Origin of the sequence: Microcella alkaliphila (genome assembly GCF_004216855.1) — a bacterium.
Lineage (GTDB): Bacteria > Actinomycetota > Actinomycetes > Actinomycetales > Microbacteriaceae > Microcella > Microcella alkaliphila.
The window spans coordinates 114,594-171,154 of record NZ_SGXT01000015.1 but is presented as its reverse complement, the minus strand read 5'-3'; the positions used below and the strand labels follow the sequence as shown (position 1 = coordinate 171,154).

Below are 56,561 nucleotides of genomic sequence, written 5' to 3'. Positions count from 1 at the left end.
TTCGCTAGCTCGCCCCCGTCACGATCCACCGTGTGCCGCGGGCGCGCCAGCCCAGGGTGGCCGCCCGCGCCGCGAGGTAGCCGATCATGAACGACAGGAAGAGGCCCGCAAGGCCGGCACCGAGCATCCCGATGGCGATCGCGAGCACAACCAGGTACGCGAGCAGATTCAGGATGCCCGTGACCGCCAGATAGCGCCCGTCGCCGGCCCCGATCAGCACGCCGTCGAGCACGAACACGAGCCCGGCGAGCGGGAGGCCGACCGCGAGCGTGACGACGGCGAGCGGGATCAGCGCGCGCACGGCCGCATCCCCCGTCATCGCAATCGCGAGCAGGGGAGTGGCGGCCAGCAGCGGCACCATGAGCGCCGCCCCCACGGCGACACCCCAGCCGACCAGCCGGCGGGTGATCGCGTGAACGCGGGGCACGTTCCTTGCGCCGAGACCGTGGCCGATGAGTGCCTGACCGGCAATGGCCAGGGCGTCGAGCGCGAGAGCCAAGAGGCTGTACAGCGCGAACCAGATCTGGGTCGCGGCGAGTTCCTCTGTGCCGAGCGTGGCGGCGACCGCCACCGTCGCGACGAGGGCCACACGCAGGCTGAGGGTGCGGACGAACAGCCACGAGCCGGCCTGCGCGGCGGCGCGAAGTCCGGTGACGCCGGGCCGTAGCCGAGCGCCCGATGCTCGCGCGCCGCGCACCACGAGCGCAACGAGGACGGCCGCCATGCCCCACTGGGCGATGACCGTGCCGATGGCCGAGCCCGCGACGCCAAGACCGAGTCCGTAGATGAGCACGGCGTTGAGAGCGATGTTGGCGGTGAAGCCGGCGGCCGCGACGATGAGCGGGGTGCGTGCATCCTGCAGACCGCGCAGTACCCCCGTCGCGGCGAGCACGAGCAGCATGCCGGGGATTCCCCACCACGCGATCGTCAGGTAGTCGAGGGCGGCCGCCGCGACGGCCGGTTCGACGCCGAAGAGGTCGACGATGAATCGCGAGCTCGGCAGCATGACGACGAGCAGGACGACACCGATTCCGAGGGCGAGCCACAGGCCGTCGACGCCCGCCGTCAGCGCGCCAAGGCGATTACCGGCGCCGAGGCGCCGGGCGACGATCGGCGTCGTCGCGTACGCCAGGAAGATCAGCAGGCCGACGACGGTCTGCAGCACCGTGCTCGCCACGGCGAGGCCGGCGAGCGGTGCCGCACCGAGGTGCCCGACCATCGCTGTGTCCGTGAGCACGAACACCGGTTCGGCAATGAGTGCTCCCAGCGACGGCACCGCCAGACGCAGGATGTCGCGGTCGAGCGGCGAGAGTCGGAAGCGGGTGCGCACCCCCCAAAAATACGGGGATTCCTAGGCCAGGCCGATCCCCAGAAGTTAGGCTCGGTATTCGTGACTGCAGATCTCGCAAGCGGCATCCTCCGTGACGAACTCGACCCGAGCATCCGTCCGCAAGACGACCTCTACCGGCACGTGAATGGCCGCTGGGTGGCCCGCACCGAAATCCCTGCCGACAAGGCGCGCTTCGGATCGTTCATGGTGCTCGCCGAAGAGGCCGAGAAGGCGGTGCGCACCATCATCGAGGAGGCGCAGACCGCCGAGCCGGGCACCGAGGAACGCAAGGTCGGCGACCTCTACGCGTCGTTCATGGACGAGGAGCGCATCGAGGCTCTCGGAGCCGAACCCCTCGCGCCGCTGCTCGCGCACATCGATGCGATCGCCGATCGGGATGCACTGATCACCACGATCGGGACGCTGCAGCGCCAAGGCGTCAGCGGCCCGCTGCAGCTGTTCGTCGACAACGACCCCGGAAACCCCGAGCGCTATCTCGTCTTCGTCGAACAGGGCGGACTCGGCATGCCGGACGAGTCGTATTACCGGGAGGACGCGCACGCCGATACCCGCACGGCGTATCGCGCGCACGTCGAGGCGATGCTGGCGCTCGCCGGCCTCGACGACGCGGGGGATCGCGCCGAGCGGGTCATCGCGCTCGAGTCCGCGCTCGCGGCCCACCACTGGTCGGCCGTGAAGAATCGCGACGCACAGGCCACCTACAACCTGCGTTCGTGGAAGGAGTGGCGAGCTGTCGCCGGCGATGTCGACCTGACGCTGTGGCGCGACGGCTACGGCATTCCCGAGGCGGCGCTCGCCGAGGTGGTGCTGCGTCAGCCCGACTTCACCGAGGGTTTCGTCGCTGTCCTGCACGACGCCCCGCTCGACGACTGGCGCGACTGGCTGCGCTGGCACACCGTCCGCTCGATGGCCCCCTACCTATCGGGCGCCTTCGTGCGGCAAAACTTCGACTTCTACGGCCGCACCCTCACCGGTGCCCCCGAACTGCGCGCGCGCTGGAAGCGCGGCGTCTCGTTCGTCGAGGCTGCGATGGGTGAGGCGGTCGGCAAGGTGTACGTCGAGCGGCACTATCCGCCGGAGGCGAAGGAGCAGATGGACGAGCTCATCGCGATGCTCGTCGCCGCCTACCGTCAGTCGATCGAGACGCTCGAGTGGATGACGCCCGCCACCCGCGAGCGCGCCCTCGACAAGCTCGATAAGTTCACGCCGAAGATCGGGTTCCCGGCCCGCTGGCGCGACTACTCGGCGCTCGCCGTCGACCCCGCCGATCTGCTGGCGAACGTGCGGGCGGCTGGCGAGTTCGAGTTCCAGCGCGAGCTGTCGAAGATCGGCGCGCCAATCGACCGCGACGAGTGGTTCATGACCCCGCAGACGGTCAACGCGTACTACAACCCCGGCTTCAACGAGATCGTGTTCCCGGCGGCGATCCTGCAGTTCCCGTTCTTCGATCCGAATCGGGATGCGGCGGCCAACTACGGCGCAATCGGCGCGGTCATCGGCCACGAGATCGGCCACGGCTTCGACGACCAGGGCTCGCGCTACGACGGCGACGGCGCCCTGCGCGACTGGTGGACGGCCGAGGACCGCGCGGCGTTCGAAGAGCGCACCGGCTCGCTGATCGCGCAGTACGACGCGCTCGAGCCGACGGAAGCGCCGGGCCACCACGTGAATGGCGCGCTGACGATCGGCGAGAACATCGGTGACCTCGGCGGGCTCGGCATCGCGTGGAAGGCGTACCTCCTGTCGCTGAACGGCGCCGAACCCCCGGTGATCGACGGCTTGACCGGCGCACAGCGCTTCTTCCTGTCGTGGGCGCAGGCGTGGCAGATCGCGATCCGCCCCGAAGAGGCGTTGCGGCTGCTGTCGATCGACCCGCACTCGCCGAACGAGTTCCGCTGCAACCAGATCGTGCGCAACATCGACGCATTCTACGACGCGTTTGGTGTGACCCCCGATGACGAGCTGTGGCTCGCCCCCGAGGAGCGGGTCACCATTTGGTAGAAGAGGCGCCGCTGACACGACGACGGGATGCGCGACGCGCTGTCCCCACGTCGGCGCGCCACGTCGCCCTCGAACGCGACCCCTCCTTCCGACCGTCATTCCGCGCGCTGGGTGCGCTCGCCTACGAGGGCGCGCGGGTGTCGGTCGCGGTTCTCGAGCTCGACACGGGCCGGCCCATCTTTGCCGTGGACGAGCGCATTGTCTTGCCGACAGCATCCGTCGGAAAGATTCTGTTGCTCGTCGAGGTGAGTGCGCGGCTCACCGAGCGTCGACTGTCGGATTTCGCCATCGTCGACCGGTCACCCCAAGACGCGGCCGCCGACAGCGGCCTCTGGCAGCACCTCCAGGCGCCGGCGATGCCCATCGCCGACCTCGCGGCGCTCGTCGGGGCGACGAGCGACAACCTGGCGACCAACGTGTTGCTGCGCCAAATCGGGCTGGACGCGGTGCGCTCACGCACCGAGCAGCTCGGGCTCGTGCGCACGGCTCTGCTTGATGTCGTGCGGGACGCTCGCGGCCCCGACCACGCGCCGCAGCTGTCGGTCGGCTCGGCCGCCGAGTTGTCGTGGCTGTTTCACGCACTCATGCACGGGCAAATCGTCGACCGGCAGACGAGCGACCGGGTGCTGAACTGGCTGTCGCTGAATACCGACCTCTCGATGGTGGCGAGTGCATTCGGGCATGACCCGCTCGCGCACCGCGGCGTCGAACACAACACGTGGATGCTCAACAAGACCGGCTCAGACGAGGGCGTGCGGTCGGAGGCGGGCGTGTTGCGTGGCCCGCGGGCCGGCTTGACCTACGCTCTGTCCGTGCAGTTCGAAGACCGCGACCTTGCGTCTCGACTGCGGGTGATGGATGCGATGCGAACCTTCGGCTTGGACCTCTTGGACTGGGTGCACTGACCGACGGGTCGGTCCGTGAAATCGTGGATTCCTCCACATGCCCCAATGCGGGGCTAGACTAGACAGTCTACGTTGTCGGGTCTTTCTCAGGGTCACTAGAGTGGCGGCGACCACCGAATGTGGCGCACCCGACGTTTGCCATAGGTCGGCGGTCACCCGAACACCCGAATCGCAGCACCCACTGCGAGAACGCGGTACCCACCGTGTTGCACCACCCATACCCGAATGCCGCGCGCCCTCGCGGACGCGCAGTGCTCCCAACCCCCAGGAGCTGATACATCATGTTGCGCAAACGCATACTTGCGGTTGCCACAGCAACCGTCCTCGCGCTCGGTATGAGCGTCGGCGGTGCTGGCGCCGCCCTCGCTACCACCGAGCCCCCTTTGGTCGCAGAAAGCGGCGAACAGCGGGGAAATCAGTGGCCCCATAATCAGGTCTACATCTGCAAGTACGTCGGCACCCCGGGCGCGAATGAGCGATTCCGGGACGCCAACCAGCCTCAGACCGTGGGTACCAACTCGATCACCGGTTTCACGGGCACATTCCCGGCTCCGTTCGCGGACAGGCATGGGAGGACTATCGCGATCGGCTATGTGGACGGTGCTTTCCAACCCACTGTGGCCGACTGCCCCCAGCCGGAGGGTCCGCCGCAGCCGACCCCGACTCCGACCCCGACTCCGACTCCGACTCCGACCGAGGTCCTCGAGGTCGGAATGTACATCTACGAGAAGCGTGACCCGGCTCTGCCCGCCTCGTGGCCGAACTCACTTGAGCAGAGGCTGGTGCTTTCGAAGACGGGAACCGATTGGTTTACGCCGGCCGACTTCCCGAGCGCCTTCCTCCCCGTAGATATTTGTGCCGGGGGCTGGGGAGTGCAGCAAGACAAGGTTCGCCACTTCGGCGACTTCACGTGGCCCGCAACCTTGTTGTACCCCGACATGAGAATCGGACCGGCCCTCTATGAATGGCGGCACGACGACCTCCTCACCTTCCTGGGCACCGATTGCGACCTGACGACCGAGCCGCTGGCGAGTGTTGCGTTCACCTTCACGCCACCAGCATGTGATGCCGCCCAAACGGTGAGCATGAACGGCGACCCGATTAACGCGACCGCGGCAGAGCCTGTCGTTGACGGCAACACGATCACCTACACCTTCGCGGCAGACGCAGAAAATGGCGCAGTCTTTGGTGATGATCCCCGTAACGCTCCGCTGTTCAGCCCTGCGGCCGGTGTGCCTGCGGACAGCACTGCGCCGAGCTTCACGTGGGACGTCAGCGACAACTTCACGACACTCACTGTCGTCGTCACGCTGGACACTGTCGACCCTCAGGATTGCGCTCCGCCCGAGAGGATCGTGCTGAAGCTGACCTACATGCAGGAGTGTGCTCCCGACCCCGACAACACGTGGCGCGTCATCAACGAGTACAGCGAGCCGGTCGAATTCCGCTGGGAGGCATACCGGACTGATCGCGGCGGCGAGCGTACAGCGCAACCCGGAGTGAACATTTTCACCACCGATCGCGGCAGCGAGACCATGAAGATCTACTGGTTCGACGGTGTGAAAGAGACTGAAGTCCAGGTCACGAAGGCGGCCGGCAACGACATCATCTGTAACGAGATCGATTTCGTTGACCTCACGCTCGCGTGTGACACCAACACGGCGTCCTTCGTGGTACCCGACGTTGAGGGTGTCACGTGGTTCTTCGGTGAGACCGAGGTCGAGCCCGGAACCCAGGTTGTCGCCGTCGCCGGCGAGATCGAGCTTGAGGCACGAGCCAGCGCTGGATACGAGTTCCCAAGGCAGCAGAAGACGAAGACGTTCTCGTTCGACGTCGCTGCGGCGACGGAGTGCGCTGCGGATCCGACGCCGGTCGTGCCGACGGTTGAGTCCGACTTCACCTGCGACACTCTGGGTTCGATTGAGCTGAGTGACACTCCCGGCGTAATCTGGACGGTCAACGGACAGCCGACCGAACAGCTCAGTCTGAGCGGCTTCGCGTTGACCTCGACTCCGACCGTCGAAGTGAGCCTCGACCCTGAGGTCGCTGGGGCGTTCTTCCCGGAGGGGACGACCACCGAGTGGACAATCGAGTTCGAGGAGCCGGACTTCATCTGTGACTTCGACTTCCCCGATCTGCCGATCGTCGATGCCATGGTCTCCACGACGCCGGTGACCTGTGACGCTGCTGGCACGTTCACGCTCAGCAGCCCGCAAGGTGGAGTGCAGTGGTTCGTGAACGGTGTGGAGCGTTCCGCAGGCACGTACACGGCCATCACGGGAAGCACGGTGAACATCGAGGTCGTCACGCTTCTCGGCTTCGGCATCGAAGACCAGGAAACGTCATGGACGTTGACGTTCCCTGCCTCGACAGTGCTGTGTGAGTCGACTGCGCTGCCGACGCTCGCGTTCGATGACCAAGAGCTTCCGACTCTGGCGGTGACCGGAGCGAGCGGCATGCTCGGAACGCTCGGGATCGCGGCTCTGCTCATCACCCTGACGGGCATCGGCGTCGTCGCCACCCGCCGTCGCGTGGAGGTGTAACACCCAGCACCCCCGCGCCGCGCGGTCGGGGGTCGGGAGCTGACCCGAATGCAGCACCCGCCCCCGACCCGCACCCCTGAGCGAACCGGATGCTTCCGCACAGGAGGCATCCGGTTCGTGGTGTCAGCGTGGCTGCATGATCAGCACCGCCCTCGCCCGCCAACTGCGCACCGCTGGCCTCGTCTGGCACCCCGCATCCGGTGACCGCTTCCAGATCGACCGGCCAGAATTCGACAGCGACATTTTCACGGTGAGCGACCTCACTATCGAGCCCCACCACTACGCGACGGGCACGGTGCTCGGCTTCAACGGCACCACCGAGTGGGCGCTCGACTCCGTTGCGGTGGAGGACGCGCTGTGGCTACCCCGGGAAGATCAACTCCGTGACCTCTTGCGGGCCGCCTTTCGGCGCCTCGACCGCACCGACGATGCATACGTTGTCACCGCGGTCATCGACGGAGACGAACGCCGCTATGAGAGCGTGTCAGCTCCCGAGGCCTACGGCCTCGCCGTGCTCGCCCTGCTCGACCGCGTGCGGGCATGACGCCGCAGCGCGCGGCACCTCGATGCCGAACAGCGCCTCCACAGCGCTACTGACCGCATCCGCCTCGCCGCGGGCCGCGTGAGCGCGCGCACGCGTCGACGGAGTGTGGAGCAGAACGCCGGCGAGATGGCGAAGCGCTTCCGCGGTGCGACCGTCGTCACCTCGGCGGCGTGCACGCTCGATCTCGTCGTCGACGAGTGACAGCACATGCTCGCGCAAGGCAACGATCGCGGGAGTCACCTGGGAGTGCGAGGCGAAGTCGTGCGCTGCCGAGTCGACAACAGCGCGGGCATCCTCCTCGGCGCTCCAGTGCACGAGCGGCGCGTGCATGCGCAGCGTTTCCAGGTCGAGCAGCGTTACTCCGTACAGGTCGCCGACTGCTGGGTCGATATTGCGCGGCAACCCCAGATCGACGGCGAAGAATCGCGCGTCGTCGGGCACGTCAGTGGCCGACACTGAGAGCCGCGTTGTGCAGGTGATGACGACATCGGCCCAGACCAGCGACGGTGCAAGCTCGTTGGTCGGCTCCGTCTCGCTGCGGGCGGCGAACACCTGGGCGCGCCCCGTCGGCGAGTACACGCGGATGCGGTCGGCACCGCGCTCGCGCAATGCGGCCACGGTCGTGGCGGCGTACTGGCCCGTGCCGACGAGCAGAACGTTGACGCCCTCCCATGAGCGCAGCCGGCTACCGACGAGGTCCAGTGCGAGACGGACGAGGGATCGACCCGTGCGGCTGGCATCACCCTCGGCGCGGGCCGCCCGCGCCGTGCGAATCGCGTGCTGGAAGGCTCGGTCGAGAGCGGGCGAACTGGCGCCGTTCTCACGGGCGAGCGAGGCCGCGCGCTTGACCTGACCTGCGATTTCCTCCTCACCAACGGCAACGGACTCGAGTCCGGCCGACACGGAGAAGAGGTGGTGAATCGCTCGAGCGTCATTAAGCAACTCTGCGGTAGTCAGGGCTTCTGACGTGCCGACTCCCGCGACGTTGTCGAGGGCGTCGGCCACGGCTCGAGACGCGATCTCGCGCGCGAGCGGATCGGGAGCATCGATGTCGAGGTACACCTCGACCCGATTGCACGTGGAGATGCCGACAGCGCCCCGAACGGCGGCGTGGGCGGCAGCAACCTGGGCGGTCAGGGCTTCGGCGTCAACAGAAAGCCGTTCGAGCAGATCGAACGGCGTATTGCGGTGATTCGCGGTGACGCACAGGAGCACTCGCACAATGATACGCCTGACATATCGAGTGCCTGCTCAGGAAACAGTGTCGAGTAACCGTCATTGACCAGGGGTTCTGCGTTCATCGCTCGATCAGTTTGGCGGCCGGCGGTGCCCGTATCCTGGAGCGCGTGCCTTTGAGTCCCTCGCATCCGCTCCATGACGGCCGTACGACAGGCGCCGCCCTGGTGCGGGCCTACCGCGGGCAGCGCCCCGAGCGCACGCCCGTCTGGTTCATGCGGCAGGCGGGCCGGTCGCTTCCCGAGTACCGCGCGTTGCGTGCGGGCGGCGACATGCTCGAGGCATGCCTGACGCCGACGATGGCGAGCGAGATCACCCTGCAGCCGGTGCGACGACACGGCGTCGACGCCGCCATCTTCTTCAGCGACATCGTCGTGCCCGTCCTGTTGGCCGGGGTCGACGTGCGCATCGTTGCGGGACGAGGCCCCGTTCTCGACAGCCCCGTGCGTACCGCATCCGACGTGCTGAAGCTCCGGCCCCTCGACCCCGCGGCCCTCGATCCCGTGCGGGAGGCGGTTGCGCTCACCGTCGCCGAGTTGGGTCACACCCCCCTAATCGGTTTCGCCGGAGCGCCCTTCACCCTTGCCGCCTACCTTGTTGAGGGCGGTCCGTCGAAAGACCAGATCCGCGCCCGCACGCTGATGCGCTCAGACCCGCAGACCTGGGCCAGTCTGCTCAACTGGTGCGCCGACATCACCGGTCAGTTCTTGCGTGCTCAAATCGAGGCTGGCGCGAGCGCTGCGCAGCTGTTCGACTCGTGGGTGGGTTCTCTCTCGCGCGACGACTACCGGCGCCGGGTTGCCCCCCACTCGAAGCGCGCTCTCGACCACCTTCGAGGGCTTGACGTGCCCATGGTGCACTTCGGGCTCGGCACCGACCGCATCCTGCCCGACATCGCTGCGCTCGGGGTTGACACGGTCGGCATCGACTGGCGCCTACCGCTCGACGACGCCGCAGCAATCCTCGGCGACGATGTCAGCGTGCAGGGCAACATCGACCCAGCACTGCTGGGCGCACCCTGGCCCGCGCTGCGCGCCCACATCGATGACGTTCTCGCACGCGGTCGCGCCGCCCGCGCCCACGTCGTCAACCTCGGCCACGGGGTTCCCCCCGAGACTGACCCCGACGTCCTCACGCGCATCGTGCAGTACGTGCACGGCGAATACAGCGACAACGGCTGAGCCGCATGGAGCGCGACATCGTGGTGGGGGCCGGCATTGCCGGCCTCCTCGTCGCGCTCCGACTCGCCGAGGCGGGCCGCGCCGTGCGCCTCGTCGAGGCGCGCGCCGGCCTCGGCGGCCAGGTGACGGGTCACACCGTTGCCGGCATCGAACTCGACGCCGGCGCCGAGGCCTTCGCAACGCGGGGACCAGACATCCCCGATCTTCTTACCGATCTTGGCCTGAACGACTGCATCGCGAACCCTGCGCCCCTTTCTGCCTGGATGCACGGGGTCGACGGGCGCAGTCGCCCGCTTCCCGCCGCCAGCATCTTCGGGATTCCGAGCGCTCCGCTCGCGCGCGATGTCGCGGCGGTGCTCGGCTGGCGCGGCGCGGCGCGCGCGGCGCTGGAACCCCTCATACCCGCCTCACGCGGCGCCGCCGCGTGCACCGTGGGCGAGCTGGTGCGCACGCGCATGGGCACGGCCGTGGTGGATCGCCTCGTCGCACCGGTCGTCGAGGGCGTGCACTCCGAGCATCCCGATCGCGTTCCCCTGAGTGCGCTCGGGCGCGTTCCCGAGCACATGATGCAGGGCGATTCGCTGACGCGCGCCGTGCGCCGCGTGCGCGACGACGCCCCCGCCGGCAGTCTCGTCGCGTCGCTCACGGGAGGCATGCGAACGCTCACCGACGCTCTGGCCGCACGACTCGAAGCTGTGGGCGTCGACATCGTCACCGAGACGCGGGCTACGGAGGTGACACCCGACTCGGTTGTGCTCGCCGGGGCGGGTTCGACACCGCACACCGATCGCGGCCGCCTGATCCTCGCCGCGCCGGGCCTCACCGGCTCGGCGTCCACCGCCACCCCGACCCACCTCGTCACCCTCGTTGTCGACGCACCACCGCTCGCGGACAACCCACGCGGCACCGGCCTGCTCGTCGCGCGCGGCGGAAGCGTGCGCGCCCGCGCCCTCACCCACGCCACCGCGAAGTGGCCGTGGCTGCGCGAGAGGGCCGAGGGGCGTGAGGTGCTGCGCCTCAGCTACGCCGAACCCGCCGATGCCGCCACGGCCCTCGCCGACGCGAGTGCGCTGCTCGGCACGCCGATCGACGACCGGCAGCTCGTCGACAGCCGGGCCGTGTCGTGGACGCGCGCCGGGCGCGCGGAACCGCATCCGAGCATCCCGACGGTCGGCGAGCAGGTCGCCGGAACGGGACTCGCCTCCGTCATCTCTCACGCCGAACGCACCGCGAAGGAGCTCACCGAATGACCGACACCGTCGCCTACACCCTGTACGCCGTGCTGCGCCGCGACCAGCATCGCGAGGCGAGCGGCGCGGGCGTCGCCGAGGCGCTCGCCGCCGTCGCCGACACCGGCGTCGTCGTGCGCGGCCTGTACGACGTGAGCGGCTTACGCGCCGACGCCGACATCATGGTCTGGATGCACGGAGAGAGCCCCGAGGCGATTCAGGCGGCGATGCGCACCATCCGTCGCGCTCCGCTCATGTCGACGCTGCTGCCGACCTGGAACGCGATGGGCGTGCACGTGCAGGCCGAGTTCAGCCGCAGCCACGCGCCCGCGTTCATGCTCGGCAAGGACCCGCGCGAGTGGCTGTGCGTCTACCCGTTCGTGCGCTCGTACGAGTGGTACCTGCTGCCCGAGGCCGAGCGTCGCGAGATGCTCGCCGATCACGGCCGCAAGGGCAGCGCCTTCACGGGCGTGCTCGCGAACACGGTCGCCGCGTTCGCGCTCAACGACTATGAGTGGTTGCTCGGGTTGGAGAGCGACAATCTGTTGGACCTCGTCGACATGATGCGCGACCTGCGGTACACGGAGGCGCGCCGGCACGTGCGCGAAGAGGTTCCGTTCTTCACCGGCAAGCGCTTTGCCGACGCCGACATCGACGCGCAGATCCTGGAGGTTGTGCGATGACACAGCGCAAATCAAATGTGGCGAACAATGGGCTCGGCCCCGACGGCACGGCCGTCGTCGTCGACCTCAACGACGGCCGCTACGAGGGCGAGCAGTTTGCCCGCGCCGCAACCGACGCGGCGCAGAGCTTCGCCCTGCCGGGCCGCGTTGAAGAGCCGGTTGCGTATGACGCCGTGATTCTCGCCGGCTTCGGCGGCCCCGAGGGGCAGGACGACGTGATCCCCTTCCTGCGCAACGTCACGCGCGGGCGCGGAATCCCCGACGAGCGCCTCGAGGAGGTCGCGCACCACTACCGCCACTTCGGGGGCGTGAGCCCGATCAACGAGCAGAACCGCCAGCTGCAGGCCGCCCTGCAGGCCGAGGCCGACCGCCGCGGGCTGAACATTCCCATCTACTGGGGCAACCGCAACTGGGACCCGTACCTGCCCGAGGCCCTGCAGAAGGCCTACGACGACGGCCACCGCACGATTCTGGGCCTTGCGACGAGCGCCTACTCGAGCTTCTCGAGCTGCCGCCAGTACCGCGAAGACTTCGCCCGCGCGCTCGACGAGACGGGCCTCTGGGGCCAGGTGCGCATCGACAAGGTGGGCCAGTTCTTCGACGCCCCCGGCTTCGTGCAGCCCTTCGTCGCCGGCGTCGTGGATGCACTGCGCACGCTGATCGCGGAGGGCGCCGACCTCACGACGACGCGTGTCTTGTTTGCGACCCACAGCATCCCGACCACCGACGCGGAGCGCAGCGGACCGCGTGATGTGGACTGGGGCGAGGGCGGCGCCTACGCCGCCCAGCACCTCGCCGTCAGCGAAGTGATCATCACAAAGGCGCTCGCCGAGCTGCGCGCCGAAGACGAGTACGCGAACCTGCCGGACGTTGAGTGGCAGCTCGTCTACCAGAGCCGTTCGGGCCCCCCGAGCCAGCCGTGGCTCGAGCCCGACATCAACGACGCCATTGCCGACCACGCCGCCGCCGGTGCGACCGCCATCGTCATGGTGCCGGTCGGCTTCGTCAGCGACCACATGGAGGTCATGTGGGACCTCGACACCGAGGCGATGGAGACCTGTGAGGAGCACAACCTCCGGGCCATTCGCGTGCCGACGCCCGGCGTTGACCCCGTCTACGTGAGCGGCCTCATCGACCTCGTCGAAGAGCGCCTCAACGGCACGCCGACCGGCGAGCGAGTGCGCGAGACCACGCTCGGCCCCTGGTACGACGTATGCCGTCCGGGCTGCTGCGAGAACGTGCGCGCGGGCTTTAAGCCGGCCATTTCGGGTCTGCAGCCGTGAGCCCTGCCGAGTCCGCCCCGATCCGGCTCGGCACTCGCGGAAGCGCCCTCGCGCTCGCCCAGTCGCAGCGCGTCGCCGACTCGATCGCGGCCCGCACGGGCCAGCCGGTCGAGCTCGTGCCGATCACGACCCACGGCGATACGTCGACCGCGTCGCTCGCGAGCATGGGCGGTGTCGGCGTGTTCGTCGCCGCGGTGCGCGAGGCGCTGCTCGCCGGGGAGTGCGACGTGGTCGTGCACTCGCTGAAAGACCTGCCGACGACGCCGCACGACGGCCTCGTGATCGCCGCCATGCCCGAAAGGGCGGATGCGCGTGACGCCCTGATCTCGCGCGACGCGGTCACGCTCGATCAGCTTCCCGACGGCGCGACGGTCGGCACGGGCTCGCCGCGCCGGCGCGCCCAGCTGCGGAGGCGTCGCCCCGAGCTGGAGATCGTCGACCTGCGCGGCAACGTCGACACCCGCATTGGTCGGGTGCTCGGCACAGCGTCTTCTGCTGCTGGGTCCGGTGTCGAGGCCGACCTCGACGCCGTCGTACTCGCCGCCGCGGGCCTCGAGCGCATCGGCCGCGACGACGTGATCACCGAGCATCTCGGGATCGACGGCTGGCCCACTGCTCCCGGCCAGGGTGCGCTCGCGGTCGAGACGCGCGCTGACACGCGCGGCCCGCTGCGCTCGGCGCTCAAGAGTATGGACCACACGGCGACCCGCGTCGCCGTTGACTCTGAGCGCGCCGTGCTGCGCCTGCTCGAAGCCGGCTGCTCGGCGCCGCTCGGCGCGCATGCGTTCATCGACGGCGGCATGCTTTTCCTCTCGGCCCGCGTGTACTCGCCCGAGACGGGAGAGCGCGTTTCGAGCGCCCACGCGCTGTACCTCGAAGACACGAAGACCCCGGCGGAGGACGCGGCGTCCCGCGTCGTCGACGACCTGCTGAAGCAGGGCGCCGCCGAGCTCGCCCCTCTGGGAGGGACCCCGTGACCGACGCTTCCCGCGATCTTGCCCCGCGCATCCGCCCCCGCCGCCTCAGGCAGTCGGCGGCGATGCGGCGCCTCGTCAGCGAAACCGACCTCCGGCCGCGCCACCTCGTGCTGCCGCTGTTCGTGCGCGAGGGCCTCGACGCCCCGCAGCCGATCGCCTCGATGCCCGGCGTCTCGCAGCACACGCTCGACAGCCTGCGCCGCATCGCCGCCGAGGCGGCCGAGGCCGGGCTCGGCGGGGTCATGCTGTTCGGCGTGCCCGCCACCCGCGACGCGGTGGGCTCGGGCGCGACCGACCCCGAGGGCATCCTCAATGTCGCGACCCGCGCGATCGCCGCCGAGGTGGGCGGCGCGCTCGTCGTGCAGACCGACCTCTGCCTCGACGAGTTCACCGACCACGGCCACTGCGGCGTCGTGGATGCGCGCGGCCGGGTCGACAACGACGCGACCCTCGAGCGCTACACCGCCATGGCGATCGCCCAGGCCGAGGCGGGCTCGCAGCTGCTCGGCCTCAGCGGCATGATGGACGGCCAGATCGCCGCCGTGCGCACCGCGCTCGACGACGCGGGCCACACCGACGTCGCGCTGCTCGCCTACTCGGCGAAGTACGCCTCGTCGTTCTACGGGCCGTTCCGCGACGCCGTCGACTCGCAGCTCACCGGCGACCGCCGCAGCTACCAACTCGACCCGGCGAACGGGCGCGAGGGCGTGCGCGAGGCGCTCATCGACCTCGACGAGGGCGCTGACGTCGTCATGGTGAAGCCGGCGCTCGCCTACCTCGACGTGCTGCGCCAGGTTGCTGACATCTCGACCGTGCCCGTCTGGGCGTACATGGTCTCGGGCGAGTACGCGATGATCGCCGCCGCCGCGCAGAACGGCTGGCTCGATGGCGACCGCGCCCAGCTCGAGGCGCTTCTGTCGATTCGCCGCGCGGGGGCCGACGCCGTGCTCTCGTACGCCGCGCTCGACCTGGCCCAGAAGGGACTCCTCTCATGACCCGCTTCATTTCGGGCCGCACCCCCACCACCAACGCCGAAGCGTTCGAGCGGGCGCTCGTTGTCACGCCCGGCGGGGTGAACTCCCCGGTACGCGCGTTTCGCTCGGTCGGCGGCACGCCCGTCTTCCTCGCGAGCGGTCACGGGCCGTACGTCGTCGACGTCGAGGGCACCGAGTATGTGGACCTTGTGGGGCAGTGGGGGCCGGCGTTGCTTGGCCACGCGCATCCTGACGTCATCGCGGCGGCGCGAGCGGCCGTCGAGAAGGGGCTCGGATTCGGCGCCGCCTCCACCGGTGAGGTCGAGTTGGCCGAGCTCGTGCTCGACCGCCTGACGCTGACCGGGCCGGACGGCGCCGAGCGCCGCGGCATCGAGAAGCTGCGCCTCGTCTCGACCGGTACCGAGGCGACCATGACGGCGATCCGCCTCGCGCGCGGCGCGACCGGGCGGCCGCTGCTCGTGAAGTTCGCCGGGCACTACCACGGGCACTCCGACTCGCTCTTGTCGGAGGCAGGTTCCGGCATTGTGACGCTCGGTATTCCGGGCTCGGCGGGCATCACCCCCGAGACGGCCGCGCAGACGATCGTGATTCCGTACAACGACGAGGAGGCGCTCGCCGAGGTCTTCGCCGCGCACGGCGAGCGCATTGCGGCCGTCATCACCGAGGCCGCCGCCGCCAACATGGGCGTCGTGCCGCCGAAGCCCGGCTTCAACAAGCTGCTCGCCGACACGGCGCACGCGCACGGCGCGCTGCTGATCGTCGACGAGGTCATGACCGGGTTCCGCTCGACGGCCGCCGGTTGGTGGGGGCTCGAAGAGCGCGAGGGCGTGCCGTACGACGCCGACCTCATGACCTTCGGCAAGATCATCGGCGGCGGCCTGCCGCTCGCCGGCCTCGGCGGCCGCGCCGAGATTCTCGACCTACTCGCGCCGCTCGGCCCGGTGTACCAGGCGGGCACCCTCAGCGGGAACCCCGTTGCGGTCGCGACCGGCGCCGCCATGCTGCGGGGTGCAGGCCCCGACGTCTACGAGCACCTGCCGCGCGTCGCACACGAGATCGCTTCTGGTTTTTCGGATGCGCTGAGTGCGGAGGGCGTCGCCCACACGGTTGCGTGGGCCGGCTCGCAGTTCTCGATCTTCTTCCGCGACAGCGCCCCGCAGAACTACGCCGAGGCGCAGGCGCAAGACGTGTTCCGCTTCGGTCCGTACTTTCACGCGATGCTCGAGCACGGCGTCTCGCTGCCGCCGAGCGTGTACGAGGCGTGGTTCGTCTCGGCTGCGCACGACGCGCGCGCGGTCGAGCGGGTGCTCGCGGCGGCCAGGCCAGCGGCACAAGCCGCAGCGGCCGCCCGACCCGCTGGCTGAGGGGCGAGCCTCAGCCGATCTCGGCGACGGCGGCTGCGAGCTGTGCGACGACGTCGTCGAGCGCGGAGGCCTAACGACCACTCTGAGGCCAGTCGGAAGGCTGCCCTACCCGATCAGAAGGTCGGCTTACCCGAGTCAGAAGGACGGCTCAACCTAATCAGTAGGCCGCCCCCTCGACGTCATCTGACGTCCAGAATTCAGGAAAGAGCGCCATCCCCCGCGGGGAGGTGACGTCTCACGCGGGCCGCTTCCTGAATTCTGAACGCGCTGCGGCTGTGGTTGCCGCTACGGCGGCTTAGCCCCGCGCGCTAGACGAGATACGGCCGCCCTCCGCACCGCTGACGTACGGGGAAGGGCGGCCGTATACGGGGACTGATGCCTGACGTTTCCTGACTCAGCCGATCTCAGCGACGGCGGCGGCGAGCTGGGCAACGACCTCGTCGAGGCCCCACGGCAGCGAGAGCGCGGTCGGCGGCGAGACCGAGGCGATGAACTCGGTGCCGACGAGCTGGGCGACGGCGCCATCGGCGACGGCCGGAATCACTTGCCCGTGCGGAGCGTCGAGAAGCGCCTGCGCTTCTTCGGCCGTCGATCCGTAGACAACGACGATGTCACTCACGAGTTCGCTGGTGCGCTCGTAGGACAGTGTGAAGAAGAACGGGGACTCATCCGTGTCGAGTTCGTCGACGGCGGGGGCGTTCACGAAGCCGAGGTCGAGCATGAACTCGACGCGCGGGTCTTCGTCGGCGTAGACGTAGAAGGTTCCGGCGGTGTCCCACGCGGTGGCGAGGCTCACGCCCTGGAACTCGGGGTTCGCCTCGGCGGCCGCGGCGATCTCGGCGTCGATGCCGTCGAGCACCGCCGTCGCCTCGTCGGCGAGGCCGAGCGCCTCACCGGTGATCGAGATGACGTCGCGCCACGGGGTCGACCACGGCTGGTCTTCGTACGCGACGACGGGGGCGATCGCGCTGAGCGTCTCGTACTGCTCTTCCGTGATGCCTGAATAGTGGGCGAGGATTACGTCGGGGTCGGCCGCGGCGATGTCTTCGAACGGCACGTCTTCGCCGGTGTCGGGCAGTACGGTCGGGGTCTCGGCGCCCAGCTCGTCGAGGGCCTCGGCGATCCAGGGAAGCACGCCGTTCTCGTCGCCGCCGTACGCCTGGAAGGGCATCGCCACGGGCACGACACCGAGGGCGATTGCCGCGTCGGTGGCTCCCCAGCCCCAGGTGACGACCCGCTCGGGCGCCTCGGCGATCTCGGTCTCGCCGAAGGCGTGCTCGATCGTGACCGGGAAGGCGGCGGTGTCGGCCGCGGGGGCGGAGCCCGTGTCACCCTCGTCGGCGGGGGTGCCGGATGCGCATCCCGCGAGAACGAGGGCACTCGCGGCGGCGAGGGCGAGGGCGGGAAGTGCGCGGGCGGATAGGGCGCGGGGCGCTGCGGGCATGGGAAAGATGCTCCTCGAGGAGGGGCCGCGACGACGCGGCAGATTGGATTAGGTAAGGCTTACCTTACTGCATGCGTTCCTGGGAGACAACCGCGGAGGAACCGAGGGAACTGGCGCGCGGCAGCACGACGGGGCGACCCGTGTCGGGGTCGGTCAAAATTCGCGCGTCGATGCCGAACGCATCCCGAACCGTCGCCTCGGTGAGTACCTCGCTCGCCGCGCCCTGCGCGACGATGCGGCCGTCGCAGAGCACGACGAGCTCGTCGGCGTAGCGCGCCGCGAGCGTGAGGTCGTGCAGCACGACGACGACGGTCGTGCCGCGGTCGACCTCGGCGCGCAGCACGTCGAGCACCTCGACCTGGTGGGCGACGTCGAGCGCGCTGGTCGGCTCGTCGAGCAGCAGGATGCGCGGTTGCTGTGCCAGCGCCATCGCGATCCAGACGCGCTGCCGTTGCCCGCCGCTCAGCTCATCCATGCGCCGCTCGGTGAGCGAGGCGGCGTCGGTCGCGGCGAGGGACGCGGCCACGACCGCGTCGTCGTCGCTCGAGCGTCCGCGGAAGATCGGCTGGTGCGGGTAGCGGCCGCGGGCGACGAGCTCGCCGGCCGTGATGCCCTCGGGCGCGATCGGGTTCTGGGGCAGCACGCCGATCATGCGGGCGAGTTGCCGGGCGGCGATGCGCTCGATCGGATTGCCGTCGAGGGTGATCCGGCCGGCGTGGGCGGGCAGCAGGCGGGCGAGGCCACGCAGCAGGGTCGACTTCCCACTCGCGTTCGCGCCGACCAGCACCGTGAGGGCGCCGGGGCGCACGGCCAGGTCGACGCCGTGCACGACCGGCCGGACTTTCGTGTAGCCGAGGGTGAGATTCTCGGCGCGCAAGGCGGGCGCGGCGGCGCCGGGCGCGTCGGGCGAGAGCGTCACGGAAGCGGGTGCGGTCGCGGTCATGCGCGTCCTTCCTGGCGGGCGGCGCGGATCAACAGCCACACGAGTAGCGGGGCGCCGACGGCGCCGGTGACGAGGCCGGCGGGCGGCTGCAGGGTTCCAGGGATGAGGTTCTGGGCGACGAGGTCGCTGGCGAGCACAAGCACCGCACCCACGAGGGCGGCGGTGAGCACGGCGGGTCCTCCGCCGCGCAGGCGTCGGGCGATCGGCCCCGCCACGAAGGCGACGAAGGCGAGCGGGCCCGCGACCGCGACGGAGACCGCGGCGAGCACGGTCGACGCGGTCACGGCGAGGATGCGCGTGCGGCGCGGGCGGGAGCCCACCGCCGTCGCGGTCTCGTCGCCCAGCAGCTGGGCGGCGAGGGCGCCCCGCCCGAGAACGGTGCCGATGGCGACGACGGCGACGAGCATCCCGAGCACGAGGGTTTCGGGGGCCGACGGCGAGCCGACGCTGCCGACGAGCCAGAAGTAGGCGGTGCCCGCCTGCTCGAGGCGGGCACGGGTGAGGGCGTAGCCGAGCACGCCCTGCGCGAGGAAGGCGACGGCGATGCCGACGACCACGATGCGGGTTCCGCCGAGCTTTCGGCCGCTCGCGGCGAGCACCAGCACGATGGCGACGGTGGCGCCGACGAGGGCCGAGCCTGACACGGCGAGACCCGTGGCACCCGCCCCGATCGCGAGCACGGCGGCGGCGCTCGCCCCGCCCGTGACGCCGACGATGTCGGGGCTCGCGAGCGGGTTGCGAACGACCGACTGCAGCAGGGCGCCCGCCATGCCGAGGGCGGCGCCAACGACGAGGGCGAGCGTGAGGCGGGGCAGGCGCAGCTCGCGCACGATGAACTGCTCCCCGCCGTCGGCCGTGCCGGCAAGCGCGGCGATGACGTCGGCGGGCGCGATCGCAACCGATCCGACGGCGAGCGCGGTGATCGAGAGGGCGACCCCCGCGGCGGCGAGGATGCCGGTGGTGCTCGCCGCGCGCATCCGTCGTTCGCGTCGAGTGCGGCTGAGTGCGCCCAGCGCGACGGCCGCGCTCATGCGGCGACCGCCCGTCGGGCGCGCACGAGGGCGATGAGCAGCGGGGCGCCGAGGGCGGCGACGACGATGCCGACCTCCAGCTCGCCGGGGGGCGCCACGAGACGGCCGATGACGTCGGCGACGAGCACGAAGGCGGCCCCGGCGACGGCCGCGACCGGCATCAGCAGGCCGTGGTGCCCGCCGACGGCGGCGCGGGCGGCGTGGGCGCCGAGCAGCCCGACGAAGACGAGCGGCCCGGCGAGCGCGGTGGCGGTGCCGGAGAGTAGCACGATGGCGACGAGGGATCCGCCGCGCACGGCGCCGAGCCGGAACCCGAGCCCGCGTGCGACGTCGTCGCCGAGTGCGAGCGCGTCGAGCGGCCGGGCGAGCAGTGCGGCGACGACGATGCCGACGAGGGCGAGCGGCAGCAGGGTGAGGGCGGCGTCGAGGTCGCGGCCGGTGAGCGAGCCGACCGTCCAGAAGCGGTAGCGGTCGAGCGCCGCCGGATCGCCGAGCAGCACGAGGGTCGTGAGGGTGCCGAGTCCGGCGGTGACGGCGAAGCCGACGACGACGAGCAGCGCCGGGGTGGCACGGTCGCCGGCCGCGCGGGCAAGCGCCCCGACACCGAGGCTCGTGACGAGCGCGCCCGCCAGCGCCCAGACGGCGAGCCCGATGACGCCGGTCTCGCCTGCAAGAGCGATGCCCAGCACGACGGCGAAGGATGCGCCCGCCGTCACTCCGAGCAGGCCCGGGTCGGCGACGGGGTTGCGCGTGACGCCCTGCATCACGACGCCTGCAAGGCCGAGCGCCGCACCGACGACGAGGCCGATGACGGTGCGGGGCACGCGCAGGTCGCGCACGGCGACGGCGTCGGCCGGGTCGGCGAGCGCGCCCGGATCGGTGAGCGCGGTGAGGACAGTGCCGAGGTCGGTGCCGCGGGCGCCGAGCGCGAGGCTAAGCGCGACGGCGAGGGCGAGCCCGAGGCCGAGCAGGGCGGCGCCGCGCATGCGGGCCGCTCGCGAGCGAGTCGACGCGACGAGCTGTGGCGCCCGCGCCACACCGCTCTGCCGCGCCACCGAACTCGGCGCGGCCTCGGTCGCTGTCACTGCCCTTCGGAGCGACCCTCACGCCAGTAGCCCATGAAGGCCACGGCGCGACGGTTCACCCCGACGTCACTCACCAGATACCGGCGCAGCCGCTTGACCACTGCTGCCTCACCGGCGATCCAGGCGTAGAAGTCGTTGTCCCGCGGGTCGATAGGGCTGTCCCAGAGCAGTTCGGTGTCGACATCGATGTCGTCGAGGGTGTGGGGTGAGGCGTCGAGGGCGGTCGTGAGCTCAGCGCGGTGGCCGCCGATCCAGTTCTCCAGCGAGCGTTGGAGCAATTCCCCGCGGGGGGCGACCGCCTGGAAGCCCTGCGCAGTTTCGCAACCGGCGTCACGGGCGAGCCAGGTGACACGGTGCCGCGCCGTTGGCACGATGCGTTGGATGTCTGCGCTCGACGCGACCTCAACGAATGCTTGCGCACGGATACCCGGCGCCAGCGATTCGAGGATCGATAGAATCGCGGGGGCCGCGGTCTCGTCGCCCGCAAGCAGCACGGTGCGAGCGTCGCCGGGACGCCAATCGCACCCGATCAGCGGGTCAGCCGTGCGCGCGTCGGGCCCGACGATGAGGACCTCGTCGCCGACCCCCACCTGCCTCAGCCAGCGGGCAGCGGGCCCATCGCCCCCGGGAGCGGGATCGTGCAGCACCATGTCGACGTCGAGGCGAGCGGCCTCGGAGTCGATCGCCCGAACGGTGTAGGTGCGGAACGCGGGTCGCTCGGCATCCGGGAGCGCGCGCCAGCGGGCGTACCAGTCGCCTGCCAGAATCGCCGCGTCGTCGCCCTGACCCAGGTCAGGCAGGGCGCCGTCACCGGGGAACACAATCTTGACGCGCTGGTCGAGCCCCGTGGTGCCGAAAACCTCGAAGTCATCCCCTGTAAAGCTCACCCGCACGAGATGACGCCCGATCGGAAGCACGCGCGAAACGCGCGCGGAAAACGGGCGATAGGCCGGGTAGTTCAGGGATGCTCGGCGGTGGTCGAGCGCGTGACCATCTCGTACGGGTGAGGTAAGCATTACCTAAGTATGCCCCGCCGCGCCCCCGTGCTGTCCAGCCCGCTCGGCGGGCAGCGTCTGGGAGTTGGCTCCACGAAAACCGCGCGCCACGCGGGGCCCCGACTACGCTGGGGCACGTGTTCTCGGCCGACCGATCCGGCCGAGGAAGAGACGGAGGACACCATGCGCGGCAAGATCCTGTTCGCCACCGGCCTCGCCGTCGGCTACGTGCTCGGCACTCGAGCCGGGCGCGAACGCTACGAGCAGATCAAGAAGGCCAGCGACCGCTTCTGGGGCGACCCGCGCGTTCAGCGCCAGGTCGACAAGGTCGACGGCTACGTACGCGAGAAGGCCCCCGAGGTGGCGGAGTTCGTCGCCGATGGCGCCAAGAAGGTCGTCACGACCGTCATGAACAAGACGGAGTCGGCATCCTCGTCGGGTGCGGCCGCCAAAAATTCGACGGGGTCAGCCTCGACGAGCACGAAGAACTCGTCGTCGACGCGTACGGCGCCGGCGAAACGCTCGACAACGTCCAAGAACTCGAGTTCGCGCTCGAGCTCGTCGTAATTCGGGGGTCTCGACATGACGGACCCGTTGTCGACTCCGCCCGTGCCCGCACGGGAAGCGCGGCGCTCGATCGGCGCGCTGCTTGCCGACCTGCCCCGCATCGTGACCGAGCTCATCCAGGCCGAGATCGCGTCGCTCAAGGCCGAGGTCTCGAGCAAGCTGAAGTCGGCAGGCATCGGCGCGGGGCTGCTCGTCGGCGCAGGAGTCTTCGCGTTCTTCGCCACGCTCGTGCTTCTGGCCGCCGCCGTTCTGGGCCTCGCCACCGTCCTCCCCGCTTGGGCGGCAGCGCTCATCGTGGGAGGTGCCATCCTGCTGCTCGCCGGCATTCTCGCCGGAATCGGCATCGCTCAGCTGAAGCGAGGGCTGCCGCCGACGCCGACAGAGACGATGGAAAGCATCGCCGAAGACATTCGTATCGTGCGCGGAGAGTCGAAGGGATCATCGTGAGCGACAACCCCGCCCGCCGAGCCGATGAACTGCGCGCCGAACTTGAGGCGACACTGAACGAGATCGACAACAGACTGAACCCGCGCGTCAAGGGAGCCGAGCTCGGCCGCCGAGTGCGATCGGGCTACGAACGCAATCCCGTGCCGTACCTCATCGGCGCTGCGCTAGCGACCGCGGTCGTCGTCGGTCTGGTCGCGTGGGCTATTGCCGGCGAGGACTGAGGCTCCAGCTTCCGACCCGCCGATTTGGGTTCCCAGCGAGAGCGGTTCATCATGGTAGGCGATGTCTGTACTTCGCGACGGGACCACGATCGAGCGCACGCCTACCGCTGCGCTGCCCGTCATTAAACCGCTACTCGGCTGGCGCGTGCTTGTCCCGCGCGGCGGCAAATGGGGCGACGGCATCGCGGCTCAGTTGCGATCGTTCGGGGCGCAACCGGTGATCGCGCCCCTCATCAACTTCGCTCGCCCGGAGGACCCGGCGTTGCTGACCGCCGCGCTGGGTCGCCTGCGAGACGGTGACTACGACTGGTTGCTCGTCACCAGCGCCACCACGGTCGACGTGCTTGTCGGCCATGGTGTTCGTCCGCCCAAGTCGACCCGAATTGCCGCGGTCGGCGAAACTACCGCCCAGGCGCTTCAGCTCGCGGGCTACCGGGTCGACTTCGTGCCGAGCGACCATTCCGCGCGTGGACTGCTCAAAGAGTGGTCCGGCGGCTCAGGCCTCCGTGCCCTCCTGCCCCAGTCCGAGATCGCGGAACAGGCACTGTTGCAGGGTCTGCTCGAACGCGGCGTCGATGCCGAGTTCGTTGCCGCCTACCGCACGGTCGGCGTGGGCGCACCGCCCGAGGTCATTGCCGACGTGGCCGGTCGGCGCATCCGCGCGATCCTCGTCAGTTCCGGCAGCGTGGCCCGCCAGATCGCGGCACAGTTCAGCCCGCTGCCGAGCGAGGCTGTCGTTGTCTGCATCGGCCCGCGTACGGCGTTCGACGCTCGAGCGGCCGGGCTCACCGTGCACCGCATCGCGGAAGAGCGCTCGAGTGCATCGCTCGTGCGCGCTCTCGCAGAATTCGCGATCGATCCCCACGATGCGCACCCGCCGATGGTCAGCTAGCGAGCAGCGCGCGTAAGTCAGGGGCCGAGCGTGCGGTGCACGCCCGACCCATGAGGCCGGTGGTGACTTAGCTCGATTCGGCCTTGACCGTCGGCACAGACGCCGTCATAGCGACCGTGTCGTCGAACTCCTCCGTGACGTCCGCGTTGTCGCGGAAGGTCGCGAGGCTGACGGCGACGGAGACGATCAGGTTCATGACGAAACCTGGAATGATCTCGTACAGGGCGAAGCCCGCCGCATCCCAGATGAAGACGGTGGCCGCACCGGCGACCATTCCCGCGAGTGCTCCCCAATTGGTGAGTTTGCGCCAGAACAGCGACAAGAGAATGATTGGGCCAAACGAAGCGCCGAAACCTGCCCACGCAAAGCCGACCAACTCGAGGATCGTGCCACCAGGGTTCATCGCGAGCAGGATTCCGACGCCGGCGACCGCAAGCACGCAGGCCCGACCCATCGTGACGAGGAACGTCTTCGAGGGATCCCTTCGTGCCACGACCTTGTAGAGGTCTTCGACGAGCACCGACGAGCAGACGATCAGCTGACTTGAAACGGTGCTCATGATCGCTGCGAGAACCGCGGCGAGCACGAGGCCTGCGACCAGCGGGTGGAACAGGGTCTGCGCCAGCAGCAGCATGACGGTCTCGGGGTCGCCGAGCTCGATGCCGCGGCTCGACACGAACGCGAGGCCGGTCAGCCCACCAGCGATAGCGCCCAGCAGCGACACGATCATCCAGGTCATGCCGATGCGGCGTGCAGGCTTGGCGGAGGCGACGTTCTTCATGGCCATGAAGCGCACGATGATGTGCGGCTGCCCGAAGTAACCGAGGCCCCAGGCGAGGGCTGAGATGACGCTGACCACGGTGGCACCGGTGAGAGCCGCACCACCAAGCAGTGACAGGTGGTCGGGCGCGACGGTGCCCAGCTCCTCGAAAGTCGGACCCAAACCACCGATGGCGACCACCGCCGCCACGGGCAGGATCAGCAGCGCCAGCATCATGAGCGTGCCCTGTACGACGTCGGTGAGCGAGGCGCCGAGAAAGCCGCCAAACAGTGTGTAGACGAGCGTGACGCCCGCGACAATCAGCATGCCTGTGAGGTAGGTCGAGCCGAAGGACTGCTCGAAGAACACGCCACCCGCCACCATCATCGAGGCCACGTAGAAGGTGAAGAAGACGAGGATCACGAGACCCGAGGCGATGCGCAGCACGCGGCTCGTATCGCGCAGGCGATTCTCGAAGAAGCTCGGCACCGTGATCGAGTTACGCGAGCGTTCGGTGTACGCCCTCAGGCGCGGAGCGACGAACTTCCAGTTGAGGTAGGCGCCGATGGTGAGGCCGACCGCGATCCAGCCTTCGATCAAACCGGAGACGTAAATCGCGCCCGGTAGGCCGAGCATGATCCAGCCCGACATATCTGAGGCTCCGGCACTCAAAGCGGCCACCCACGGCGGAAGCTTGCGCCCCGCCAGCATGTAGTCCTCGTGCGATTCGGTTCTCTTGTAGGCGTATAAACCGATCGCAATCATGGCCGCGAAGTACAAAACGATCGCGCCGATCTGAAAAACCTCGTCGGACATGCCGGTTCTCCTCAGTCGATTTCACCCGCGAGGATGCGCGGGCACCGTCAACCAGCCTACCTGAAAGAATCGTAAGAATTTGAGTTACTATCAATTTCAGGCGTGCGCCGCCTCGCAGGCACCCACACGCTGGGTATTCAGCCGAAAAGCAGTGCAGCCTCGTCGTAGCGCTCCTGCGGCACGGTCTTGAGCGAGCCGAGGGCAGCCTCGAACGGAACGAAGACGATGTCAGTGCCGCGCAGGGCGACCATCTGGCCCCACCGGTGACCGTTGACGGCGCGCACCGCGGCCATGCCGAGCCGGGTCGCGAGCACGCGGTCGTACGCACTCGGGGTGCCGCCGCGCTGAATGTGGCCGAGCGTCGTCGCGCGCGTCTCGATGCCCGTGCGGGCCTCGATCAGCGGGGCGAGGCGCTCGCCGATACCGCCGAGGCGGGGCCGGCCGAAGGCGTCGAGGCCGCGGTCGTTGTGAGGCTCGTCGTCGCCCTCGAGCGTGAAGCCCTCGGCGACCACCACGAGAGGGGCGCGCCCGCGGTCGTAGGCGCTCTGCACCCACTCCGTGAGCTGGTCCATGGTCGTGCGCTGCTCGGGAATCAGAATCGCGTGGGCGCCGGCGGCCATGCCCGAGTGCAAGGCGATCCACCCGACGTGACGGCCCATGACCTCGGCGACCATGCACCGGTTATGGGCGTCACCGGTCGTGCGCAGGCGATCCATCGCCTCCGTCGCGATGCCGACGGCCGTGTCGAAGCCGAACGTGTAGTCCGTCGCATCCAAGTCATTGTCGACGGTCTTCGGAACGCCGACCATGCGCACGCCCGCGTCTGTCAGGCGCTTGGCGGCGGCCAAGGTGCCTTCGCCGCCGATCGCGATGAGAGCATCCAGGCCGTTGATGTCCATGACCTCGTTGATGCGGTCGACGCCGCCGCGCCCCTCGAAGGGGTTCGTGCGGCTGGTGCCGAGGATGGTGCCGCCCTGCTTCGAGATGCCCTTCACCTCGTGGCGGCCAAGCGTCATCGTGTCGTTCTCGACGAGACCCTTCCAGCCGTCGCGGAAGCCCACATACTCGTGCTCGTGCACGGTCGTGCCGGTCAGCACGGCACCGCGAATAACGGCGTTCAGCCCCGGGGCGTCGCCGCCGGAGGTCAGCATTCCGATGCGCATAGAACCCATCTAAGCGCGTGGCGGTATCCGACGCGAAAACGGCGGATGCACGCCCCTGTTCGTTCGCTAGCAAACGAAAACGGGGGCCCGCCCTACTACCCGGGGGGCTGACCCGTCAGTATCGTTGCCTGGGCACCGCCCCGGCAGACCATCAGCCCACACCACCAGGAGCAAAAATGACCGACGCACCCCCTCCCGCCTACTCGCAGCCCGTGCAGCCAGCCGTCAACCCCGGCCAGACCCTCGGCATCGTCGCGCTGATTGTCTCGATCGTGAGCCTCTTCATCCCGATCGCGCTCGTCAGCCTGATTCTGGGCATCGTCGCGCGCAACCAGTCGAAGAAGGTCGGCATGAAGAACGGCTTCGCCGTGGCCGCGATCTGGATCAGCGCGGTGCTCATCGTGCTGTCGATCATCGTGATCATCCTCGTGATCGCTGCCATCTCCGTCGTCGGGTTCAGCGAATTCGAGCAGATCATTCTCGACCCGAGCTTCGCCCCCTGACCGCACTCGATACCGGCGACCGCGCCGAGCTCGTCGACCCCGAGGGGCCGTTCGAGCTCGGCGCGGTGCTGTTTCCGCTCCGGCGCGGCACGGGCGACCCGACCCAGCACTGGGAGGGCGAGCGCGGCGGGGCGGGCCCCGTCTGGCGCGGTCAGCTGACCCCCGACGGCCCCGCCACAATTCGGATGCACGCCCTCGGCCCCAGCGCATCCGGCGGCATCGACGTGCGCGCCTGGGGCCCCGGCGCCGACTGGTCGCTCGCCCACGCGCGCGAGCTGCTCGGCCTCGACGACGACGGGTGGCCCGCGTTTGACGCGCTGCTCGCCGGGCTCGCCGCCCAGGGGGACCCGGCTGCCGCGGCCCTGCAGCGTCTGCGCCGACGGCGGCCCGGGCTGCGGCTGCTGCGCACGGGCATCGTGCTCGAGTTCGCCGTTGCGGCCGTGCTCGAGCAGAAAGTCACCGGGGTCGAAGCGCGGCGCAGCTGGCGGCAGCTGATCCGCGCGCACGGCGCGGAGGCGCCGGGGCCCGCGCCCGCCGGGATGCGCATCCTGCCGGCCGCGGAAACGTGGCGGAGCATTCCCGACCACGAGTGGCACCGGGCCGGCGCAACCCCCGCCCGCCGCGACACGATTCGCCGGGTCGCGGCCGTCGCTCCCGCCCTGCAGCGCACGATCGCGGTCGGCCGCCATGCCGGCGCCGACGAGCGGCTCGTCGCCGGGTTCCGGTCGATACCGGGCCTCGGCGGGTGGACGCTCGCCGAGATCGTGCAGCGCGCCCACGGCGACCCCGACACCGTGAGCGCCGGCGACTACCACCTCGCCCACGGCGTCACCCACTGGTTCACGGGCAAGCGTGGCGACGATGCCGAGATGATGCGGTTGCTTGAGCCCTACCGCGGACACCGGCAGCGCGTTGTGCGATACATCGAAGGAAGCGGGGTCGAAACGCCCCGCTACGGTGCGCGAATGACCATCGAGGACCACCGCGAGCGCTGACGCGGCTAGCGTCGCCCGCGTGAACATGTTCTTCCGCCTCGTCTGGCTGAGCATCCGCGCCCGATTCGGCGAGCGCATCCAGCCGACCGACGTTGCCCGCACCACTTTCCGCGTCTGGCCCACCGACCTCGACGTGCTCATGCACATGAACAACGGCGTCTACCTGTCGATCATGGACCTCGGCCGCATCGACCTCATGGCGCGCTCGGGCGCGTGGCCCCGGCTGCAGAAGCGCGGCTACTACCCGGTCGTCGTGTCGTCGACGATCACCTACCGGCGCTCGCTCGAGCCGTGGCAGATGTTCATCGTCGAGTCGGCCATCATCGGCCTCGACGACAAAGCCGGCTACGTCGAGCAGCGCTTCGTGCGCGACGGCGAGGTGTACGCCCGCGCGATCGTGAAGGCGCGCTTTCTGAAGAAGTCGGGTGGCACCGTTCCCATGGATGAGCTCGCGGAACTGTTCGGCCTCGACCCGGCCAACCACCCGCTGCCCGAGTGGGTGCACGAGTGGAGCACGCGCGCAGCGCTGCCCACCCGCCGCGAGCCGGCCCCCAGCACCTGGGAGATCTGAGAGTCAAGCCCCGGCGACGCGACCCGCAGCCGGAGTAGTGTCGCCGTCGTGAGCTCCGACGAACGCCGCCCGCACTCCGTCTACTCGGTGGGGGAGGACCCCGACCCACAGGTCTCGCTCGCCAACGAGCGCACCGCCCTGTCATGGATGCGCACCGCCCTCGCCCTCGTGGCCGCCGGCGTCGCGCTCGCGACGCTGGTGAGTTTCGGCGACCTGCCCGTCTTCCTGCTCGTCATCGCCGCCGTGTCGAGCGTCGCCGGGGCGGTGCTCGCGGGCTGGGCGCTCGCCCACTGGCGTAACGCCGAGCGCAATCTGCGCCTCGGCAAGCCGGTCCCGAAGCCGAGCGCTCTGCCCTGGCTCACCGTCGGCACCGTCGCGGTCGCGCTGCTGCTGGCCGCGTTCGTCGCGTTCGAGGCGATCGAGCGGACCGGATGACAGCATCCGCGGCATCCGCTTCCGACGTCGACGACGACCGCGACCGCTCGAGCCTCGCCTGGCAGCGGACGATGGCGCAGGCGGCGCTCGTCGTCCTCTTCGCCGCGGTCACGAGCATCCGTGTCGGCGAACCGCTCGTGACGATCGGCGCGGCGATCCTCGCCGTCGCGGCATTCGGTCTCGCCGCCGTCGCGCCCAGCGCCGGTCGGCGCGCGGCTGCCTGGCCGCTCATGCGAACGGCGGCGACCATCACGATCATCGCGGGCGTGCTAGGAGCGGCGCTTCCGGTCGCTTTGCTCGTCACCGCGTAACCGTCACCGCGGCGCCAGCGATCAGTCGCCGGTGAGAACCCGCTTCATGAGGCGATCCATGGCCCGGTCGCTCAGCAGGCGCCGCGCTCCCACCACCGTCTTCGCCGACGCGGGAACCGCCTCGCGGGTCTTCGGCCGACGCGCGACATCGGCGTACGGGCCCTCACCCGATACGGTGACCATGCTGTCGCGCGCGATCGTGTTCCACTCGGTGCGAACAGGCCCCGGCTGGATGATCGTCACATCGATGCCAAACGGTGCCACCTCGAGCCGCAGCGAGTCGCTGAGGCCCTCGACGGAGAATTTCGTCGCGTGATACCAGGCGCCGAGCGGCTCATAGATGCGGCCGCCGATCGACGACACGTTGATGATGCGGCCGCTGCGCTTCTCGCGCATGGCGGGTAGCACGAGTTGTGTGAGGCGTGCGAGGCCGAAGACGTTGACCTCGAACTGGCGGCGCGCCTCCTCGAGCGGAACCTCCTCGATCGAGCCGTACGAGCCGTAGCCGGCGTTGTTGACGAGCACGTCGATGCGATTGCGTTCCTCAAGGATCTGGGCGACAGCATCCGTCATGCTCGCGTCGTCGGTGACGTCGAGAGACATCGTGTGGGCGCCGCGCTGCTCGATGCCGGACATGCGCTCGATGCGGCGGGCTCCCGCGTAGACGATGAATCCCTGTGCCAGCAGGCGTTCGACGGTCGCCTCACCGATTCCCGACGATGCTCCGGTCACGAGCGCGACGCGGGCGTTCTGCGCGCTCATCATGCGCCGCTCCTTTCGTCGAGCACCGCCATGGCGGCGTTGTGGCCGCCGATCGCGCTCACGGCGCCGCCGCGCCGCGCCCCCGAACCGCACAGGTACACGCCGTCGACGCCGGTCGCCACGCCCCAGCGCTCGGCCGCGGTCGACGCTACGGGCGCATCGTCATCGTCGAGCCACGGCCAGGCGAGGTCGCCGTGGAAGATGTTGCCGCCCGGCAAGCGCAGCGCCTCTTCGAGGTCGCGCGTGGTCTTCGTCTCCACGCACGCGGCACCGTCGGCGTCGGTCATGAGCAGCGACTCGATCGGTTCGGCGAGCACCGAATTGAGCGACGCGAGCACGGCGGCCTGCAGTTCGCCGCGCATCCGATCGTTGTTGTCGGCCGTGAGCAGGCGGTCGGGAGTGTGCAGGGCGAACACGGTCAGCGTCTGCGCGCCGGCCGCCTGCAGCTCGGGCCCGAGGATGGTCGGGTCAGTGAGCGAGTGGCAGTAGATCTCGGCGGGAATGGGGTCGGGAATCTGGCCAGCTGCCGCGGCGTCGTAGCCCGCCTGCAACTGAGTGAACAGCTCGTTGATGTGGAAGGTGCCGCCGAATGCCGCTTCAGGGTCGATGCGCGCATCTTTCAGTCGGGGCAGGCGCGTCAGCAGCAGGTTGACCTTCACCTGCGCACCTTCGGCCGCCGGTTCGTGAACGCGGGATGCTGTGCTCGCCCCGCCCGCATCGCCCGCCGCGAGCAGGCGGTTCAGTTCGCGCGGCGACGCGTTGGCGAGCACGCGGTCGGCTGCGACCCGGTGCTCGGTGTCGCCGACCCGGTAGGTGACGACACGGTCGCCGTCGAGCGCGGTGACCTCTGCACCCGTCGTGAGGGCCGCGCCGGCGAGTCGCGCGGCACGCGCGAGCTCACCGGTGACGGCGCCCATGCCGCCGACGGGCACGTTCCAGTCACCCGTGCCTCCGCCGATCACGTGATAAAGGAAGCAGCGGTTGGCGGCGAGGGTCTCGTCGTCGTTCGAGGCGAAGGTGCCGATGAGGGCGTCGGTGTACGCGACCCCGCGCACGAGGTCGCTGGTGAAGGTGCTTGCGATGGTGCGACCGACCGGCTGCTCGATGAGCGCATCCCAGAGGGCATCGTCGCCGAGCACGGCGCGCGCCTCGCTGCGTGTCAGCAGGGGGTCGGTCACCGTGGGGAAGAGGGTGCGGGCGAGACGGGCGGTTCCGTCGTAGAAGGTGCGCCACGCATCCGCGTCGTTTTTCGCGCCAATGGCGGCGAATGAGGCGTCGGTCGCCGCCTGGTCGTGATTGTCGACGAGCAGGCCGCCGTCACCACCGGGAACCGGCGTGTACGACGAGTAGCGGCGCGGGGCGAGGCGAATTGACAGCCCGAGGTCGTCGATGATGCGCTGCGGCAGCAGGCTCACCAGGTACGAGTAGCGGCTGAGGCGAGCATCGATGCCCGCGAACGCCTGCGCCGAGACGGCGGCACCACCGACGGTGTCGAGGCGTTCGAGCACCTCGACGTCGAGACCCGCGCGGGCGAGGTAGGCGGCGGCGGCAAGGCCGTTGTGTCCGCCGCCGATGATGACGACGTCGCGACGAGTGGTCACGGGGGTGCTCCTGCGTGCTGAAATCCGATGGTGCGGTCTGCCAGCCTATGCACGCATCGGCATGCTGTGCACGCCCGGGGAGGTCACTGGAGGAACGCGACAGCGCGGCTGAGCACGTCGCGGCAGGCGACGATGGCGGGTCGGTGCGCGGATGCGCGGCGCGCGGCCGTGAACACGGTGCGTCGCGGATGCTCGGGCAGGTCGATGAGGCGCACGCTCGGTTCGCGATCGCCCCACACCAGGTCAGGAAGCAGTGCCACGGCGTGGCCCGCTTCGACGAGGCGGATGTGCGCCTGCAGGTCGGCCGTCTCGAAGCGCACGTCGGGCTCGAACCCGGCGCGGCGGCACACCTGCTCGGCGAAGTGTCGGCTGGCGGTGCCGCGGGGTTCCATGACCCAGGGGAGGGCAGCGGTGTCGGGGAGCGACTCGACGCGAAGCGGGCCCATCGATGTGAGGGTGTCGGATGCGCCAGTGAGAGGCGCGGTCGCGAGGCGCAGCGCGTCGCGACACAGCGGCACTCGGTCGAGCTCGTCACGGTGCGGCGCCGAGTGCGCCGGGTACTCCTCCGCGACCACGAGGTCGAAGTCGCGCGCCCACACTTCGTCAAGCGCGCTCTCGGGCTCGCGTTGGGTGATCTCGACCCGCATCGCCGGATGCTCGGCAGCGAGCAGGGTGAGCGCGCGGGGGATGATGCCGAGAGCGGCCGACTGAAACACGGCGAGGCGGACGGTTCCACTCGGCGCCTCGGTCGCCTCGGCGAGCGACTGCTCGAGCCGCTCAAGCTCGTCGAGGACAGCGCCCGCGCCGTCGGCGAGCAGTTCGCCGGCGGGCGTCAGCTGCAGCCGCCGGCCCACCCGCTCGAACAGCGCTGTCCCCGCCTCGAGTTCGAGTTGCGCGAGCTGCTGGGAGACGGTGGACGGCGCATAGGAGAGTGCGCGCGCGACCTCGTGCACAGTGCCGCGACGGCGCAGTTCCCGCACCAATCGCAGTCGACGAGGATCGAGCATCCCGCGGCCTTTCTCGACGCGATCTATTGTTCGCAATATTCGCACGAAATTGTGCGGAAATGCCCGCTATACCCGAAGAGTCATGGGTGAGACAGTAGAGGGCATGACTACGACGTCGACCGCAGAGTCGTCCGCCCACGCCGCCGTCCAGCAGGTGCGGGCGTGGCTCGCCGCCACCGAGGGCGCCGCCGCTGACCCCGCCGCCGAACGGCTCGCCGGCCTCCTCAAGGATCCGGACGGCCTCGACTTCGCTATCGGCTTCGTCGACCGTGTCTCCCGCCCCGACGACCTCCGGGTCGCCGCCCGCGAACTCGAGCGACTCAGCCGCCGCGTGCCGAGGTTCCTGCCCTGGTACCTGCGAGGCCTCATCGTGCTCGGGGGCGGGTTCGCGCCGCTCCTGCCGTGGCCGATCATCCCGATCGCCCGCCGCGTGCTGCGCGGCATGGTGGGCCACCTCATCATCGACGCGACCCCCGAGCGTCTCGGGCGCACACTGGAGCGGCTGCGCGAGAACGGCGACCGCCTCAACATCAACCTGCTCGGCGAAGCCGTGCTCGGCGACGCGGAGGCCGACCGCCGCCTGGAGGGCCTGCACGAACTCGTCGCCCGCGACGACGTCGACTACGTGTCGGTCAAGGTATCGGCCATCGTCAGCCAACTGTCGATGTGGTCGTTCGACGAAACCGTCGACCGCGTCGTCGAGCGGCTGGCCCCGCTGTACCAGCGCGCCGCGTTCGGCGGAACTCCCACCTTCCTGAACCTCGACATGGAGGAGTTCCGCGACCTCGACCTCACCATCGAGGTGTTCACGCGCCTGCTCGACCGGCCGGGGCTCGGGCAGTACGAGGGTGGCATTGTCCTGCAGGCCTACCTTCCTGAGGCGGTGCCGGCGCTCGACCGGCTGACTGAGTGGGCGCAGGCGCGCCGTGCGGCCGGCGGTGCGGGCATCAAGGTGCGCATCGTGAAGGGCGCGAACCTCGCGATGGAGCGTGTGGAGGCCGCCGTGCACGACTGGCCGGTCGCCGTGTTGCCGTCGAAGCAGGCCACCGACGCCAACTACAAGCGCGTCATCGACCGCGCCCTCGACCCTGCCCGCGCATCCGCCGTGCGTATCGGCGTCGCCGGTCACAACCTGTTCGACATCGCCTGGGCGCTGCAGCTCGCCAACGCGCGTGGCCTCACCGACCGCGTCGAGGTGGAGATGCTGATCGGCATGGCTCCCGCGCAGGCCGACGCGGTTCGCGCCACCGCCGGCGGCCTCCTGCTCTACACGCCGGTCGTGCACCCGCGCGACTTCGACTCGGCGATCAGCTATCTCATCCGCCGGTTGGAGGAGAACGCGTCGAGCGAGAACTTCCTGTCGGGCGCCTTCGAGCTCGTCGACGACGCCGCGATGTTTGCGCGGGAGGAGCAGCGCTTCCGTCGTTCGCTCGCCGAGCTCGCGGAGGCGCCCGACGCGCCGGCCGTGCACCGGGTGCAGAACCGCTCGACGGATGCTCCCCACCCCCTTCCGGGCGGAGTCGGCGTCGACGAGGGCTTCGCCAACGAGCCCGACACCGACCCGTCGCTGCCCGCGAACCGCGCGTGGGGGCGGGAGATCCTCGCGGCGGCGAGCGACGCATCCGTCTTCGCGCACGGCGATGCGGTGCTCGCCGCGGCGGCCGTGCGCGACGCGGGAACGCTGGAGAGGCTGATGGCGGATGCCCGGGGCAGCGCACCCCTGTGGGCGTCGGCGGGTGTCGAGCACCGGGCGACGGTGCTGCACGCGGCGGGTCGCGTGCTCGCTGAACGCCGCGCCGCGCTGCTGGCCGTGATGACCGCCGAGGCGGGCAAGACCCTCGCTGAGGGCGACCCCGAGGTGAGCGAGGCGATCGACTTCGCCCACTACTACGCCGAAAGCGCGCGGATGCTCGACAGCGTGACGGGCGCGCGCTTCGAGCCGGTGCGCCTCACCGTGGTCGCGCCACCGTGGAACTTCCCGGTCGCAATCCCGGCGGGCAGTGTCCTGGCGGCGCTCGCCGCGGGCAGCGCGGTCCTCATCAAGCCAGCGCCCCAGGTGCGACGCTGCGCGGCCGTCATGGTTGACGCGCTCTGGGCGGCCGGCGTGCCCCGCGACGTGCTGCGACTGGTCGACGTGCCCGAGAACGAGCTCGGCCAGCAGCTGATCAGCCATCCCGCGGTCGACCGGGTGGTGTTGACCGGTGCGTTCGAGACAGCGGCACTGTTTCGGTCTTGGCGCCCCGACCTGCCGATTCTTGCCGAGACGAGCGGGAAGAATGCCGTCATCGTCACGCCGTCGGCCGACTTCGACCTGGCCGCGGCCGACATCGCCAAGTCGGCGTTCGGCCACGCGGGCCAGAAGTGTTCGGCGGCGTCGCTCGCGATTCTCGTCGGCTCGGTGGCCGACTCTCAGCGGTTCGAGCGCCAGCTGCTTGATGCCGTGACGACCATGAAGGTGGGCTGGCCGACCGACCCGGTGAGTGTCGTCGGCCCGCTGATTGAGCCGGCGCAGGGCAAGTTGTTGCGCGCTTTGACCCAGTTGGAGGGTGACGAGCAGTGGCTCGTGCAGCCTCGCGCACTGGACGGCGGCGGCCGACTCTGGACGCCGGGCGTCAAGCGCTGGGTGGCTCCCGGCAGCGACGCTCACCTGACGGAGTATTTCGGCCCGGTGTTGGGCTTGATGCGCGCGCGCACACTCGAGGAGGCGCTCGAGCTGCAGAATGCGACGCCGTTCGGTCTGACGGCGGGACTGCACTCGTTGGACGCCGACGAGGTCGACGCCTGGGTCGATGGTGTCGAGGCGGGAAACCTGTATGTGAACCGCGGCATCACCGGGGCGATCGTGCGGCGCCAGCCGTTCGGGGGCTGGAAGCGGTCGAGTGTCGGCGGTTCGACGAAGGCCGGCGGTCCGTCGTATGTGTTCGGCTTCGGCACCTGGCAGCCGGTCGAGCGCGAACCGAAGAAGAACCTGTCGCTGCGACACCTCGGCGAGGCGGCGGCTCGCGTGTTGGAGGCGGCACAGCCCGGCATGGACTTTGTCGGATTCGACGCTGCCCGCGCTGGCGCGATCAGCGACGAGAAGGCGTGGCAGTCGGAGTTTGGGGTGTCGCGCGATGTGTCGGCGCTCGGGGTGGAGCGCAACGTGCTGCGCTACCGACCGGCTCAGGTGATGGTGCGGCAGGCGGAGGGTGCCTCGGTGGCGTCGCTGGTGCGCGTGCTGGTCGCGGCTGCCCGCGCGCGGGCGACCGTGTCGCTGAGTGTCTCGGTGCCGCTGCCGCCGGCCCTGCTGTCGCTTATTGAGGACGAGTTCGACTCGGCGCTGCGTCTCGACGAGGATGCTCGGGTCGTGGTCGAGACGGACGCCGCGTTCGCCGCGCGCGTGCGTTCGGAGCTGCCGGAGCGCATCCGCCTCGTGGGGTCGGACGGTGTCGTCGCCGGCGCCGGCCGCACCGGAGCCGATGTCGCGCGCGAGCTGCTGCACGCGGTGGGGGGTGACCCGGGGGTGGCGATCTGGTCGGGCCCGGTGACGACCGCCGGCCGGGTGGAGATGCTGCCATTCCTGCGCGAGCAGGCGGTGTCGATCACGGCGCACCGCTACGGCAACCCGTACCCGCCGCTCGCCGAGTTGGAGGTGTAGAGCGCCGACGACTTCTGGGTCGTCGGCCGTGCCGCGTCTTTGGCGGACCCCCAGCGGGCCACACCATGGGAGCTGGCCCACAGGGAGCGGCCCATGGGGACCGGCACTCGGGGACCAACCCCGGGGTCCCGCCGACGGGGATCAAACCCCGGGGGTCCGGAGGCTTCCAAAAGTGCGGACTGGTGATGCGCCGTCATTTGTCCGCGTCTTTGGAAGCACGTGCGGGGGTGCATGACTTCCCGCGGAAGCACGACGCGCGGCGCGGCCAACGAGGGAACGGAGCTAGTCGCGCAGCGCAACCTCGACGTAGGCGCGGGCAGCATTCCGGTCGATCCCGAGGCGTCGAACGGTGTCGGCGTAGGCGCGGGCCGCCTCCTGCGCGGCGCGTTCGCTGGCGTCGCCCTGCGCGCGCACGAACGAGCCGTTGCGCCCGCGGGTCTCGATCACTCCATCGCCCTCGAGTTCGCGGTAGGCGCGGGCGACCGTGTTGACGGCGAGGCCGAGGTCATCGGCGAGACGGCGCACGGTCGGCAGCTTCGAGCCTGCCGCAAGCGACCCCGAGCGTACGGCGTCGCGCACCTGCACGCGAATCTGCTCGTACGGCGGCGCCCCCGCCTCGGCGTCGACCCTGACCAGCATGGGGTGAGGCTACTGCACGTCGGGCCGCGATTGCGGGGCACCGGCCGCGAACTCTGGCCACACGGTGCGCTGGAGATGCCGATCCGGCGTGGTCACGAGGACGACGATCAAGACGGTGATCGCGGCCAGAACCGCGAGCGTTGATCCAACTGCCTGAATCTGCGAAACGAGCTGCTGACCCTCCTCGGGTGCCAGCCGCCCAATACTCGCGAGCACACTGTTCGTGATGGCGAACCCGGCCCACGTCAGGCCGAGACAGAGGTCTCGGATCGTGCGGGCCGCGAGCGCGTCGCTCCATGCGAGCGCGTGGTCGTCTCCTCTCAGCGCTCGCGACGCCGCCAGGCGCCGAGCAATGCGCGGCAGCGACGCCGCGATCACGGCGGTGAGTGCAGCCGCGGCGGCGAGCATGGGTACCTCAGCCACGAATCCAGGCTGGCTCTGTTCGTACGTCGCCGAGACGAGGGCGAGCGCCAGCGTTGCTGCGACGCCTATTCCCGCGGAGATTGCGGCGAGAGATCTCCACAAGGGCGCCACCAACTCACGGTGGGTGACCGGCTCCAGTCGAGCAGTGCGGACGGAACTGACGGATTGCCGACGCGCGAGCATCCCGCCAATCGCCGCTCCGGATTGGTTTCCGAAGAAGACCGCAGACAGTCCGACAAGCGACACCTCAACACCGGCAGTTGCGCGAGTCTCCCACGGCTGGACGATCAACAACAGCCCGACAAACCCGGCCAGCCCGCCGACGATCGAACCACGCAGTCGCCACATGAGCTGATTACGCACGCTACTCAACAGATCAGCGGGAAGCTCGAGGTAGACGTCTCGCGACAACTGCCGAGTCATCTTGTCGCCGTAGCTGGCACGGCGGGTGACGACGAGCATGACCAGCGAGAAGCCTACGAAGAGTGTCGTCAGCGCTATCCAGAAGCCGATGATGCCGCTCGAAATTGATTCGTCAGCAATCGAGGCGATCGGGTCGGCAAACGATCCTGTGGACGAGGCGGCGAGCATCCACTGAATGTAGCAATACAAACGCCGTCGGTCGAGCGTTGCTCACAGGGAGGGCGTTAGGGGGCGGGTTCGAGCGCGCGGTCGCGCACGTACCGCTCCGCGGGCACGAACAGCGAGCTGCGGCCCGCCGAGACCAGAAGGACGAGCGCGATGATGCCCAGCATGACGGCCGCCGTGCCGGTCGTCGCCGCCGCGAGGGACACGTGCGCGATGACGACCATCCCGATGGCGCCGATGGTCGCCGCGTAGGCGAACTCCAAAGGTTCGCGCAGGCGCTCCGCGTCCAGGATCCGCGCCCAGACCCACGATTCGTCGACGATGCCGCTCTCTTCGGCCGGAGGGGTGTGACTCGCCGGCAACTCGCGCACCGCCATGCGGCGGCGCGCGACAAGCAGGGTTGCGGCGATCGCGGTGATGATGAGGGCGCCTGCGCCGATCGTCGCCACGAACGCGCCGGAATCGCCGGTCAGCACGAGCGCCCCGTACAGCAGCGTGCCGACGCTGCTCACCGCGGCAATGTCGATCCACGCCGAGGCCCACCGTTCCTCCCAGGGTTGCGCGAGCATCGACAGCTTGGCCGCGGCACCACGCTCCGCGTCGGCGACGGGCACCGCAGGGAGGATCGGGCCGGCCAGGCGCCGACCCAGCACTGCCCCGAATCGCTGCAGTGTGACCGCGATGAGCGGCACGGCGAGCGATACGACGGCCGGGCGTTCGAGCATCACCACGCCGATCGCCGATGCGTTCACCGCCACCACCGCGCCAGACAGCACGAGTGCTGCGGCCGACCCCAGTTCCTCGAAGCGTTGACGGCGCATCAGCGGCGCCGCCAGGTCGTCAGGCACGGCGAGCCCGGCGCGCGCGGAGCGCCGCATCAACTGCCGCTCGCGGTAGGCCGGAACATGGGCAAGAAGCGCAAAGAGGAGGCCTGCTACGACGAGAAGTCCGCCGACGACGAGGGCAAGTTCGGTGGCGATCACCCACTCACCGTAGTCACGAAAACCCCGCCCGTCGACGTTTCCTCACAGAGGTGTCACATCGTCCCCGGCGCGTGCCGCTCCAAAAACCCGTACACCTCGCCCCGGTCAACCCCGGGGAACGCGTCGGCCGGAACGGCCGCGAGCAGCGACGAATGGATGCGCGCCTGCGGCCGGGCGGCCCCGCTCCAGCGGGCGGCGAGCGGCTCGGGTGCCTGCCGGCAGCACGATGGATCGGGGCACGTCGACTCGCCCCGGCGGGTCGTCTCCCGGCCGCGGAACCACTTCACGTGCGCGAACGGCGTGCCCACCGAGATCGAGAACTCGCCCGCCGACCCCGACTCGATGCGCGAGGTGCACCAGTACGTTCCCGTCGGCTTGTCCGTGTATTGGTGGTACGCGCTGAACCGGTCGGGCTCGTCGAACACCTGGCGGGCCGACCATTTGCGACACACGACCTGCCCCTCGACCGCGCCGAGGGCATCCGTCGGAAACTGCACGCTGTCGTTCTCGTACGCCTTCGACAGCACCCCGTTTGTCGACACCTTCAAGAAGTGCACCGGAATGCCGAGATGCTCGGTGGCGAGGTTCGTGAAGCGGTGCGCCGCCGTCTCATACGACACGGCAAACGCATCGCGCAGATCGTCGACCGCGAGCTCGCGGCGCTGCTTCGCGCGCTGCAGGAAGTCAACCGCGTCGCGCTCGGGAATGAGCAGCGCCGCCGCCAGGTAGTTCGTCTCGACCCGCTGGCGTAGGAAGTCGGCGTAGTCGGCGGGCTCGGGACGGCCCAGCACGTGCCCGGCAAGGGCCTGCAACAGCGCCGTGCGCGGGTCGCGGCCCGGCGGAAGGTGCGCGGGCAGGTAGATGCGCCCGTTCTCGAGGTCGGTGACCGACCGCGTGGATGCGGGCAGGTCGTTCACGTGGTGCAGCGAGAACCCGAGGTGCGCCGCCAGCTCGGCGGCGACGCGTTGCGGCAGGGGGCCGCCGTCGTGACCAACGGCCGTCAGCAGCGCGGCCGCCTGAGCCTCCAGCTCGCCGAAGTAGTTGCCGCGCTCGCGCATGGCTCGGCGCAGTTCGGCGTTTGCCCGGCGCGCCTCCTCGGGGGTCGCCGCTCGCTCGCGGTGCACGCGCTGCAACTCGTCGTGCAGGGCAAGGATCGTCTCGATCGCCTCATTGCTCAGGCTCTTGCGCACCGGAAGTGGCCCGATGCCGAGCCCCGCGAACAGCGGCCCGCGCTGCGCCTTTTCGAGCGCGATCTCGAGCGCCGCGCGTCGGCTGGGCGGCTGCGGGGTGAGCAACGCGTCGAGCCCCACCCCGACCGTGCGGGCGATCGTCTGCAGCTCGCTGAGCTTCGCCTCGCGCTTGCCGTTCTCAAGACTCGACAGGTGCGACGGCGCGATCCCGACCGCCCCCGCGACATCGGCGAGCGTCAGCCCCGCATCGGTGCGCAATTGGCGGATGCGCTTTCCCAGCAGCAACGGATCGGTCACGTCACCAGCCTGGTCGCCTGCCGTCGCCATCTCGAGCATGCGGTGAGCCTGCCAGGCAGGATTCTTCAGCGCAACTGAAATAGCGGCTTATTTCAGTCCAGATTTGTTGGTTTGAGCATCCGAAGTTCGCCCAGAGTCGATGACACGACCAGCCGCCGACTCGTCAGAGACCGGCGAGAAGCACCGACGAAGGAGCATCCCATGAGCACCACCCGCCCCGGCGACCAGACGCAGACCGCCGCCGACCTCGAGACCAGCTGGAAGACCGACGCCCGCTGGGACGGCGTCCGCCGCGACTACTCGGCCGACGACGTCATCGAGCTGCGCGGCCCGGTACGCGAAGAGCGCACGCTCGCCCGCCGCGGTGCCGAGCAGCTGTGGGAGCTCATCCAGAAGAACACCACCGACCCCGAGGAGTGGACGTACGCGCTCGGCGCCCTCACCGGCAACCAGGCCGTGCAGCAGGTGCGCGCCGGCCTCAAAGCCATCTACCTGAGCGGCTGGCAGGTCGCCGCCGACGCCAACCTGTCGGGCCAGACCTACCCCGACCAGAGTCTCTACCCGGCCAACTCGGTGCCCGCGGTCGTTCGCCGCATCAACAACGCGCTGCTGCGCGCCGGCCAGATCGAGCCTGAGTCGCGAGAGTGGATGGTGCCAATCGTCGCCGACGCCGAGGCCGGCTTCGGCGGCCCGCTGAACGCCTACGAGCTCATGCACGGCATGATCGAGGCCGGCGCCGCGGGCGTGCACTGGGAAGACCAGCTCGCCAGCGAGAAGAAGTGCGGCCACATGGGCGGCAAGGTGCTGGTGCCGACCAGCCAGCACATCCGCACCCTGCAAGCAGCTCGGCTCGCCGCCGACGTCGCCGACGTGCCGAGCGTCATCATCGCCCGCACCGACTCGCTCGCCGCGAACCTCCTGACGAGCGATGTCGACGAGCGCGACCGCCAGTTCACCACCGGCGAGCGCACCGCCGAGGGCTTCTACGAGGTCGAGCCGGGCCTGCCCGCCGTGCTCAGCCGCGCGCACGCCTACGCCGAGTACGCCGACCTGATCTGGGTTGAGACGAGCGAGCCCGACCTCGAGCTGGCCCGCGCGGTCGCCGAGAGCATCCACCGCGAGTACCCCGGCAAGCGCCTGGCGTACAACTGCTCGCCGTCGTTCAACTGGAAGATGCACCTCGACGACGCGACCATCGCGAAGTTTCAGCGCGAGCTGTCAGCGATGGGCTACGCCTTCCAGTTCATCACGCTTGCCGGCTTCCACGCCCTGAACCACTCCATGTTCCAGCTCGCCCGCGGCTACAACGAGCGGCAGATGAGCGCCTACGTCGAGCTGCAGGAGGCGGAATTCGCCGCCGAGGTCGACGGCTACACGGCCACGCGCCACCAGCGCGAGGTCGGCACCGGCTACTTCGACCGGATCGCCACGGCCCTGAACCCGACGAGCGCAACGCTGGCGCTCGTGGGATCGACCGAGTCCGAGCAGTTCCACTGATCCGTCGCGCCGTCCCCCGCACGATTCAAGGAACAGCCACCCAAGCCCCCGGCGTGTCGACCTCGACACGCCGGGAGTCGGGGGCCCAACACCTTGAAACGGCTTATGCGAGACATCACCACGAGAGTCGAGACGACCATGAACACCACACCCACCACCAGCCTGACCGTGACCGGGCCGCTGCGTGACCGCTACGACGAGATCCTGAGCCCCGAGGCGCTCGCCTTCGTCGGCGAGCTGCACGACCGCTTCGCCGGACCTCGCCACGACCGGCTCGCTGACCGCATGAAACGCCGCTACGAGCTCGGCAACGGCCGAGACCTCGCCTTCATGCCCGAAACGGCATCGATTCGTGAGGATGCTGGCTGGCGCGTCGCCGGCGCCGGCCCCGGCCTCGAGGATCGCCGCATCGAAATCACGGGCCCGTGTGACCCAAAGATGACGATCAACGCGCTCAACTCGGGAGCCAACGTCTGGCTTGCCGACCTCGAGGACGCGACCAGCCCCACCTGGGCGAACATCGTTGAGGGTCAGCTGTCACTGTTCGACGCGATCCGCGACCAACTGGAGTTCACGTCGCCCGAGGGGAAGAACTACCGGGTCACTGACCCGTCGCGGACGCCGACGATCGTGATGCGACCCCGCGGCTGGCACCTCGTCGAGAAGCACATCGAGCACGCCGACCGCACCGGCCAGCAGTTGGCCGCGAGCGCGAGCCTCGTCGACTTCGGACTCTACGCATTTCACAACGCGCATGAACTGGTACGCCGCGGTCGCGGGCCGTACTTCTACCTGCCGAAGATTGAGTCGCACCGCGAGGCGCGTCTCTGGAACGAGATCTTCACCTTCGCGGAAGAGCGCCTGGGGCTCGCCCACGGCACGATTCGCGCGACGGTGCTGATCGAGACGTTCCCGGCGGCGTTCGAGATGGACGAGATCCTCTACGAACTGCGCGATCACTGCGCGGGCCTCAACGCTGGGCGGTGGGACTACGTGTTCTCGATCATCAAGAACTACCGCGGGCGTGGGCAGTGGTTCGTATTGCCCGACCGCGACCGCATCCTCATGACGCTGCCGTTCATGCGGGCATACACCGAGCTGCTCGTGCAGACCTGCCACAGGCGAAAGGCGCATGCCATTGGTGGAATGAGCGCGTTCATCCCGAACCGGCGTAGCCCCGAGGTCACCGAGCGTGCTCTCGAGCGCGTCGCCGCGGACAAGCGCCGCGAGGCCACCGATGGGTTCGACGGGTCGTGGGTTGCGCATCCCGATCTGATTCCCGTGGCCCGCGCAGAGTTCGATCGCGTGCTCGGTGAGCGCCCGAACCAGCTCGACCGGATGCGCGACGACGTGCACGTGACGGCTCGCGAGCTGCTCGACATCCGCTCCGCGGGAGGAGAGGTGACGCTCGCCGGCGTGCGGGCCAACATTTCGATCACCGTGCGCTACCTGGAGGCGTGGCTGCGCGGCATCGGCGCCGTGGCGCTGGACAACCTGATGGAGGACGCGGCGACGGCCGAGATCAGCCGCTCGCAGTTGTGGCAGTGGATTCACCAGGACACGGTCACGGCGGAGGGCGAGCAGATCACGCGCCAGCTGGTGGAGCGCCTGCTGCGCGAGGTGCTCGCCGACCTGCCGACTCCGGAGGGTCACAAGCTGGCCGAGGCGGAGGACGTGTTTCGCGAGGTCGCGCTGCAGGAGGTCTTCCCGACCTTCCTCACGGTGCCCGCCTACACGCGGTACCTGGTCGAGCGCGGCCCGTCGGCTGAGGCCGAGCGTGAGCCGAGCGCGGAGCGCGAGTCGGTCACCGCCTGACCCTGGCGAGGGGCATGGCCCAACGCGTGCGAACGCTCGGCTGCTCACGCCGGCGGGCGTTTGCCGTCCCACCTGCCCCTTGCCGGTCATCCGCCCTGCGTGTGAACGCCGAAACAAGGGTTTCTGCCGAAACAAGGCACCAGAAACCCTTGTCTCGACGGCAACCCTCGTCTCGACGTGAAGAATCGCCGGGTCAGTACCAGCCGTCGATGGCGGCGATGAACTCGTCGAAGTGGCTGTACCAGAGCGAGTGCTCGGCGCCGGGAACGTCGGTCACTGCCAAACCGCGAGCGCGCAGCTCGCCCGCGACCTCGTCAGAGATGTAGGAGCTCGGCGCCGGGCGCACCATGAGCGCGGGCGTCGAGCCGTCGGGCGTCCAGTCGTCGCGGGGCGAAGCCGACAGCGCCACCGCCGTCTCGACGTCAAAGCGCGAGGCGGGGCGCAGCGTCGCTGAGTGAGCGCCAGGTGGTGACCACAGCATCCACGACGCGCGCGACGGTCGCTGCACGGTCGCGGGCGGAGCGTCCGTGGCCGGGGAGGTCGAGTGCGATGACGCCGTGACCCCGTTCGGCGAGCGCGGGGGCGACTCGCCACCAACTGTCGGCGCTGCCGAGCATCCCGTGCAGCAGTAGCACGCTCGGCGGCGCGTCACCCCAGGCCGTGTACGCGAGAGTCATGCGAAGCCGACGGCCCCTACGGGTACTCGCGGTGCACCAGCCGCGAAAACACGATCGCCGACCGCGTGTGGTCGACGTTCGGCGCTGCGCGCACCCGCTCGAGCGCCTCCTCGAGCGACGGGATGTCGCGCGAGCGCATGTGCACAATCGCGTCGGCCTCGCCCGTCACCGTGCCAGCGTCGACCACCTCGGGAACCGCCGATAGCAGGCGCCGCAGGTCTTCCGGCGAAACGGTGCCCCGGCAGAACAGTTCCACGTACGCCTCCACCGCCATGCCCTCGACGGCCGGGTCGACCTGCACCGTGAATCCGCGAATCACCCCGTCGGCGACTAGCCGGTCGACGCGACGCTTCACGGCCGACGCCGACAGCCCGACCACGTCGCCGATGTCGCCGTAGCCGGCCCGCGCGTTTTGCCGAAGCTGGTCGATGATGCGGGAATCGATCGCGTCCATGCCGTCAGGCTACGCGCATCCATTGCGTGGATGCGCGGGGTAACGACGAATCGTTGCGCACGGTCCCCGACGCGTGTGCCGTGAAGGTGTGAGACTGGAGGGCGTGACCGTCACCGAGCAGACCCCCGCCCCCGCGACCACACCCGCGACGACCTCGCGGATTCCGACCAAGCGCACCGTGCTGATGTGCCGACCCGAGCACTTCACCGTCAGTTACCGGATCAACCCGTGGATGCACCCCGAGAACCCGACCGACACCAGCCTCGCGGTGCAGCAGTGGCAGCGTCTCTATGACATCTACCTCGAGCTCGGTCACGAGGTGCATCTCATCGACCCCATCGCCGGGCTGCCCGACATGGTCTACGCCGCCAACGGCGGCTTCACGTACAACGGTGTCGCATACGGCGCCAAGTTCGCCTACCCCGAGCGCCAACCCGAAGGCCCCGCCTACATGCAGTGGTTCGGCGACAACGGATTCCGCGTGCACGACCCGGCCGAGACGAACGAGGGAGAGGGCGACTTCCTGCTCGTCGGCGACGTCATTCTCGCTGGCACCGGCTTCCGCAGCGACAGCCGCAGCCACGCCGAACTCGCCGAGGTGACGGGCCTCGACGTGCTGAGCCTCAACCTCATCAACCCCAGCTTCTACCACCTCGACACGGCCATCGCCGTGCTCGACCCCGAGCCCATCGAGGGCGGCCGACAGAACATTGCCTACCTCGAGAGCGCCTTCGACGAGCACTCGCTCGGCGTGCTGCGCGAGCGGTACCCCGACGCGATCCTCTGCACGGAAGAAGATGCCGCGGTGCTCGGCCTCAACTCGTACAGCGACGGCTACAACATCGTCATTGCCAGCCGCGCAACGGACTTCGATCGCCAGCTTCGCGAACGGGGCTACAACCCGATCGGTGTCGACCTGAGCGAGCTGTTGCTCGGCGGCGGCGGCGTGAAGTGCTGCACGCTCGACCTGCGCTGGTGAGTGCCGTGAGCGAAGACCGCGCAACCGAGCACGCGCACCTCGACGACCGCACCGCCGCTGCGATCGCCCTCGAAGACGCGCGCCTCGCCCACAACTACCACCCGCTCCCGGTGGTGGTCGAGAGCGGCAGCGGCGCGTGGGTGACCGACATCACCGGCCGTCGCTACCTGGACTGCCTCGCCGCGTATTCGGCCGTGAATTTCGGCCACGGGCATCCCGATCTGCTGGCGGCCGCGCGCGACCAACTCGACCGCATCACGCTCACCAGCCGCGCCTTCCACAACGACCGGCTGGGGCCGTTCGCTGACGCGTTGGCGGCGCTCGCCGGCGTCGAGATGGTGCTGCCCATGAATACGGGCGCCGAGGCCGTCGAGACGGCCATCAAGCTTGCCCGCCTCTGGGGTCACCGGGTGAAGGGCGTCGCCGACGGGGAGGCCGAGGTGATCGTGATGACCGAGAACTTCCACGGCCGCACGACGACGATCGTCAGCTTCTCCACCGACGCTGCCGCCCGCGACGGCTTCGGCCCGTTCACGCCCGGTTTCGTCACGGTGCCCTACGGCGACGCGGATGCTGTCGCCGACGCCATCACGGACCGCACGGTCGCGGTACTCGTCGAACCCATTCAGGGGGAGGCCGGCATCATCGTGCCGTCCGCGGAATTCCTGCCGAACCTTCGCCGGATCACCCACGAGCGTGACGTGCTGCTGATCGCCGATGAGATTCAGTCGGGCCTCGGTCGCACCGGCGCCACGTTCCAGTGCGACAACGCGGGCATCATCCCTGACCTCTACGTGCTCGGAAAGGCGCTCGGGGGAGGCATCGTGCCCGTGAGCGCCGTGATCGGCCGCGCCGACGTCATCGGCGTCGTGCAGCCGGGGGAGCACGGCAGCACCTTCGGCGGAAACCCTCTCGCTGCCGCCGTCGGGCTGGCCGTCGTCGAACTGCTCGAAACGGGGGAGATGCAGCGCCGGTCGCGGGAACTCGGCACGCACCTCCTGCACCGCCTGAACGAACTCGTCGGCCACGGCCTGCTCGCCGTGCGCGGCGTCGGGCTGTGGGCGGGCATCGACATCGACCCGCAGCTCGCCACGGGGCGTGAGGTGTGCGAGGCGCTGCTCGAACGCGGGGTGCTCGCCAAAGACACCCACGGCTCGACCATTCGACTGGCGCCGCCGATCGTCATCGAGCGAGACGATCTCGACTGGGCGGTCGACCAGCTGTCCGAGGTGCTGGAGGCGTTCGCGAGCCGGTCGTGACGGGCGCACGCTGTTCCTGAGAATTGGGGCGTGCATCCCGAGCGAGGTTAGGCTAACCTAACTTCTTGGTGCCACAGTTGGCGCCACCTGCCGGAGTCTCCGCCAGGTTTTGTCCCTCTTCTTTTGGAGCCGATATTCGCATGCGCGCTCGCCGCCTACTCGCCCCCGCCGCCCTCACCGCCGTCATCGCCCTGATGGCTGGCTGCGCCACGGGCGACCCCAGCACCGACCCCGCCGACCCCACCACGGCACCGCCCGCCGACGCCGGCTCGTTCACGCTCTACTCGGGCCGCGACGAGGCCCTCGTGCAGCCGCTGATCGACCAGTTCACGGCCGAGACGGGCATCGCCGTCGAGGTGCGCTATGGCAACACCGCCGAGCTCGGCGCCCTACTACTGGAAGAGGGCGAGGCGACTCCGGCCGACGTGTTCCTGTCGCAGGACGCCGGTGCACTCGGGGCGCTCAGCGCCGCCGACCTGTTCGCGCCGCTCCCCGACGACATCGCCGGGGCGGTGCCGCAGGGCTTCACCTCGACCGACGGCAGCTGGGTCGGCGTGACCGGCCGCGCCCGCGTCGTCGTGTACGACGGCGAGCAGTACGACGACGCCGACCTGCCGAACACGATCGACGGCTACGTTGACGGCAGCTTCGACGGCACCATCGGTGTCGCCCCGACGAACGCAAGCTTCCAGTCGGCCATCACCGCCCACCGCGTGCTCGAGGGTGATGAGGCGGCCGAGCAGTGGCTCACCGACTTGCAGGCCGCGAACCTCGAGATCTTCGACGGCAACGGCGCGATCCTGACCGCCGTCAACGAGGGCGTCGTCGACACGGGCCTCATCAACCACTACTACTGGTACCGCCAGGCGGCCGAGGTGGGCGCCGAGAACATGCGCGCACAGCTGAAGTACCTCGAGGCGGGCGACCCCGGCTCGATCGTGAACGTGACCGGCGCCGGCATCATGGCCGGATCGGCCGACAACGCCGCCGCCCTCGCCTTCGTCGAGTACCTCATCTCGGAGGCCGGCCAGGACTACTTCGTCGAGCAGATCTTCGAGTACCCCCTGGTTCCGGGAATCGCTGAGCCCGAGGGCGTTCCGCCGCTCGAGTCGCTGCTCAACCCCGAGCTCGACCTGAGCGACCTTGACGACCTGTCGACCACGCAGGAGATGCTCGCCCGGGTGGGATTGATCTAGACAGTGCTTCACTGAGTAGGTGACAACGCTCGCGCGCTCGGGGCCGACGGGGACGGATACGCGTCCGCCCGTCGGCCTCGTCGCGCTTGCAAGCGTTGCCGCGGCCGCTGCGGCGATCCCGCTCGTCTACCTCGTCGTGCGCGCCGGCGGGACGGGCCTCGACTCGATCATCCAGACCCTCTCGCGGGGCCGTGTTCTCGAATACTCGGTGAACACCCTCGGCCTCGCCCTCGCGACCACGTTCTCGGCTCTCGTGCTCGGCACGGCGATCGCGGTGATCTTAACGCGCATCCGGGTGCCGTTTCCGCGCACGTGGCTGCTGCTGTCGGCGCTGCCCCTGGCCGTGCCCTCATACCTCGCCGGGTATGGCTGGCTCGTGTCGATTCCGACGCTGAGCGGTTTCGTGCCGAGCTGGCTGCTGCTGACCGCGGTCACGGTCCCCTACGTGACGCTGCCCGTCGCGGCTGCACTGCGCAGCGCGACCGGCGACCTCGAAGGCGTCGCCCGCAGTCTCGGCCGCGGGCCGATCGGCGCGTTCTTCGTCGCGACCTGGCCGCAGATTCGGCCCGCCGCGATCGCCGGTTCGCTGCTCGTCGCCCTCTACTCGTTGAGCGAGTTCGGCCTCGTCGCGATGATGCGCTACCCGACCCTCACCTGGGGCATCAACTCGGCCTACTCGGCGAGCTTCGACCGTGCCCAGGCCGCCACCCTCGCACTGCTGCTCGTCGTGATGGCGCTCGTCGTCGTCGCGGGTGAGCGCGGCGCGCGCCGCCAGCTGCCAAGCACCGTCGCGCGCGCGGTGCGCCCGCGCCCGATCGGGCGAGGGATGCTGATCTCGCTTCTCCCGGTCGTGGCCGCAGCGCCCGTGGTCGGCGTATTCGTGCCGCTCGCCGGGTTGGGCACGCGCCTGGTGCAGGCCGACACGCTGCGGGCCATCGATGTGCCGCGCCTGCTCGCGGCCGTCGGTGCAACCCTCGGAGTGGCCGTCGCCGCCGCGGTGGTCGCCACCCTGCTCGCTCTGCCCATCGCGGCGCTCGCCGCGCGCTATCGTGGCCGCCTCGTCACGGCGATCGAGTCGGTCGGCTACCTGGGCCACGCCCTCCCGGGCATCGTCGTCGGCCTGTCGCTCGTGTTCTTCGCACTCGCTGTCGTGCCCGCGCTCTACCAGAGCGTTGTCGTGCTCGTCTTCGCCTACGCCGTGCTGTTCATGCCGAAGGCGATTGGCACGATGCGCGCCGGTCTCGGCGATGTGCCGCCGCGCCTCATCGCGGTCGCCCGCACGACCGGGGTGTCGCCGCTCGCCGCGTGGTGGCGCGTCACCGTGCCGCTCGCCCTGCCGGCGGTCGGTGTCGGCGCCCTGCTCGTTGCCATCGCGACGATGAAAGAATTGCCCGCAACACTGCTGCTGCGGCCGACGGGAATCAACACCCTCGCCACGGAGTTGTGGAATAGGACGGTCGTGTTCGAGTTCGGCGCGGCCGCCCCGTACGCCGCGCTGCTGGTGCTCGTCGCCGCGGTTCCGGCCATGATTTTGTCCGGAGTGCGTACCACCGCCAAGGAGGAGCTGTGAGCGAGCTCGTCGTCGAAAACGCGAGCGTCGACTACGGGTCGACGGTCGGCGTTGCCGACGTGTCGCTGCGCGTGAACTCCGGCGAACTCGTCGCCGTTCTCGGCCCGTCGGGGTGTGGAAAGACGACGCTACTGCTCGCGATCGCGGGCCTGCTTCCACTGAGCGCCGGGCGCATCGCCGTTGGCGACCGCGGGCTGTCGTCGCCCAGCGGCACGGTGCCGCCCGAGAAGCGAGGCGTGGGCTGGGTGCCGCAGGAAGCATCCCTGTTCCCGCACCTCAGCGTCGGCGACAACATCGGTTTTGCGCTGAGCGGTGGTGCGCGACGCGGGGGCGCACGGGGTCGCGAGCGCTCGGCCCGCATCGCCGAGCTCGCCGAGCTGGTCGGACTGGAAGGCCTCGTCGGCCGCGCACCCAACCAGCTGTCGGGAGGCCAGGCTCAGCGCGTTGCATTGGCGCGCGCGCTCGCTCCGCGGCCAGACGTGCTGCTGCTCGATGAGCCGTTCGCCGCGCTCGACACCCAACTGCGCGTGGGCCTGCGCCGAGAGGTCGCCGAACTCTTGCGCGAGCAGGGCACCACCTCGCTACTCGTCACCCACGACCAAGAAGAAGCATTGACCCTCGCCGACCGCGTCGCCGTCATTCGCGACGGCCGCCTCGAGCAGTTCGGCACGCCCGAAGAGGTGTACCAGCAGCCGGCAAGCGACTGGGTCGCGCGGTTCGTCGGCGACGTCGTCGAGCTCGAGGGCGAGTGGCGACACGGCCGTGTCTCGTGCGCGCTCGGCGCGGTCGAGGCCGCCGCGGTCGGGTTCACCCCGCGCGACGGCGAGCGGGTGCGGTTGATGCTGCGCCCCGAGTGGATCGTGCCGCGCCCCGACCTGCTCGCGCGCGCCGCCGCGGGCGCCGACGCGCGAGTGTCGGGCATCTCGTACGCCGGCCACGACGCGATGCTGACGTGCGATCTCGTCACGGGCCCGCGCGTGCGCATGCGGCTGCCCGCGGTCGAACTGCCGCAGGTGGGCGAAGAATTGCGCCTCGCCGTGCAGCGCCCGGGGCTAGCCTTTGCGGCATGAGCACCGCCGCCGACCTCGACGCCGCTGACCCCCTCGCCTCGTACGCACGCGAGTTTTGTCCCGGCGACGACCTCGTCGCCTATCTCGACGGCAACTCGCTTGGCCGCCCGCTCGCCCGCACCGTTGACAGCATGCGGCACCTCGTCGAGCGCGAGTGGGGCGACCGGCTGATCCGCGGCTGGGACGAGCTGTGGCTCGCCCGCGCCGAAGAGCTCGGCGACCGCATCGGTGCCGCCTGTCTCGGCGCGGCCGCCGGCCAGACGGTCGTGGGCGACTCGACGACGGTGATGATCTACAAGCTGATCCGCGCATCCATTGCGATGCGGCCGGGTCGGAGCGAACTCGTGATTCTGGGTGACGAGTTTCCGACCGACCGGTTCATTGTCGAGAAAATCGCCGACGACAACGGGCTCGCGGTGCGCTGGGTGAGCGCGCCGCACGACGGCGGCATCACGCCTGAGATCGCCGCCGAGCACGTCAGCGAGCGCACCGCCGCAGCCCTGTTCAGCGGCGTCGCCTACCGCAGCGCGTGGTGGGCCGACATGCCGGCGGTCACCGGCGTCGTGCAGTCGCACGGCGCGCTCATGATCTGGGACTGCTCGCACGCGGTCGGCTCGGTGCCGCTCGAGCTCGACGCGTGGGGCGTCGACATGGCCGTCGGATGCTCGTACAAGTACCTGAACGGTGGGCCTGGCGCGCCCGCCTGGGCATATGTCGCGGCGCGGTACCAGGAGCAAGTCGTCAACCCGATTCCGGGCTGGCTGGGTGCGCGCGAGCCGTTCGCGATGACGCAGGGCTACGAGCCGGCGATGGGCATCCGCCGGCTCGTGAGCGGAACGCCGCCGATCGTCGGCATGGTGCCGCTAGCCGACATGCTGTCCCTCATCGAGCGCGCCGGCATCGCGGCGATTCGCGAGAAGTCGGTGGAGCTCACCTCGTTCGCGATTGAGCTGATCGACGAGCTCATTCCGGATGCTCGCCTCGCCTCGCCGAGGGACGCCGCGCGCCGCGGCTCCCACATCACGGTCGACCACCCGAACTCGGCGCGGGCGGTGCAGACACTGTGGGGTGACGGCGTGATTCCCGACTTCCGCCACCCGAGTGGGGTGCGCATCGGACTGTCGCCGCTCAGCACGACCTTCGCCGAGGTCGAGCGCGGCGTGCGATCGCTCGCCGCCGCGCTCGCCTGACCCCGGGTCTTCCTAGCGGCGACCCGCGACGACGCCGACGAGCACGCCGACGAGTGCGCCGGCCACGGCGCCCACGGCCACGCCGAACGCGGTCGGGTAGTCCTCGCGGTACTGGTCGACGCGGCGGCCCACCTTGCGAGCCTCGCGCACGACGACGGGCTCGTCGCGAGTGTCGTCGATGGCGTCTCCGACGACGTTCTCGCCGTCGCGCACCGCGTCACGGCCGGCGTCAATCAGGTCGTTCGCATCCTTCTTCAGCTTCTCGGTCATCCTGGTTCTCCTTGTCGTATCGGGTGATCGGGTGGTGCGCGCGCGTCGCTAGGCGGCGATCGCCGAGCGCACCTTCTTCGTGGCGCGGTCTGTCTGCTTCGCAACGTTCTTGCGCGCGCTCTCGGCCTGCTTGCCGAGGGTCTTGCGCGCCTTGGCCGTCTGCTTCTGCAGCGCCTTCGTGGCGGCGCGCGCATCCTTCGCCCGCTGCTTGCGGAACTTCGCGCGGCGCTTCTTCGCCTGCGGATCCGTCCACAGGCGCTCGACCTGGTGGCGCAGCGTCTCGGGATGCTCGGCGAGCGTGGGGCGGTTCGCACGCGTTCCCAGAATGTACGCGGTGATCGCGGCTCCGCCGACGATGAGCACGTTCCTGTTCATGCTTCTCCTTCCCGCGCGCCGGTGGTCGGCCCGAACGCGCGTCTTCTAGTCAGACGCATCGCGCGCATCTCTCGTCACCAAAATCAGGGGACGCCCAGGAAGGAGCCAGGGGCGGCTCAGGAGCGGGTGACCGCCCCAGAGCTGTCGACGCGCAGGCGCTGGCCGCCCCGCATCACCCCGTCAACGCGCACGGCGCCGGCGACGTCGAGCGGTCGCACGGCCAGAGCCCCGTCCTCTGCCGGCTCCAGGCCGAGGACGGCCTGCAGCACGGCGACGGCAGACGCGGCCGACCAGGCCTGAGGCCGACAGGCCGCCGGGTACGGCACGGGGGAGGCCACCTGGTCGAGCCCGTCGCCGGAGTGCAGTTCGGGCATCCGGTAGGCGAAGCCTTCTGCGGCGCGCAGCAGCCCCGAGATGAGCTCCGCCGCCTCGGCGGAGTGGCCGTCGCGCGCCAGCCCGAGGACGGCGATCGCGGTGTCGTGGGTCCAGACTGCGCCGCCGTGGTAGCTGAGCGGCCAGAAGCCGCCCGAGTCGGTCGCCATCGTGCGCAGGCCGTAGCCTGAGCTCATGGCGGGGTCGGCGAGTCGGCGGGCGATCAGCGCCGACTGGTCGTCGTCGAGCAGGCCCGTTCCAAGGAGGTGGCCGATATTCGACGTGACCGTGTCGACGGGGCGCTTGCGTGCATCCAGCGCGATCGCCGGGTAGGGGCCGAGGGTGCCCGTGAGGGCGGGGTCGGTGATCCAGAACGTGTCGTGGAAGAGTCGCTTCAGCTCGGTGGCCCAGGCGCGCCAGGTGTCGCCGCCTGTGCGACCGAAGTGGTCGAGCAGGTCGGCACCGTGCGTTGCCGCCTCGTACGCGTAGGCCTGCACTTCGCACAGCGCGATGGGGCCGTCGGCGAGGCTGCCGTCGCGCCACTGCACGCTGTCGCCCGAGTCTTTCCAGCCCTGGTTCGCCAGGCCGTGGCCCGAGCGGTCGACGTATTCGAGCAGCCCGTCGCCGTCGGCGTCGCCGTGGTCGCGCATCCACTCGAGAGCGCTCTCGAGCGCGGGCAGCAGCGCCCGCACCTCGTCGTCGGGCATGCCCCAGCGCCAGGCGTCGTGCAGCAGGCACACCCACAGAGCGGTCGCGTCGACGGTGCCGTAGTACAGGGGCGGCAGCGAGGTCGCGTCGTCGACGACGAGGGTCTGGCGACGCAACTCGTGCATGATCTTGCCCGGCTCTTCGGCCGTGTCGTCGACCTGCTCGCTGCCCTGAAGGCCGGCCAGCACCCGCAGCGTGTCGGCGGCGAGCCCGGTGCCGAGGGGCAGCAGGAACCGGGCGGCCCACAGCGAGTCGCGCCCGAACAGGGTGAAGAACCAGGGAGCGCCGGCGGCCAGGAACTGCAGATCGGGCTGCGCGGTCGTCGACATGCGCAGCGCGTCGAGGTCGGTGAGTGACTGCGCGACCCAGCGGGCGAGCCGCGCGTCGCCCGCGGCGATGTCGGGGGTCGACCAGGGCGCCGGACCGTCGGCCCCGCGCACGGCCGCGATTCGGTCGACGGCGTCGAGCCGCCAGGACAGCGTGGTCTCGCCGTGCGCCGGCACGGTCACCTCGGCCGTCAGGGTAATGTCGCCGCCCTCGGCGCTGAGCGTGAAGTCAGCCGCCGTCAGTGTGACGTCCACGCTCTCGCCCGACCAGGTGGCCGCGCCCCCGTCGACGGTCGGCGTGGTGGACCCGTGTTCCGGGCGGCCCTGCTTGATCGACTCCATGAGGCTCGCGTCGACCGTGAGCGCGACGCGGAGCGTCGTCGTGATCTCGTGCGGTAGCCGCGACGTGAGTCGCAGCGTCTCGGTCACGCCGCTCGCGTCGACGGCGCGCGTGAGCGTGAGCCGCACGCCGGGGTCGGGCGTCGGGTCGTCGAGGTCGCGCAGCAGAAACTGGATGCTCGCCTCGCTCGCACTCGGAGCTCCTGTCGCGATGTGCTCGGGCACCAGACCCCCGACGGTGAGCTCGAGGCCGCGCACGATGCGCACGTCGGCGAGGTACACACCGTGGATCGGGGCGGCGCCCATGGCGCCGGAGGGGGCGGACCAGACCTGCGTGGGCGCGCGCAGGACGGTCAGGGCGTCGTGCAGCAGCGGTTGGCGGGGTGGGGTCACGGCGGGTGCGCTCCTCGGTGTGTGGGCCGATGGTGGGGCCGGTGCGGGGCCGAGGGCTTGACACCGGCGTCTGGTGTGGGACACACTACCGAATAATTAGAACGATCAAAATGATCGATCACATTCAGGTTCTCATCGCGAACACCCGATCGCTGATCCGATCCGAGCACTGGGCCAAAGGGGGCGCATGTGGGACGCATGCCGACCGTCGATGACGTCGCGCAGGCCGCGGGCGTCTCGCGCCAGACCGTCTCGAACGTGCTCAACAGCCCGGCGATCGTGCGCGAAACCACGCGCGAGCGCGTCGAGCGGGCGATCGCCGACCTCGGGTACCGGCCGCACGCATCGGCGCGCCGACTGCGCACTCGCCGCTCGTCGACCATCGGCATTCGTCTCGACCCGCTGCGCGACGGCATCTCGGGCGCCGTACTTGACCGCTTCGTCCACAAGCTCGCCGAGCAGGCCGACGCGCGAGACCTGCGGGTCATGATTTTCACCGCAGACGGCCCCGACGACGAGCTCGCCCACATTCGTCGCCTGCACGACGGCTCCGATGTCGACGCCTTCGTGCTCATCGGCACCGTGCACGGCGACGTTCGCCAGCAGTGGCTCATCGAACACCGCGTGCCGTTCGTCTCCTTCGGACGGCCATGGGGCGGCGACCTCGCCGACCCGCGGCACCGATGGGTCGACGTGGACGGGCGCGCGGGCGTTCGGGATGCGGTGAACCGGCTGCGAGCATCCGGAGCGGAGCGCGTTGCGTGGATCGGCTGGCCGAGCCCCTCGGGCACCGGAGACGAGCGACGCGCCGGCTGGGCCGAAGCGTGCGGGCTCGACGGGGCGACCCAGGCGGCGCTTTCACGCTCGACAGAGGACGGCGTCGAGCAGGGCGCGGCACTCGCCCGCGAGCTGTTGAGCGGCGCGACCGCGCCCGACGCCATCGTCTGCGCGAGCGACTCGCTCGCCCTCGGCGCGCTCATGGCGGCGACGGCCGCGGGCCGTCCCGACCTGCCCATCGTGGGCTTCGACAACACGCCGGTCGCCGGCGCGGTCGGCCTCTCGAGCGTCGACCAGCCGCTCGACGAGGTCGTGGCCGCCGCCCTCGAGCTGCTCTTCGGCGAGAGCGGCGGAGACGTACGGCCGAATCCAGACAGCAACGAGGAGCCGACGAATCGGCTCCTCGTGCCTCGACTCGTCGAACGCAGGTCTAACCACCTTGCGCTCGGCGGAACCACCGGCGCCTGAGGGCTCCGGCAATCACTCATCGAAAGGAATCACTGTGAAGGCATCACAATGGACCGTCCTCGGGTTGACCGGGGCGCTCGCCGTCACTCTAGCCGCGTGCGCGCCGAACGGCGAGGGCAACGGCGGTGAGAACGGCGGCAACGGCGCGAGCGGCGGCGACTCGCTGAGCGTGCTCATCGCGTCGTCGGGCCCCGCCGAGGCGGGCTACTACCAGGAGGCCGCTGCGCG

Annotated in this window: 54 protein-coding genes (2 of these 54 cut by a window edge); 32 read left to right on the top strand and 22 right to left on the bottom strand. The window is 69.9% G+C overall.

Going from position 1 to position 56,561, the window contains the following annotated elements; genetic code table 11:
- Positions 1-8: the end of a LacI family DNA-binding transcriptional regulator gene (locus EV140_RS08045; RefSeq protein ID WP_130282797.1), read on the top strand. 1,084 nt of this gene lie to the left of the window's left edge; 8 of the gene's 1,092 nt are visible here — the last part of the coding sequence; the start codon falls outside the window, past its left edge; the stop codon is at positions 6-8.
- Here EV140_RS08045 and EV140_RS08040 read toward each other — a convergent pair.
- Entirely contained in the window at positions 5-1,330 is a 1,326-nt protein-coding gene (locus tag EV140_RS08040) for an MATE family efflux transporter (protein WP_241971371.1), read from the bottom strand. The two genes, EV140_RS08045 and EV140_RS08040, sit on opposite strands and share 4 nt — an antisense overlap.
- A 60-nt stretch (positions 1,331-1,390) precedes the next feature.
- Between EV140_RS08040 and EV140_RS08035 the strand changes: the two genes are divergently transcribed.
- From EV140_RS08035 to EV140_RS08020, 4 genes are all read left to right on the top strand, one after another.
- Entirely contained in the window at positions 1,391-3,352 is a 1,962-nt protein-coding gene (locus tag EV140_RS08035) for a M13 family metallopeptidase (protein WP_130282795.1), read from the top strand.
- Positions 3,346-4,257, top strand: a complete 912-nt coding sequence (locus EV140_RS08030; RefSeq protein WP_241971370.1) for a serine hydrolase — start codon at positions 3,346-3,348, stop codon at positions 4,255-4,257. The genes EV140_RS08035 and EV140_RS08030 overlap by 7 nt, the downstream gene beginning before the upstream one ends.
- A 617-nt stretch (positions 4,258-4,874) precedes the next feature.
- Complete coding sequence (locus EV140_RS08025; RefSeq protein ID WP_130282793.1) at positions 4,875-6,800, top strand: hypothetical protein; 1,926 nt, start codon at positions 4,875-4,877, stop codon at positions 6,798-6,800.
- Positions 6,801-6,936: 136 nt separating this feature from the next.
- Positions 6,937-7,344: a pilus assembly protein CpaE gene (locus EV140_RS08020; RefSeq protein WP_130282791.1), complete on the top strand. Its 408-nt coding sequence runs from the start codon at positions 6,937-6,939 to the stop codon at positions 7,342-7,344.
- Here the strand turns inward: EV140_RS08020 and EV140_RS08015 are convergent.
- On the bottom strand, positions 7,285-8,559 hold the full coding sequence (locus tag EV140_RS08015) for a glutamyl-tRNA reductase (protein WP_157985631.1): 1,275 nt from the start codon (positions 8,557-8,559) through the stop codon (positions 7,285-7,287). The two genes, EV140_RS08020 and EV140_RS08015, sit on opposite strands and share 60 nt — an antisense overlap.
- Before the next feature lie 131 nt (positions 8,560-8,690).
- Here EV140_RS08015 and hemE point away from each other — a divergent pair, with 131 nt between their 5' ends.
- From hemE to EV140_RS07980, 7 genes are read left to right on the top strand one after another with little or no spacing between them, the layout of a single operon-like run.
- Entirely contained in the window at positions 8,691-9,761 is a 1,071-nt protein-coding gene (hemE, locus tag EV140_RS08010) for a uroporphyrinogen decarboxylase (protein WP_130282787.1), read from the top strand.
- A 5-nt stretch (positions 9,762-9,766) separates the two neighbouring features.
- The gene (locus EV140_RS08005; protein ID WP_130282785.1) at positions 9,767-11,011 is read left to right on the top strand and encodes a protoporphyrinogen/coproporphyrinogen oxidase; all 1,245 of its coding nucleotides are present in this window, start codon (positions 9,767-9,769) and stop codon (positions 11,009-11,011) included.
- The gene (hemQ, locus tag EV140_RS08000) at positions 11,008-11,673 is read left to right on the top strand and encodes a hydrogen peroxide-dependent heme synthase (protein ID WP_130282783.1); all 666 of its coding nucleotides are present in this window, start codon (positions 11,008-11,010) and stop codon (positions 11,671-11,673) included. The genes EV140_RS08005 and hemQ overlap by 4 nt, the downstream gene beginning before the upstream one ends.
- Positions 11,670-12,956 (top strand): ferrochelatase, encoded by a 1,287-nt coding sequence (locus EV140_RS07995; protein WP_130282781.1) that lies wholly within the window; start codon positions 11,670-11,672, stop codon positions 12,954-12,956. The genes hemQ and EV140_RS07995 overlap by 4 nt, the downstream gene beginning before the upstream one ends.
- Positions 12,953-13,933 (top strand): hydroxymethylbilane synthase, encoded by a 981-nt coding sequence (gene hemC, locus EV140_RS07990; RefSeq protein WP_130282779.1) that lies wholly within the window; start codon positions 12,953-12,955, stop codon positions 13,931-13,933. Before EV140_RS07995 ends, hemC begins: the two co-directional genes overlap by 4 nt.
- A complete protein-coding gene (hemB, locus tag EV140_RS07985; protein WP_277871099.1) occupies positions 13,930-14,928 on the top strand; it encodes a porphobilinogen synthase in 999 nt (332 codons plus the stop codon). The genes hemC and hemB overlap by 4 nt, the downstream gene beginning before the upstream one ends.
- On the top strand, positions 14,925-16,292 hold the full coding sequence (locus EV140_RS07980; RefSeq protein ID WP_130282777.1) for a glutamate-1-semialdehyde 2,1-aminomutase: 1,368 nt from the start codon (positions 14,925-14,927) through the stop codon (positions 16,290-16,292). The genes hemB and EV140_RS07980 overlap by 4 nt, the downstream gene beginning before the upstream one ends.
- 394 nt (positions 16,293-16,686) lie before the next feature.
- Here the strand turns inward: EV140_RS07980 and EV140_RS07975 are convergent, their stop codons facing one another.
- The 5 genes from EV140_RS07975 to EV140_RS07955 all read right to left on the bottom strand — a co-directional run bounded on the left by EV140_RS07975 (position 16,687) and on the right by EV140_RS07955 (position 21,811).
- The gene (locus EV140_RS07975) at positions 16,687-17,736 is read right to left on the bottom strand and encodes an ABC transporter substrate-binding protein (RefSeq protein WP_130282775.1); all 1,050 of its coding nucleotides are present in this window, start codon (positions 17,734-17,736) and stop codon (positions 16,687-16,689) included.
- 64 nt (positions 17,737-17,800) lie between these two features.
- Positions 17,801-18,679 carry an ABC transporter ATP-binding protein gene (locus tag EV140_RS07970; RefSeq protein WP_130282773.1) on the bottom strand — a complete coding sequence of 293 codons (879 nt, stop codon included), beginning with the start codon at positions 18,677-18,679 and terminating at the stop codon, positions 17,801-17,803.
- A complete protein-coding gene (locus EV140_RS07965; protein WP_130282771.1) occupies positions 18,676-19,710 on the bottom strand; it encodes a FecCD family ABC transporter permease in 1,035 nt (344 codons plus the stop codon). Before EV140_RS07965 ends, EV140_RS07970 begins: the two co-directional genes overlap by 4 nt.
- Positions 19,707-20,696 carry a FecCD family ABC transporter permease gene (locus EV140_RS07960; RefSeq protein ID WP_130282769.1) on the bottom strand — a complete coding sequence of 330 codons (990 nt, stop codon included), beginning with the start codon at positions 20,694-20,696 and terminating at the stop codon, positions 19,707-19,709. The genes EV140_RS07965 and EV140_RS07960 overlap by 4 nt, the downstream gene beginning before the upstream one ends.
- Before the next feature lie 95 nt (positions 20,697-20,791).
- A complete protein-coding gene (locus EV140_RS07955) occupies positions 20,792-21,811 on the bottom strand; it encodes a siderophore-interacting protein (protein ID WP_130282767.1) in 1,020 nt (339 codons plus the stop codon).
- Positions 21,812-21,820: 9 nt separating this feature from the next.
- Here EV140_RS07955 and EV140_RS07950 point away from each other — a divergent pair, with 9 nt between their 5' ends.
- The 4 genes from EV140_RS07950 to EV140_RS07935 all read left to right on the top strand — a co-directional run bounded on the left by EV140_RS07950 (position 21,821) and on the right by EV140_RS07935 (position 23,917).
- Entirely contained in the window at positions 21,821-22,357 is a 537-nt protein-coding gene (locus EV140_RS07950) for a YtxH domain-containing protein (protein WP_241971369.1), read from the top strand.
- A 42-nt stretch (positions 22,358-22,399) separates the two neighbouring features.
- Positions 22,400-22,804, top strand: a complete 405-nt coding sequence (locus tag EV140_RS07945; RefSeq protein ID WP_241971368.1) for a phage holin family protein — start codon at positions 22,400-22,402, stop codon at positions 22,802-22,804.
- Positions 22,801-23,025 (top strand): DUF3618 domain-containing protein, encoded by a 225-nt coding sequence (locus EV140_RS07940; RefSeq protein ID WP_130282763.1) that lies wholly within the window; start codon positions 22,801-22,803, stop codon positions 23,023-23,025. The genes EV140_RS07945 and EV140_RS07940 overlap by 4 nt, the downstream gene beginning before the upstream one ends.
- A gap of 61 nt (positions 23,026-23,086) precedes the next feature.
- On the top strand, positions 23,087-23,917 hold the full coding sequence (locus EV140_RS07935; RefSeq protein ID WP_130282761.1) for a uroporphyrinogen-III synthase: 831 nt from the start codon (positions 23,087-23,089) through the stop codon (positions 23,915-23,917).
- Between the two features lie 67 nt (positions 23,918-23,984).
- Here EV140_RS07935 and putP read toward each other — a convergent pair whose 3' ends face one another.
- Together putP and EV140_RS07925 are read right to left on the bottom strand one after the other, a co-directional pair.
- Positions 23,985-25,493, bottom strand: coding sequence for a sodium/proline symporter PutP (putP, locus tag EV140_RS07930; RefSeq protein ID WP_130282759.1), 1,509 nt, complete (start codon positions 25,491-25,493; stop codon positions 23,985-23,987).
- 137 nt (positions 25,494-25,630) lie between these two features.
- A complete protein-coding gene (locus EV140_RS07925; protein ID WP_130282757.1) occupies positions 25,631-26,656 on the bottom strand; it encodes a 6-phosphofructokinase in 1,026 nt (341 codons plus the stop codon).
- Positions 26,657-26,832: 176 nt separating this feature from the next.
- On the opposite strand from EV140_RS07925, the gene EV140_RS13340 reads away from it, so the two are divergent.
- The 5 genes from EV140_RS13340 (at position 26,833) to EV140_RS07905 (ending at position 29,471) form a co-directional block, all read left to right on the top strand.
- Positions 26,833-27,159: a DUF4190 domain-containing protein gene (locus tag EV140_RS13340; RefSeq protein ID WP_198674407.1), complete on the top strand. Its 327-nt coding sequence runs from the start codon at positions 26,833-26,835 to the stop codon at positions 27,157-27,159.
- Between the two features lie 65 nt (positions 27,160-27,224).
- On the top strand, positions 27,225-28,154 hold the full coding sequence (locus EV140_RS07920; RefSeq protein ID WP_241971367.1) for a DNA-3-methyladenine glycosylase family protein: 930 nt from the start codon (positions 27,225-27,227) through the stop codon (positions 28,152-28,154).
- A gap of 25 nt (positions 28,155-28,179) precedes the next feature.
- On the top strand, positions 28,180-28,725 hold the full coding sequence (locus tag EV140_RS07915) for an acyl-CoA thioesterase (RefSeq protein ID WP_130283038.1): 546 nt from the start codon (positions 28,180-28,182) through the stop codon (positions 28,723-28,725).
- Between the two features lie 48 nt (positions 28,726-28,773).
- Positions 28,774-29,160, top strand: a complete 387-nt coding sequence (locus EV140_RS07910; RefSeq protein WP_130282755.1) for a YidH family protein — start codon at positions 28,774-28,776, stop codon at positions 29,158-29,160.
- Positions 29,157-29,471, top strand: coding sequence for a hypothetical protein (locus EV140_RS07905; RefSeq protein WP_130282753.1), 315 nt, complete (start codon positions 29,157-29,159; stop codon positions 29,469-29,471). Before EV140_RS07910 ends, EV140_RS07905 begins: the two co-directional genes overlap by 4 nt.
- Before the next feature lie 21 nt (positions 29,472-29,492).
- Here the strand turns inward: EV140_RS07905 and EV140_RS07900 are convergent, their stop codons facing one another.
- The 3 genes from EV140_RS07900 to EV140_RS07890 all read right to left on the bottom strand — a co-directional run bounded on the left by EV140_RS07900 (position 29,493) and on the right by EV140_RS07890 (position 32,841).
- Positions 29,493-30,233, bottom strand: coding sequence for an oxidoreductase (locus EV140_RS07900; RefSeq protein WP_130282751.1), 741 nt, complete (start codon positions 30,231-30,233; stop codon positions 29,493-29,495).
- The gene (locus EV140_RS07895; protein ID WP_198674388.1) at positions 30,233-31,834 is read right to left on the bottom strand and encodes a phytoene desaturase family protein; all 1,602 of its coding nucleotides are present in this window, start codon (positions 31,832-31,834) and stop codon (positions 30,233-30,235) included. Before EV140_RS07895 ends, EV140_RS07900 begins: the two co-directional genes overlap by 1 nt.
- A gap of 83 nt (positions 31,835-31,917) precedes the next feature.
- Positions 31,918-32,841 (bottom strand): LysR family transcriptional regulator, encoded by a 924-nt coding sequence (locus EV140_RS07890; protein ID WP_130282747.1) that lies wholly within the window; start codon positions 32,839-32,841, stop codon positions 31,918-31,920.
- 103 nt (positions 32,842-32,944) lie between these two features.
- On the opposite strand from EV140_RS07890, the gene EV140_RS07885 reads away from it, so the two are divergent.
- A complete protein-coding gene (locus tag EV140_RS07885) occupies positions 32,945-36,478 on the top strand; it encodes a proline dehydrogenase family protein (protein ID WP_241971366.1) in 3,534 nt (1,177 codons plus the stop codon).
- A 282-nt stretch (positions 36,479-36,760) separates the two neighbouring features.
- On the opposite strand, the gene EV140_RS07880 is transcribed toward EV140_RS07885, so the two are convergent.
- Genes EV140_RS07880 through EV140_RS07865 form a run of 4 tightly spaced genes read right to left on the bottom strand, consistent with a single transcriptional unit; the run spans position 36,761 to position 40,637 of the window.
- The gene (locus EV140_RS07880) at positions 36,761-37,117 is read right to left on the bottom strand and encodes a GntR family transcriptional regulator (RefSeq protein ID WP_130282743.1); all 357 of its coding nucleotides are present in this window, start codon (positions 37,115-37,117) and stop codon (positions 36,761-36,763) included.
- 9 nt (positions 37,118-37,126) lie between these two features.
- On the bottom strand, positions 37,127-38,131 hold the full coding sequence (locus tag EV140_RS07875; protein WP_130282741.1) for a hypothetical protein: 1,005 nt from the start codon (positions 38,129-38,131) through the stop codon (positions 37,127-37,129).
- A gap of 56 nt (positions 38,132-38,187) precedes the next feature.
- A complete protein-coding gene (locus EV140_RS07870; RefSeq protein ID WP_130282739.1) occupies positions 38,188-39,111 on the bottom strand; it encodes a hypothetical protein in 924 nt (307 codons plus the stop codon).
- A gap of 53 nt (positions 39,112-39,164) precedes the next feature.
- Positions 39,165-40,637, bottom strand: coding sequence for a helix-turn-helix transcriptional regulator (locus tag EV140_RS07865; protein WP_130282737.1), 1,473 nt, complete (start codon positions 40,635-40,637; stop codon positions 39,165-39,167).
- Positions 40,638-40,799: 162 nt separating this feature from the next.
- Between EV140_RS07865 and aceA the strand changes: the two genes are divergently transcribed.
- Positions 40,800-42,095, top strand: a complete 1,296-nt coding sequence (gene aceA / locus EV140_RS07860; protein WP_130282735.1) for an isocitrate lyase — start codon at positions 40,800-40,802, stop codon at positions 42,093-42,095.
- A 138-nt stretch (positions 42,096-42,233) separates the two neighbouring features.
- A complete protein-coding gene (aceB, locus tag EV140_RS07855) occupies positions 42,234-43,910 on the top strand; it encodes a malate synthase A (protein WP_198674387.1) in 1,677 nt (558 codons plus the stop codon).
- A 193-nt stretch (positions 43,911-44,103) separates the two neighbouring features.
- Here the strand turns inward: aceB and EV140_RS07850 are convergent, their stop codons facing one another.
- Genes EV140_RS07850 through EV140_RS07840 form a run of 3 tightly spaced genes read right to left on the bottom strand, consistent with a single transcriptional unit; the run spans position 44,104 to position 45,041 of the window.
- Positions 44,104-44,319, bottom strand: a complete 216-nt coding sequence (locus EV140_RS07850) for a hypothetical protein (RefSeq protein ID WP_130282731.1) — start codon at positions 44,317-44,319, stop codon at positions 44,104-44,106.
- Between the two features lie 13 nt (positions 44,320-44,332).
- Positions 44,333-44,587: an alpha/beta fold hydrolase gene (locus EV140_RS07845; protein ID WP_130282729.1), complete on the bottom strand. Its 255-nt coding sequence runs from the start codon at positions 44,585-44,587 to the stop codon at positions 44,333-44,335.
- Positions 44,588-44,603: 16 nt separating this feature from the next.
- Entirely contained in the window at positions 44,604-45,041 is a 438-nt protein-coding gene (locus tag EV140_RS07840) for an Lrp/AsnC family transcriptional regulator (protein WP_130282727.1), read from the bottom strand.
- Positions 45,042-45,144: 103 nt separating this feature from the next.
- Here EV140_RS07840 and ddaH point away from each other — a divergent pair, with 103 nt between their 5' ends.
- The 6 genes from ddaH (at position 45,145) to EV140_RS07810 (ending at position 52,305) form a co-directional block, all read left to right on the top strand.
- On the top strand, positions 45,145-46,020 hold the full coding sequence (gene ddaH / locus EV140_RS07835; protein WP_130282725.1) for a dimethylargininase: 876 nt from the start codon (positions 45,145-45,147) through the stop codon (positions 46,018-46,020).
- 5 nt (positions 46,021-46,025) lie between these two features.
- Positions 46,026-47,279 (top strand): ornithine--oxo-acid transaminase, encoded by a 1,254-nt coding sequence (gene rocD, locus EV140_RS07830; protein WP_130283036.1) that lies wholly within the window; start codon positions 46,026-46,028, stop codon positions 47,277-47,279.
- A gap of 140 nt (positions 47,280-47,419) precedes the next feature.
- Positions 47,420-48,475 (top strand): extracellular solute-binding protein, encoded by a 1,056-nt coding sequence (locus EV140_RS07825; RefSeq protein ID WP_130282723.1) that lies wholly within the window; start codon positions 47,420-47,422, stop codon positions 48,473-48,475.
- A 19-nt stretch (positions 48,476-48,494) separates the two neighbouring features.
- On the top strand, positions 48,495-50,045 hold the full coding sequence (locus EV140_RS07820) for an ABC transporter permease (RefSeq protein ID WP_130282721.1): 1,551 nt from the start codon (positions 48,495-48,497) through the stop codon (positions 50,043-50,045).
- Positions 50,042-51,115, top strand: a complete 1,074-nt coding sequence (locus EV140_RS07815; RefSeq protein ID WP_130282719.1) for an ABC transporter ATP-binding protein — start codon at positions 50,042-50,044, stop codon at positions 51,113-51,115. Before EV140_RS07820 ends, EV140_RS07815 begins: the two co-directional genes overlap by 4 nt.
- On the top strand, positions 51,112-52,305 hold the full coding sequence (locus tag EV140_RS07810; RefSeq protein WP_130282717.1) for a kynureninase: 1,194 nt from the start codon (positions 51,112-51,114) through the stop codon (positions 52,303-52,305). The genes EV140_RS07815 and EV140_RS07810 overlap by 4 nt, the downstream gene beginning before the upstream one ends.
- 12 nt (positions 52,306-52,317) lie before the next feature.
- Here EV140_RS07810 and EV140_RS07805 read toward each other — a convergent pair whose 3' ends face one another.
- The 3 genes from EV140_RS07805 to EV140_RS07795 form a co-directional block, all read right to left on the bottom strand.
- Positions 52,318-52,575 carry a hypothetical protein gene (locus tag EV140_RS07805; protein ID WP_130282715.1) on the bottom strand — a complete coding sequence of 86 codons (258 nt, stop codon included), beginning with the start codon at positions 52,573-52,575 and terminating at the stop codon, positions 52,318-52,320.
- A gap of 48 nt (positions 52,576-52,623) precedes the next feature.
- Positions 52,624-52,950 (bottom strand): hypothetical protein, encoded by a 327-nt coding sequence (locus tag EV140_RS07800; RefSeq protein ID WP_130282713.1) that lies wholly within the window; start codon positions 52,948-52,950, stop codon positions 52,624-52,626.
- Between the two features lie 116 nt (positions 52,951-53,066).
- Complete coding sequence (locus EV140_RS07795; RefSeq protein WP_198674386.1) at positions 53,067-55,088, bottom strand: glycogen debranching N-terminal domain-containing protein; 2,022 nt, start codon at positions 55,086-55,088, stop codon at positions 53,067-53,069.
- A gap of 189 nt (positions 55,089-55,277) precedes the next feature.
- Here EV140_RS07795 and EV140_RS07790 point away from each other — a divergent pair, with 189 nt between their 5' ends.
- A complete protein-coding gene (locus EV140_RS07790) occupies positions 55,278-56,333 on the top strand; it encodes a LacI family DNA-binding transcriptional regulator (RefSeq protein WP_130282711.1) in 1,056 nt (351 codons plus the stop codon).
- Between the two features lie 34 nt (positions 56,334-56,367).
- Positions 56,368-56,561, top strand: the 5' end (the start) of a protein-coding gene (locus tag EV140_RS07785; protein ID WP_241971365.1) for a sugar ABC transporter substrate-binding protein. It continues 1,054 nt past the right edge of the window; 194 of the gene's 1,248 nt are visible here — the first part of the coding sequence; its start codon is at positions 56,368-56,370; its stop codon lies off the right edge, out of view.

What these genes read in the sequence shown, in the direction of transcription:
- EV140_RS08020 (WP_130282791.1), top strand. Translation starts at nt 6,937, where the DNA reads ATGATCAGCACCGCCCTCGCCCGCCAACTGCGCACCGCTGGCCTCGTC.
- EV140_RS08005 (WP_130282785.1), top strand. Translation starts at nt 9,767, where the DNA reads ATGGAGCGCGACATCGTGGTGGGGGCCGGCATTGCCGGCCTCCTCGTC.
- hemQ (WP_130282783.1), top strand. Translation starts at nt 11,008, where the DNA reads ATGACCGACACCGTCGCCTACACCCTGTACGCCGTGCTGCGCCGCGAC.
- EV140_RS07995 (WP_130282781.1), top strand. Translation starts at nt 11,670, where the DNA reads ATGACACAGCGCAAATCAAATGTGGCGAACAATGGGCTCGGCCCCGAC.
- EV140_RS07980 (WP_130282777.1), top strand. Translation starts at nt 14,925, where the DNA reads ATGACCCGCTTCATTTCGGGCCGCACCCCCACCACCAACGCCGAAGCG.
- EV140_RS07975 (WP_130282775.1), bottom strand. Translation starts at nt 17,736, where the DNA reads ATGCCCGCAGCGCCCCGCGCCCTATCCGCCCGCGCACTTCCCGCCCTC.
- EV140_RS07970 (WP_130282773.1), bottom strand. Translation starts at nt 18,679, where the DNA reads ATGACCGCGACCGCACCCGCTTCCGTGACGCTCTCGCCCGACGCGCCC.
- EV140_RS07965 (WP_130282771.1), bottom strand. Translation starts at nt 19,710, where the DNA reads ATGAGCGCGGCCGTCGCGCTGGGCGCACTCAGCCGCACTCGACGCGAA.
- EV140_RS07960 (WP_130282769.1), bottom strand. Translation starts at nt 20,696, where the DNA reads ATGCGCGGCGCCGCCCTGCTCGGCCTCGGGCTCGCCCTCGCCGTCGCG.
- EV140_RS07955 (WP_130282767.1), bottom strand. Translation starts at nt 21,811, where the DNA reads ATGCTTACCTCACCCGTACGAGATGGTCACGCGCTCGACCACCGCCGA.
- EV140_RS07950 (WP_241971369.1), top strand. Translation starts at nt 21,821, where the DNA reads ATGCCCCGCCGCGCCCCCGTGCTGTCCAGCCCGCTCGGCGGGCAGCGT.
- EV140_RS07935 (WP_130282761.1), top strand. Translation starts at nt 23,087, where the DNA reads ATGTCTGTACTTCGCGACGGGACCACGATCGAGCGCACGCCTACCGCT.
- putP (WP_130282759.1), bottom strand. Translation starts at nt 25,493, where the DNA reads ATGTCCGACGAGGTTTTTCAGATCGGCGCGATCGTTTTGTACTTCGCG.
- EV140_RS07925 (WP_130282757.1), bottom strand. Translation starts at nt 26,656, where the DNA reads ATGCGCATCGGAATGCTGACCTCCGGCGGCGACGCCCCGGGGCTGAAC.
- EV140_RS13340 (WP_198674407.1), top strand. Translation starts at nt 26,833, where the DNA reads ATGACCGACGCACCCCCTCCCGCCTACTCGCAGCCCGTGCAGCCAGCC.
- EV140_RS07915 (WP_130283038.1), top strand. Translation starts at nt 28,180, where the DNA reads ATGTTCTTCCGCCTCGTCTGGCTGAGCATCCGCGCCCGATTCGGCGAG.
- EV140_RS07905 (WP_130282753.1), top strand. Translation starts at nt 29,157, where the DNA reads ATGACAGCATCCGCGGCATCCGCTTCCGACGTCGACGACGACCGCGAC.
- EV140_RS07900 (WP_130282751.1), bottom strand. Translation starts at nt 30,233, where the DNA reads ATGAGCGCGCAGAACGCCCGCGTCGCGCTCGTGACCGGAGCATCGTCG.
- EV140_RS07890 (WP_130282747.1), bottom strand. Translation starts at nt 32,841, where the DNA reads ATGCTCGATCCTCGTCGACTGCGATTGGTGCGGGAACTGCGCCGTCGC.
- EV140_RS07885 (WP_241971366.1), top strand. Translation starts at nt 32,945, where the DNA reads ATGACTACGACGTCGACCGCAGAGTCGTCCGCCCACGCCGCCGTCCAG.
- EV140_RS07880 (WP_130282743.1), bottom strand. Translation starts at nt 37,117, where the DNA reads ATGCTGGTCAGGGTCGACGCCGAGGCGGGGGCGCCGCCGTACGAGCAG.
- EV140_RS07875 (WP_130282741.1), bottom strand. Translation starts at nt 38,131, where the DNA reads ATGCTCGCCGCCTCGTCCACAGGATCGTTTGCCGACCCGATCGCCTCG.
- EV140_RS07865 (WP_130282737.1), bottom strand. Translation starts at nt 40,637, where the DNA reads ATGCTCGAGATGGCGACGGCAGGCGACCAGGCTGGTGACGTGACCGAT.
- aceA (WP_130282735.1), top strand. Translation starts at nt 40,800, where the DNA reads ATGAGCACCACCCGCCCCGGCGACCAGACGCAGACCGCCGCCGACCTC.
- aceB (WP_198674387.1), top strand. Translation starts at nt 42,234, where the DNA reads ATGAACACCACACCCACCACCAGCCTGACCGTGACCGGGCCGCTGCGT.
- EV140_RS07845 (WP_130282729.1), bottom strand. Translation starts at nt 44,587, where the DNA reads ATGACTCTCGCGTACACGGCCTGGGGTGACGCGCCGCCGAGCGTGCTA.
- EV140_RS07840 (WP_130282727.1), bottom strand. Translation starts at nt 45,041, where the DNA reads ATGGACGCGATCGATTCCCGCATCATCGACCAGCTTCGGCAAAACGCG.
- EV140_RS07825 (WP_130282723.1), top strand. Translation starts at nt 47,420, where the DNA reads ATGCGCGCTCGCCGCCTACTCGCCCCCGCCGCCCTCACCGCCGTCATC.
- EV140_RS07810 (WP_130282717.1), top strand. Translation starts at nt 51,112, where the DNA reads ATGAGCACCGCCGCCGACCTCGACGCCGCTGACCCCCTCGCCTCGTAC.
- EV140_RS07805 (WP_130282715.1), bottom strand. Translation starts at nt 52,575, where the DNA reads ATGACCGAGAAGCTGAAGAAGGATGCGAACGACCTGATTGACGCCGGC.
- EV140_RS07800 (WP_130282713.1), bottom strand. Translation starts at nt 52,950, where the DNA reads ATGAACAGGAACGTGCTCATCGTCGGCGGAGCCGCGATCACCGCGTAC.